Source organism: Prevotella dentalis DSM 3688 (assembly GCF_000242335.1).
In the GTDB taxonomy this organism is placed as follows: Bacteria; Bacteroidota; Bacteroidia; order Bacteroidales; family Bacteroidaceae; genus Prevotella; species Prevotella seregens.
In genome coordinates this window covers 1,787,193-1,844,863 of the sequence record NC_019960.1, presented here as the reverse complement: position 1 = coordinate 1,844,863, position 57,671 = coordinate 1,787,193, and the positions used below count along the sequence as shown (strand labels likewise).

Annotated in this window: 46 protein-coding genes, 1 tRNA gene and 1 pseudogene (2 of these 48 cut by a window edge); 32 read left to right on the top strand and 16 right to left on the bottom strand. The window is 59.1% G+C overall.

Features of this window, described 5'->3' with window-relative positions:
- The 3 genes in view from PREDE_RS07300 to dusB are tightly spaced (at most 51 nt apart) and all read left to right on the top strand, a layout consistent with a single transcriptional unit that may run on beyond the window.
- On the top strand, nt 1–182 hold the end of the coding sequence (locus tag PREDE_RS07300) for an acyl-CoA thioesterase (protein WP_044126837.1). It extends 247 nt beyond the left edge of the window; 182 of the gene's 429 nt are visible here — the last part of the coding sequence; the start codon falls outside the window, past its left edge; the stop codon is at nt 180–182.
- 51 nt (nt 183–233) lie between these two features.
- Nucleotides 234–1,364: a DNA-processing protein DprA gene (dprA, locus tag PREDE_RS07295; RefSeq protein WP_005845512.1), complete on the top strand. Its 1,131-nt coding sequence runs from the start codon at nt 234–236 to the stop codon at nt 1,362–1,364.
- Nucleotides 1,365–1,409: 45 nt separating this feature from the next.
- Nucleotides 1,410–2,414, top strand: coding sequence for a tRNA dihydrouridine synthase DusB (dusB, locus tag PREDE_RS07290; RefSeq protein WP_005845510.1), 1,005 nt, complete (start codon nt 1,410–1,412; stop codon nt 2,412–2,414).
- Between the two features lie 172 nt (nt 2,415–2,586).
- Here the strand turns inward: dusB and PREDE_RS07285 are convergent, their stop codons facing one another.
- On the bottom strand, nt 2,587–4,707 hold the full coding sequence (locus PREDE_RS07285; protein ID WP_015298608.1) for a rhamnogalacturonan lyase: 2,121 nt from the start codon (nt 4,705–4,707) through the stop codon (nt 2,587–2,589).
- Between the two features lie 162 nt (nt 4,708–4,869).
- Here PREDE_RS07285 and PREDE_RS07280 point away from each other — a divergent pair, with 162 nt between their 5' ends.
- The 4 genes from PREDE_RS07280 (at nt 4,870) to PREDE_RS07260 (ending at nt 9,023) form a co-directional block, all read left to right on the top strand.
- Entirely contained in the window at nt 4,870–5,400 is a 531-nt protein-coding gene (locus PREDE_RS07280) for an LOG family protein (protein WP_005845507.1), read from the top strand.
- A 1,239-nt stretch (nt 5,401–6,639) separates the two neighbouring features.
- Nucleotides 6,640–7,113 carry a pantetheine-phosphate adenylyltransferase gene (gene coaD / locus PREDE_RS07270; protein ID WP_005845501.1) on the top strand — a complete coding sequence of 158 codons (474 nt, stop codon included), beginning with the start codon at nt 6,640–6,642 and terminating at the stop codon, nt 7,111–7,113.
- A gap of 81 nt (nt 7,114–7,194) precedes the next feature.
- A complete protein-coding gene (gene ybeY, locus PREDE_RS07265) occupies nt 7,195–7,632 on the top strand; it encodes an rRNA maturation RNase YbeY (protein ID WP_005845499.1) in 438 nt (145 codons plus the stop codon).
- Complete coding sequence (locus tag PREDE_RS07260; RefSeq protein WP_005845498.1) at nt 7,629–9,023, top strand: PepSY-associated TM helix domain-containing protein; 1,395 nt, start codon at nt 7,629–7,631, stop codon at nt 9,021–9,023. Before ybeY ends, PREDE_RS07260 begins: the two co-directional genes overlap by 4 nt.
- A gap of 26 nt (nt 9,024–9,049) precedes the next feature.
- On the opposite strand, the gene PREDE_RS07255 is transcribed toward PREDE_RS07260, so the two are convergent.
- The 8 genes from PREDE_RS07255 to PREDE_RS07220 form a co-directional block, all read right to left on the bottom strand.
- Nucleotides 9,050–10,630, bottom strand: coding sequence for a S41 family peptidase (locus tag PREDE_RS07255; RefSeq protein WP_005845497.1), 1,581 nt, complete (start codon nt 10,628–10,630; stop codon nt 9,050–9,052).
- 371 nt (nt 10,631–11,001) lie between these two features.
- Entirely contained in the window at nt 11,002–11,388 is a 387-nt protein-coding gene (locus tag PREDE_RS07250) for a GxxExxY protein (RefSeq protein WP_005845495.1), read from the bottom strand.
- Nucleotides 11,389–11,672: 284 nt separating this feature from the next.
- Nucleotides 11,673–13,559, bottom strand: a complete 1,887-nt coding sequence (locus tag PREDE_RS07245; RefSeq protein ID WP_235777503.1) for a DNA topoisomerase IV subunit B — start codon at nt 13,557–13,559, stop codon at nt 11,673–11,675.
- A 138-nt stretch (nt 13,560–13,697) separates the two neighbouring features.
- The gene (locus PREDE_RS07240) at nt 13,698–14,855 is read right to left on the bottom strand and encodes a hypothetical protein (RefSeq protein WP_005845491.1); all 1,158 of its coding nucleotides are present in this window, start codon (nt 14,853–14,855) and stop codon (nt 13,698–13,700) included.
- A gap of 620 nt (nt 14,856–15,475) precedes the next feature.
- Nucleotides 15,476–16,717 carry a THUMP-like domain-containing protein gene (locus tag PREDE_RS07235; protein WP_015298606.1) on the bottom strand — a complete coding sequence of 414 codons (1,242 nt, stop codon included), beginning with the start codon at nt 16,715–16,717 and terminating at the stop codon, nt 15,476–15,478.
- Between the two features lie 565 nt (nt 16,718–17,282).
- Nucleotides 17,283–18,041, bottom strand: coding sequence for a succinate dehydrogenase/fumarate reductase iron-sulfur subunit (locus PREDE_RS07230; protein ID WP_005845482.1), 759 nt, complete (start codon nt 18,039–18,041; stop codon nt 17,283–17,285).
- Nucleotides 18,042–18,047: 6 nt separating this feature from the next.
- A complete protein-coding gene (locus PREDE_RS07225; RefSeq protein ID WP_015298605.1) occupies nt 18,048–20,027 on the bottom strand; it encodes a fumarate reductase/succinate dehydrogenase flavoprotein subunit in 1,980 nt (659 codons plus the stop codon).
- 39 nt (nt 20,028–20,066) lie between these two features.
- Complete coding sequence (locus PREDE_RS07220) at nt 20,067–20,750, bottom strand: succinate dehydrogenase/fumarate reductase cytochrome b subunit (protein ID WP_015298604.1); 684 nt, start codon at nt 20,748–20,750, stop codon at nt 20,067–20,069.
- Between the two features lie 216 nt (nt 20,751–20,966).
- On the opposite strand from PREDE_RS07220, the gene mnmG reads away from it, so the two are divergent.
- The 7 genes from mnmG to deoC all read left to right on the top strand — a co-directional run bounded on the left by mnmG (nt 20,967) and on the right by deoC (nt 28,626).
- Nucleotides 20,967–22,838 (top strand): tRNA uridine-5-carboxymethylaminomethyl(34) synthesis enzyme MnmG, encoded by a 1,872-nt coding sequence (mnmG, locus tag PREDE_RS07215; RefSeq protein ID WP_005845474.1) that lies wholly within the window; start codon nt 20,967–20,969, stop codon nt 22,836–22,838.
- Nucleotides 22,839–23,054: 216 nt separating this feature from the next.
- Nucleotides 23,055–23,585 (top strand): adenine phosphoribosyltransferase, encoded by a 531-nt coding sequence (locus PREDE_RS07210; protein WP_005845472.1) that lies wholly within the window; start codon nt 23,055–23,057, stop codon nt 23,583–23,585.
- A 119-nt stretch (nt 23,586–23,704) separates the two neighbouring features.
- On the top strand, nt 23,705–25,618 hold the full coding sequence (gene uvrC, locus PREDE_RS07205) for an excinuclease ABC subunit UvrC (protein ID WP_005845471.1): 1,914 nt from the start codon (nt 23,705–23,707) through the stop codon (nt 25,616–25,618).
- A gap of 787 nt (nt 25,619–26,405) precedes the next feature.
- On the top strand, nt 26,406–26,858 hold the full coding sequence (gene dtd / locus PREDE_RS07200) for a D-aminoacyl-tRNA deacylase (protein WP_005845467.1): 453 nt from the start codon (nt 26,406–26,408) through the stop codon (nt 26,856–26,858).
- Between the two features lie 33 nt (nt 26,859–26,891).
- Nucleotides 26,892–27,218 (top strand): nucleotide pyrophosphohydrolase, encoded by a 327-nt coding sequence (locus PREDE_RS07195; RefSeq protein ID WP_005845465.1) that lies wholly within the window; start codon nt 26,892–26,894, stop codon nt 27,216–27,218.
- Between the two features lie 51 nt (nt 27,219–27,269).
- Nucleotides 27,270–27,557, top strand: a complete 288-nt coding sequence (locus PREDE_RS07190; RefSeq protein WP_005845463.1) for a hypothetical protein — start codon at nt 27,270–27,272, stop codon at nt 27,555–27,557.
- A gap of 97 nt (nt 27,558–27,654) precedes the next feature.
- Complete coding sequence (gene deoC, locus PREDE_RS07185) at nt 27,655–28,626, top strand: deoxyribose-phosphate aldolase (protein ID WP_005845461.1); 972 nt, start codon at nt 27,655–27,657, stop codon at nt 28,624–28,626.
- A 15-nt stretch (nt 28,627–28,641) separates the two neighbouring features.
- Here the strand turns inward: deoC and PREDE_RS07180 are convergent, their stop codons facing one another.
- Nucleotides 28,642–29,619 carry a polyprenyl synthetase family protein gene (locus PREDE_RS07180; protein ID WP_005845459.1) on the bottom strand — a complete coding sequence of 326 codons (978 nt, stop codon included), beginning with the start codon at nt 29,617–29,619 and terminating at the stop codon, nt 28,642–28,644.
- 100 nt (nt 29,620–29,719) lie between these two features.
- On the opposite strand from PREDE_RS07180, the gene polA reads away from it, so the two are divergent.
- The 4 genes and pseudogenes from polA to ychF (PREDE_RS13870) form a co-directional block, all read left to right on the top strand.
- A complete protein-coding gene (gene polA / locus PREDE_RS07175) occupies nt 29,720–32,482 on the top strand; it encodes a DNA polymerase I (RefSeq protein ID WP_005845457.1) in 2,763 nt (920 codons plus the stop codon).
- Nucleotides 32,483–32,620: 138 nt separating this feature from the next.
- Nucleotides 32,621–32,815: a hypothetical protein gene (locus tag PREDE_RS07170; protein ID WP_005845455.1), complete on the top strand. Its 195-nt coding sequence runs from the start codon at nt 32,621–32,623 to the stop codon at nt 32,813–32,815.
- Entirely contained in the window at nt 32,803–33,084 is a 282-nt protein-coding gene (locus PREDE_RS07165) for a virulence protein (RefSeq protein WP_005845454.1), read from the top strand. Before PREDE_RS07170 ends, PREDE_RS07165 begins: the two co-directional genes overlap by 13 nt.
- A 23-nt stretch (nt 33,085–33,107) precedes the next feature.
- Nucleotides 33,108–33,282 (top strand): annotated as a pseudogene (ychF, locus tag PREDE_RS13870) (redox-regulated ATPase YchF); the annotation flags it as partial.
- Between the two features lie 128 nt (nt 33,283–33,410).
- On the opposite strand, the gene PREDE_RS07155 reads toward ychF (PREDE_RS13870), so the two are convergent.
- On the bottom strand, nt 33,411–34,436 hold the full coding sequence (locus PREDE_RS07155) for an acyltransferase family protein (protein ID WP_044126832.1): 1,026 nt from the start codon (nt 34,434–34,436) through the stop codon (nt 33,411–33,413).
- Nucleotides 34,437–34,674: 238 nt separating this feature from the next.
- Here PREDE_RS07155 and PREDE_RS07150 point away from each other — a divergent pair, with 238 nt between their 5' ends.
- The 5 genes from PREDE_RS07150 to PREDE_RS07130 all read left to right on the top strand — a co-directional run bounded on the left by PREDE_RS07150 (nt 34,675) and on the right by PREDE_RS07130 (nt 39,301).
- Nucleotides 34,675–34,935 (top strand): type II toxin-antitoxin system Phd/YefM family antitoxin, encoded by a 261-nt coding sequence (locus tag PREDE_RS07150; RefSeq protein ID WP_005845447.1) that lies wholly within the window; start codon nt 34,675–34,677, stop codon nt 34,933–34,935.
- Nucleotides 34,926–35,189 (top strand): Txe/YoeB family addiction module toxin, encoded by a 264-nt coding sequence (locus PREDE_RS07145; protein ID WP_005845445.1) that lies wholly within the window; start codon nt 34,926–34,928, stop codon nt 35,187–35,189. Before PREDE_RS07150 ends, PREDE_RS07145 begins: the two co-directional genes overlap by 10 nt.
- Nucleotides 35,190–35,331: 142 nt before the next feature.
- The gene (gene ychF / locus PREDE_RS07140; RefSeq protein ID WP_005845443.1) at nt 35,332–36,435 is read left to right on the top strand and encodes a redox-regulated ATPase YchF; all 1,104 of its coding nucleotides are present in this window, start codon (nt 35,332–35,334) and stop codon (nt 36,433–36,435) included.
- A 143-nt stretch (nt 36,436–36,578) separates the two neighbouring features.
- A complete protein-coding gene (gene lgt, locus PREDE_RS07135) occupies nt 36,579–37,427 on the top strand; it encodes a prolipoprotein diacylglyceryl transferase (protein WP_015298600.1) in 849 nt (282 codons plus the stop codon).
- A gap of 362 nt (nt 37,428–37,789) precedes the next feature.
- Nucleotides 37,790–39,301 carry an acetyl-CoA hydrolase/transferase C-terminal domain-containing protein gene (locus PREDE_RS07130; protein WP_015298599.1) on the top strand — a complete coding sequence of 504 codons (1,512 nt, stop codon included), beginning with the start codon at nt 37,790–37,792 and terminating at the stop codon, nt 39,299–39,301.
- Between the two features lie 217 nt (nt 39,302–39,518).
- Here PREDE_RS07130 and PREDE_RS07125 read toward each other — a convergent pair whose 3' ends face one another.
- The 4 genes from PREDE_RS07125 to PREDE_RS07110 form a co-directional block, all read right to left on the bottom strand.
- Nucleotides 39,519–40,316 carry an ADP-ribosylglycohydrolase family protein gene (locus tag PREDE_RS07125; protein ID WP_005845437.1) on the bottom strand — a complete coding sequence of 266 codons (798 nt, stop codon included), beginning with the start codon at nt 40,314–40,316 and terminating at the stop codon, nt 39,519–39,521.
- A 201-nt stretch (nt 40,317–40,517) separates the two neighbouring features.
- Nucleotides 40,518–40,589, bottom strand: a tRNA-Arg gene (locus PREDE_RS07120).
- Nucleotides 40,590–40,898: 309 nt separating this feature from the next.
- Entirely contained in the window at nt 40,899–41,990 is a 1,092-nt protein-coding gene (gene trpS, locus PREDE_RS07115; RefSeq protein WP_005845435.1) for a tryptophan--tRNA ligase, read from the bottom strand.
- Between the two features lie 48 nt (nt 41,991–42,038).
- The gene (locus PREDE_RS07110) at nt 42,039–43,169 is read right to left on the bottom strand and encodes a C1 family peptidase (protein WP_005845433.1); all 1,131 of its coding nucleotides are present in this window, start codon (nt 43,167–43,169) and stop codon (nt 42,039–42,041) included.
- A 68-nt stretch (nt 43,170–43,237) separates the two neighbouring features.
- Here PREDE_RS07110 and PREDE_RS07105 point away from each other — a divergent pair, with 68 nt between their 5' ends.
- The 9 genes from PREDE_RS07105 to PREDE_RS07065 all read left to right on the top strand — a co-directional run bounded on the left by PREDE_RS07105 (nt 43,238) and on the right by PREDE_RS07065 (nt 56,455).
- A complete protein-coding gene (locus PREDE_RS07105) occupies nt 43,238–44,497 on the top strand; it encodes a peptidase U32 family protein (protein WP_005845431.1) in 1,260 nt (419 codons plus the stop codon).
- 105 nt (nt 44,498–44,602) lie between these two features.
- On the top strand, nt 44,603–45,088 hold the full coding sequence (locus tag PREDE_RS07100) for a SufE family protein (RefSeq protein ID WP_005845429.1): 486 nt from the start codon (nt 44,603–44,605) through the stop codon (nt 45,086–45,088).
- Nucleotides 45,089–45,094: 6 nt separating this feature from the next.
- Nucleotides 45,095–45,718 carry an RNA methyltransferase gene (locus tag PREDE_RS07095; protein ID WP_005845427.1) on the top strand — a complete coding sequence of 208 codons (624 nt, stop codon included), beginning with the start codon at nt 45,095–45,097 and terminating at the stop codon, nt 45,716–45,718.
- A gap of 430 nt (nt 45,719–46,148) precedes the next feature.
- Complete coding sequence (locus PREDE_RS07090; protein WP_015298598.1) at nt 46,149–48,749, top strand: chitobiase/beta-hexosaminidase C-terminal domain-containing protein; 2,601 nt, start codon at nt 46,149–46,151, stop codon at nt 48,747–48,749.
- Nucleotides 48,750–48,917: 168 nt separating this feature from the next.
- A complete protein-coding gene (locus PREDE_RS07085; RefSeq protein ID WP_005845423.1) occupies nt 48,918–51,158 on the top strand; it encodes a fibronectin type III domain-containing protein in 2,241 nt (746 codons plus the stop codon).
- Nucleotides 51,159–51,343: 185 nt separating this feature from the next.
- Entirely contained in the window at nt 51,344–51,868 is a 525-nt protein-coding gene (locus PREDE_RS07080; protein WP_005845421.1) for a sigma-70 family RNA polymerase sigma factor, read from the top strand.
- Entirely contained in the window at nt 51,858–52,547 is a 690-nt protein-coding gene (locus tag PREDE_RS07075; RefSeq protein ID WP_005845418.1) for a FecR family protein, read from the top strand. Before PREDE_RS07080 ends, PREDE_RS07075 begins: the two co-directional genes overlap by 11 nt.
- An 8-nt stretch (nt 52,548–52,555) precedes the next feature.
- Nucleotides 52,556–55,141: an outer membrane beta-barrel family protein gene (locus tag PREDE_RS07070; protein ID WP_005845416.1), complete on the top strand. Its 2,586-nt coding sequence runs from the start codon at nt 52,556–52,558 to the stop codon at nt 55,139–55,141.
- A gap of 177 nt (nt 55,142–55,318) precedes the next feature.
- The gene (locus PREDE_RS07065) at nt 55,319–56,455 is read left to right on the top strand and encodes an ATP-binding protein (protein ID WP_005845414.1); all 1,137 of its coding nucleotides are present in this window, start codon (nt 55,319–55,321) and stop codon (nt 56,453–56,455) included.
- A 50-nt stretch (nt 56,456–56,505) separates the two neighbouring features.
- On the opposite strand, the gene mutS is transcribed toward PREDE_RS07065, so the two are convergent.
- Nucleotides 56,506–57,671, bottom strand: partial view of a DNA mismatch repair protein MutS gene (gene mutS / locus PREDE_RS07060; protein WP_005845412.1) — the end only. 1,501 nt of this gene lie beyond the right edge of the window; only the last 1,166 of its 2,667 coding nucleotides appear in the window; the start codon falls outside the window, past its right edge; the stop codon is at nt 56,506–56,508.

The window sequence follows — 57,671 nt, the reverse complement described above, 5'->3', positions numbered from 1 at the left end:
TGAACCTGCACAAGGAGGGAGTGCGCTATGTCTTCGAGCACGACATCTACCGTGCCTCAGACGAGCAGCTCTGCTTCCATGCCGACGTGGAGCTGGTGACGCTCATCAACGGCCGGCTCGGCGTGAGCGAAGACTACGACCGCGCTTTCCTGCCGGTCATCGAGCGGTTTCAGGCTGAATAGTAATGGTTTTCTCAGGAGTTAGGGAGTGATGGAGTGATGGAGTTAAGAAATATGCCCACGCCCGAAGAAGTTCTCAACACAGCCATTCTCACCCGGCTAAGCTATTTCAGCCTCAACGCCATGGTGACGCTCTATCGTGAGCTGGGCTCGGCCACGGCCATCATGGAGCGGCGGCACGAGCTGGGCCGGCTGTTCCCCGGACTGCCCCACAAGGTAACCGAGGCCCTTGCCGACACCACGGCCATGCGCCGGCGCGCGGCCGAGGAGCTGGACTACGACGCACGCCACGGCATACAGGTGCTTTGCCTGAACGACGAGGCCTATCCCTGGCGGCTCAAAGAGTGTCCCGACGCCCCGTTGATGCTCTTTTACAAAGGCACGGCCGACCTGAACCGCCGACACATTATTAATATAGTGGGCACCCGCCACTGCACGCCCTACGGGGCCGACCTCGTGCGCCACTTCGTGGCCGACCTGCGCGAGCTGTGCCCCGACGTGCTCATCGTGAGCGGACTGGCCTATGGCGTGGACGTGCAGGCCCACCGCCAGGCCCTGGCCCGCGGCATGGAGACGGTGGCCGTGCTGGCCCACGGCCTCGACACCCTCTACCCACAGGCTCACCGCGACACGGCCAACGAGATGGTGCGCCGGGGCGGACTGCTCACCGAGTTCATGACGCACACCAATGCCGACAAGCTCAACTTCGTGCGACGCAACCGCATCACGGCCGGCATCAGCGACGCGTGCATCCTCGTGGAGAGTGCGCTCAAGGGCGGTGGACTCATCACCACCCGCATCTCCAAGGAGTACAACCGCGACGTCTTTGCCTTTCCCGGCGCCGTGGGCGCCACTTACAGCGAGGGCTGCAACCGCCTCATCCGCGACAACGGCGCGGGCCTCATCACCTCGGCCAACGACTTTGTGCAGGCCATGGGCTGGCAGGACGAGCGGCGGCGGCAGGAAGCCCGTGCGGCGGGCATCGCCCGAGAGCTGTTCCCCGACCTCTCGCCCGAGGAGCAGCGCATCGTCGGCATTCTGCGACAAAACAATGACTTGCAGGCCAATATCCTCTGCGTCAAGGCCGGCATGCCCGTAGGCGACGTCACTTCCCTGCTTTTCGGCCTGGAGATGAAAGGCGTGGTGAAGCCCTATGCCGGCGGAACCTACCATCTATTGGGCTGATTTGCGCCGCAGCTCCAAACTTTTTCAGTACCTTTGCGCCCAATCATGAAGATAGGAAACATTGATTTAGGAGAACGTCCCCTCTTTCTCGCACCCATGGAGGACGTGACCGACATCGGATTTCGCAAGCTCTGCAAGCGGTTCGGGGCCGACATGATGTACACGGAATTTGTGTCGGCCGACGCCATTATACGCAGCATCAAGTCCACCCTCGACAAGATGCGGATAGACGAGGACGAGCGGCCCGTGGGCATTCAGATCTACGGACGCGACGTGGAAGCCATGGTCGAGGCGGCCAAAATCGTGGAGAGCGTGCAGCCGGACATCATCGATCTGAACTTCGGCTGCCCGGTAAAGAAGGTGGCCGGCAAGGGCGCCGGGGCGGGCATGCTGCGCAACATCCCACTGATGCTCGACATCACGCGGGCCGTGGTGGCGGCCGTGCACACGCCGGTGACGGTCAAGACGCGGCTGGGCTGGGACCAGAGCAATCTCGTCATCACCGATCTGGCCGAGCAATTGCAGGACTGCGGCATCCAGGCGCTCACCATCCATGGCCGCACGCGGGCACAGATGTACACCGGCCAGGCCGACTGGACGCTCATCGGCGAGGTGAAACGCAACCCGCGCCTCCGCATCCCCATCATCGGCAACGGCGACATTGCCACCCCCGAGGAGGCCCGCGAGGCCTTCGACCGCTATGGCGTGGATGGGGTAATGATAGGCCGCGCCACCTTCGGCCGCCCGTGGATCTTCAAGGAGGTCAAGGACGGCATGGCTCTCGGCGACGCTGCACGCACGTCCCTCACGCTCGACGAGAAGATCGACGTGCTGGAGGAACAGCTGCGCATCAACGTGGAACGCATCGACGAATACCGGGGCATCCTGCACACGCGCCGCCACCTGGCAGCATCGCCTATCTTCAAAAGCATCCCCAACTTCCGCCAGACACGCATCGCCATGCTGCGGTCAGAGACCGTAGAGGAGCTCACCGAGCTCCTCGAGGAGTGCCGCACGCGGCTCAAGGAGCTTGCCGAGGGGCACGCTTAAGCTCTGGACCAAGAACGCTTCGACTATTTTTTTCACGCAGAGCCGCGGAGTAAAAGAGGCTTTTTCAATTTCCACGCGCAGCCTCTTTGTCTCCGCGCCTCTGCGTGAGACCTATCTACGCTCATTCTCCATGTCTCCGCGCCTCTGCGTGAGCCCCTGCTCGCGCGGACTCCTAATCCTTGGCGACCTTTGTAGCGACGGCTCCTTTTCGCACGATGTAGATGCCCTTGGTCAGGGCGGAAAGGGGGCCCGGCTGACGGATGCCGGCCAGATTGTAAACCATCTCTTCTTCATCGCACGCCGGGCTGCGCAATGTGCGCACGCCGGTAGGGTCGTCCGGCTTGACGGCAAAGCGGTCGGGCAGGTAATAGCCCAGGTGGGGCGGCTGGTTGTAGGCCGTGTTCTGCCAGGCCACACCCATGCGATACACATGGTCGTGCATCAGCGTGGGCACGCGATAAGCGGTGGGCAGGTTGGTCGAGAAGATGTTGAGCGTGCAGCTGTCGGCTGCATTCCACAGAATCAGCTCCTCACGCCAGTCGCCGAAGAGGTCGGCCATCAGGTTGGGCGTGGCCTTGGTGCCATTGCAAGAGCTGGAGTGATTGTAGTCGTAGGGGTTCTTGCCGTTGATGTAGAGGCGCGTCGTGCCGTGGCCGTTCCACTTGTCTATCTTGCCGCCGTCGAGCAGTTCGTCCTGCAAGTCGCCGTCCCAATAGATGCGGAAGTTCACCGATGTGGAGTGGCTGTCCACCACGCTGCCCGTCTGAACACTGCGCACCTTGCGGTCGTTGGACGACCAGAACTCGAAGCCGCGGTTGTTTGCGTCGATGTCGGCAGAGAGTCCACGCCCGTTGTCCGAGACGCCCTCGGCCGTGTGCAGCACCTCGCCCGTGGCGGCATCGTGTACGTCCCAGCCATAGGGCTCGATGTTTTCCTCGTGCACATCGAACAATTCCAGCCCGGGGCGGTCGGGATCAAGGTCGGACAAGTGCATGGCGTCGCCGTGGCCGTAGCCCACGCTGTAGAGCAGTTGGCCGTCATCGTCGACGGCGGCCTGTCCGTAGAGTATCTCGTCTTTGCCGTCGCCGTCCACGTCGCCGATGCTCAGATTATGGTTGCCGTTGGCGTAGAGCGTGTGGTGCGACCCCTTGCCGCTGGTGTTGGTGGTGTGTCGCTTCGTCGTGAGCTTGCCGTCGGCGTCCCACAAGTTCACCGTGTTGTCGTCGACCGACCCGTGCAGCCACCTCGTGGAGAGCTCGTGGCCGTCGAAGTCCACGGCCCAGAGATAGGCCTGTGTGTAGTAGCCGCGGCCCATCACGGCCGAAGGCCTCGCTGCCGGTCCGCCCAGCCAGGCCACGGCGGCCAGGAAGCGGTCGCCCCGGTTGCCGTAGCTGTCGCCCCATGCGCTGGCGTAGGCGGCGCTGCCCGAATGGCCGAAGCCGCGGTTGGGGCGGTAGAAGATGGTGTGCAGGGCACGGCCCGTCTCGCCGCTGAACACGGTGAGAAATTCGGGCCCGGAGAGCACATAGCCGTTGCCGTTGCGATAGTCCTTGGCATTGTCGGTGGCGGTGATGCGGGCATCGGTGGAAGCAGCTGATACAAAGCTGCCACCTCCATCGACCGATCCCGGTGCCGTCTTGCAGATGAGTTCGGCCTTGCCGTCGCCGTCGAAATCGTAGACCAGGAACTGCGTGTAGTGGGCTCCGGCCCGGATATTCGGGCCCAGGTCGATGCGCCAGAGACGGGTGCCGTCCAGCCGGTAGGCGTCCAGATACACGCGTCCCGTCTTTCCTTTCTGCGAGTTGTCCTTGGAATTGGAGGGGTCCCACTTCACGATGAGCTCGTAACGCCCGTCTCCGTCCACGTCGCCCACGCTGCAGTCGTTGGGCGAGTAGCCGTAGCCCGGGCCGCCGGCCGGCCGGTCGAGCTTCAGGGCCAGGTAGGGATTGGCCCAGGGGGTGACGGCCTCCGTGGTGTCCACGGCCTCGCCGTGGCGCAGCGTCACCACCCGGTAGCGGCTGCCCGCACGGCCCTTGGCGTCGACAAAACAGGTGGAGCGGGTGATGGTGCCCGACACGTTGACGCCGTCGCGCAGCACCTGAAAGGCGGTCGCGGCCTCGTCGTCGGTGCCCAGCAGGCGCCAGCTCACAAACTCGCCGCCGCCGTTGCCCGGCAGGGCCACCACGCCGCGGTCCAGCCGCTCCATCTGACTGGTGGGCGTTGTCTGGGCCAGAGCCGGTGCGGACACGCTGCCCAGCATGCCGGCAAGCACGTACAAGGAAGATTTCTTCATGGTCATGTTTCGTTTGAATAATGATGGTTTCAGTAGATGTTTCGGGCCCGATGCTATGCGGGAACAGCCCGGCGACGGTCGTCGGACAGTGACAAAGTTACTTAAAAAGTTTGGCAACGCGGGCGTTTTTGGCTAATTTTGAAGTTTCTAAATCATTATGTCATGAAAATAGGAATCTTTTGTTCGGCCAACGACAACATAGACCCGGACTTCTTCAAGCTCACGGCCGAGCTGGGCCGATGGGTGGGCGAGCAGGGCCACACGCTGGTTTTCGGCGGCAGCAACCAAGGGCTGATGGAGTGTATCGGGCGGGCCGCCCACGAGGCGGGCGCACAGACCGTCGGCGTGGTGCCGCGCATCCTCGAGGCAGGAGGCCGCGTGAGCGACAGCGTGGACGTGAATATCGCCTGCGACAACCTCTCCGACCGCAAGGAACTGATTCTGGCACGGAGCGACGTCTTCGTCGCCCTGCCCGGCGGTATCGGCACGCTCGACGAGGTGTTCACCGTGGCGGCCGCGCACACCATCGGCTACCACCGCAAGCGTGTGGTGCTCTACAACATGAAGGGCTTCTGGGACAGGGCCATCGACATGCTCGACGACCTGCAGTGTCGCGGCTTCATCCGCGGTCGGTGGACAGACTTCATCACCGTGGCCGACAGCCTCGACGAGGTCGTTGCGGCCCTCGGCTGACAGAGCACCAGACAGGCTTCGGCGCGCGGCCTCGGGTTTTGGACGGAACAACGGGCGGCTTTTAGACAGAATAGCGGGTGGTTTTAGACAGAACAACATAAGAACATATGGCTGCGCGGTGGGAGTAAAGACATAGTAACAAAATAACATATTGGCTGCGAGATGGGGATAAAGACATAGTAACAGAATAACATATTGGCTGCGCGGAGCGTATGGTGGAATGATGATGAACCCCTATTGCGGCAGGTCTGAAGCCGTGCGGGAGTTGCTGCGCGGAGTGTATTCGTATTCATTCGGACGTGCAGGTATTGATGCGGGGCCGTATGGGGCTTTATTCGGGGGCATGCAGGTGTTTGTCCGGGGGTGTGTGGGGATTCGCGTAGAGGCCGCCTCTATGCCCGCACGCACGTTTGGAACAAACGTTACGACGGCCGAAGGGATGCACCCCAACCGCCAAATGGATGCCTAACGACGGCTAAATAAATGTGTTCCGGCGGACGAATGGACACGTCCCGACGACCAAATAGATGCGTTCCGGCAACCAAATGGACACGTCCCGACGATGGTGGATGGACATCCGCGGCGCAATGCCCAAATCATTCCCGTGAAATCGCAACGCGACAACGGCGCAAACGCATCGCCATTACGGCGCAAACGCCGCGCGATTACGCCGTGTTCATCACGCCATTACACCGTCATCGCCATGCCACAATGCCGCAACGGTGAAACCGCGGCCCGTTTACGGCGACCACGCAACCCCATGAACGTTTGTTCCAAACGTAGGGGCCGGCCTCTGTGCCGGCCCCTACGCCAATACCCACACACCGCCGAACAAACACCTGCATGCCCCCGAATAAAGCCCCATACGGCCCCGCATCAATACCTGCACGTCCGAATGAATACGAATACACTCCGCGCAGCAACTCCCGCACGGCTTCAGACCTGCCGCAATAGGGGTTCATCATCATTCCACCATACGCTTCTCGCCGTCAATATGTTATTTTGTTACTATGTCTTTATCCCCACCGCGCAGCCTATGTTTTTATGTTGTTATGTCTAAAAAAACACCCGTTGCTCTGTCTAAAAACTGACCGTTGCCCTGTCTAAATACGCGCGATTTTGCCGCAAGAGCTTGGGCGGATGGAAAATAATCGCTAATTTTGCCCATAAACAACATGTCTCAGCTCGCGCCGACCAAAGGTCGGCGCGGCACAAACCAACCCTCAAGCACGCTGCATCTTGGACACAACACTGCGCAAAGCCCTCTTCGTGGGCAGCTTCGACCCCTTTACCATCGGGCACGCCGACATGGCAAGGCGAGCCCTCGAACTCTTCGACGCACTCGTCATCGGCGTGGGCGTGAATCCCCGCAAGCAACATCTGTTCACCGACGAGCAACGCCTCGACGCCATCCGACGGCTCTATGCCGACGACAAGCGCGTGGAAGTGGTGGCCTATGACGGACTGGCCGTGAACCTGGCACGCCGCGTAGGGGCACAGGCCATCGTGAAAGGCGTGCGCTCGGTGAGAGACTTCGAGTACGAGCGAGACCAAGCCGAACTCAACCGCAGGCTGGGAAACATCGAGACCCTGCTGCTCTTCGCCGACCCGACACTGGCGGCCGTCTCGTCGAGCGCCTACCGCGAGCTCCTCCACTTCCACCAGGACGCGTCGTGGATGCTGCCCCAGCCCGGGGCAAGCAAGGAGGGATGAAGGGACGGAAGCAGGAAACAAACGAAAGAAAGAACGGGGCCCCTCGAAGGATGAGCCCCCTGTCAATACGCAAGCAAAACAATGATTACTTACCAAGCAGACGGCACCGAACTGCCGAACATCAAGCACCGGGAGACCACGGCATGGATCAAGGCCGTGGCAGCAACCTTCGGACGGCGCGTGGGCGAGATTGGATACATGTTTGTCGACGACGAGAAGATACTGGAAATCAACAACCAATATCTCGGCCACGACTACTACACGGACATCATTACCTTTGATTACGACGAGGGAAACGTGATTAGCGGCGACCTCGTTATCTCGGTAGACACGGTGCGAACCAACGCCGAACTCTTCGGCAAGAGCTATGCGGACGAGCTCAACCGCGTCATCATCCACGGCATCCTGCACCTTTGCGGCATCAACGACAAGGGGCCGGGCGAGCGCGAAATCATGGAAGCCCACGAGAACAAGGCACTGGCACTGCTGCGCGACATGACCGAAAACGACAGGCCATGAAGCGGCGCACATGGCAGAAACACCACCGCTGGCTGGGGCTGGGAGTGGCGTTTTTTCTCCTGATGTTCTGCCTGTCGGGCATCGTGCTCAACCATCCCATGCTCTTTTCGGGCGTCAACGTGAGCCGCTCGCTGCTGCCCGGCAGCTACGCCTACCGGCAGTGGAACCAGGGATTACTGCGCGGCACGCTGCGCTGGCAGGGCCGCGTGCTGGTGTATGGCAGCAGCGGCGTGTGGCAGACCGACGGCCGCGCCACGGCGTTCGGCGACATGAACCGCGGCCTGCCCCCCGGGGCCGACGCGCGAAACATGCGCGGACTGGCCCAGACGCCCGACCATCGGCTCTACGCCGCGGGCCAATACCAGCTCTTTGTCTACGACCGGCGGCAGGGCTGGACGGCCGTGGACCTGCCCAAAGCAGCCGACGAACGCCTCACTGACATCACCGTGGCGCGCGGCCTGCTCGTGGTGACCAGCCGCTCGCACGTGTACACCGCGGCAGCGCCCTACCGGCATTTCCGCGAGCTCACACTACCCGCCGCGGCGGGCGACGACGGCAAGGTGTCACTCTTCCGCACCGTGTGGATGCTCCACAGCGGCGAGCTCTTCGGACTCCCGGGCCGTCTCGTCGTCGATGCCATTGGGCTGACGCTCGTCTTCCTCACGCTCACGGGCGTGCTCTACTGGCTCTCGCCCCGCCTGGGCCGCCGGCTGCGGCTGCGCCCGAAAGCCATGCACAAGGTCTTTTCCTGGCACAACGGCGTGGGGCGCACCACCATCGCACTCACGCTCTTCATCGTGGTGTCGGGCTGGATGCTGCGTCCGCCCGGCCTCATCGCCATCGTCACGGGGCGCGTGCCTCCTGTGCCGATGAGCGCAATGGACAGTCCCAACCCCTGGCGCGACGCCCTGCGGACCCTGCGCTACGACGCGGCCAAGGGCGATTGGCTGCTCTATACCTCGAAGGGTTTCTTCTCGATGAAGACGCTCCGCGCCATGCCGGTGGCCGAACCCGCACAGCCTCGGGTGAGCGTGATGGGCCTCGGGGGCCTCGTGCAGGAGCCCGACGGCCGCTGGCTCGTGGGTTCGTTCGACGGGCTGTACGCGTGGCGGCGCGGCGGCGCCATCGTGCCCATGGCCACAAATGCCGTCTCGGGCCTCTCCCTGGACTTCGACCTGGGGCTTGTGGTGGCCGATTATGAACACGGCAGCGACTTTGCCGAGATGCCACAATGGATGGCCCGGCTGCCCATGTCGCTCAAAAGTGTGTGTCTGGAGATTCATACGGGCCGCATATATACCTGGATGGGCAGCAGCGGCATCCTCTTGATCTTCCTCGCAGGCATGGCCATCTTCTGGTGCCTGTGGAGTGGTTGGAAGCTGCGCAGGTAGGGCGCAGCTTCCCTTCGACCCCTACCTTATGGCTGGGCAAGCAATTGCAGGGCCCGGGCCACAAGGTGATTCTCCTCGTTCATGATATTGAAATACTCGCTCATGCCCCACAAATCGCGGGCCACGAGCGCCTTGACCTGGGTTCTGAGTAAGCCAAGCGTCTGGGCCAGTTCGGCCTCGTCCTTGGGCTCTGTCTGCTGTTTCTTGCCCTCGGCAAGGATTTCGTCCATGAGTTTCTGCGGCACGACGAAGCCCGTGTTGAAGCTTTCGAACGTGGGATACTGCCGTTTGAGCTCGCTGCGGTGGGCGTCCACGTAGCGCAGGTTGGCGTTCACCACGATGCCCTTGGCGGCCAGCTGGCGATGGAAGCGCGTGTACTGGGCCGTGTCCACGGGTACGAACACGTCGGGCATGATGCCTCCGCCGCCGTAGACCGTGCGGTGCCGGCGCAGCGTCTGGTAGCGCAGCGAGTCGGCAAAGTGGATGCTGTCGGCCGTGAGGAGCTCGCCATGCTTGTACCGGGCCTCCAGTTCGTTCTCGTAATCTTTCTTGTCTCCTTTCGTGTAGGGCTTCTGGATGCACCGGCCCGAGGGCGTGTAGTAGTGGGCAACGGTGAGCCGCATCATGCTGCCGTCGGGAAATTCCACGGGCCGCTGCACCAGTCCCTTGCCGAAAGTGCGCCGTCCGACCACCGTGCCGCGGTCCTGATCCTGCAATGCGCCGGTGACAATCTCGGCCGCCGAAGCCGAAAATTCGTTGACCAATACCACGACGCGGCCGCCCAACAGCTTGCCGTTGCCCTGCGCCCGATACTCTTGTCGCGGCACCTTGCGACCCTCGGTGTAGACAATGAGGTCGTGCTGATGCAGAAATTCATTGGCTGTCTGCACGGCCGCCTGCAGGTATCCACCACCGTTTTCCTGGAGGTCGAGTATCAGATCGCGCATGCCTTTGCCCTGCAACTCCTTGACACAGGCCATGAACTCCGTGTAGGTGGTGGCGCCGAAACTGCCAATACGGATGTAGCCGATGCCGGGACGAATCATGTAGTAGCCGTCGATGGTCTTCACGGGAATCCTGTCACGCGTCACGACAAACGTCTGCACGCCGGTGATGCCACGCCGCACAATGCCCAGCTTTGCCTTGGTGCCGCGAGGTCCGCGCAGCCTCTTCATCGTCTCTTCCCTGGACATTCCCACCCCGGCAATGGCCGTGTCGTTGACGCTTACAATGCGGTCTCCGGCCAGGATGCCCGCTTTCTCGGAGGGCCCGTTCACGATGGTCTGGATGACAAGAAGCGTATCTGCCTGGATGTTGAACTGCACGCCGATGCCGTCGAACGAGCCGTTGAGCGACTCGTTCATGGCCCGGGTCTCCTTGGCCGTGGCGTAGGAGGAGTGCGGGTCCATCTTCTCCAGCATGCCCCTGATGCCGTCTTCCACCAGCCGCTGCTCGTCCACGGAATCGACGTAGAGGTTGGTGATGGCCATTTCAGCGATTTGCAGCTTGCGAAGTGGGGAGTTTGCGCCGAAGTTAAGCTGGAGCTGCGCATGAGCTCCGGCGGGAAGGAGGCATGCGGCGAGGGCTATTAAGAGGTTTTTCTTCATATCTATCGGTGTTTTTGATTTCTAAAATGAGTGTACCTTGCTTGGGCTCACGCAGCGCCATGATGTGGCTCACGCAGAATCATGGTGTGGCTCACGCAGAGCCGCAGAGTTAACGGAGAAGGGCCGTAAGCGAGAGAACGCGGAGAGGAGGAGCACACGAAGTGGAGCTATGGGCGAGCAAACACAAATGCGAAAGGCAAGACACATGAAGCGTGAGCAAGGAGCGCAGAGGTTCATCCACCGTTGCCGACCATTCGTTTCTGTAATTGATGACATACATTTCTGCCGTTGTTAACACATGTGCTCGCTACTGTTGATGCACGTTCTCGCTGCTGTTGATGCACGTTTCGAGCCGTTGCCGACCACATATTTCAGTAATTGTTGACCACGCGCTGTATGCCATCCTTGAGCAAGGGAACGTCGAAATTGATGAGATAACCGAGTCGGACGTCAAGCAAACGCAGGTAGGTGAGCAGCTGTTTGTAGTGAACGGGCTTGACTTCGAGGAGCGATTTGATCTCAATGACCACCTGTCGGTCGACCAGCATGTCGAGTTTCAGCTCATGGTCCAGCTCCAGTCCTCGATACATCACCTTGACCGGAACCTGCGTCTCGACATGAAAGCCGTTGAGTTCCAGCTCGTATGCCAAGGCCTTCCCATAGATGCTTTCCAGCAATCCCGGGCCCAACGCCGTGTGAACGGCATACGCACATGCCAGCAGTCGGTGCGTATATTCGCTTGAAATCTTCTCCTCCATGGCATCCTTTTTCTAAATTCTCAAGAATTCTTCCTTGCTCTCGCTCCGTCTCCTCCTCTCCGCGGAACTGCGTAGGCCAAGGCTTTCCGTATATTCAACCAGTCTCAGACCTTGCCTCCTCTCCTCCGGGACTCTGCGTAGGTCAAGGCTTTCCGTATATTCAACCAGTCTCAGACCTTACCTCCTCTCCTCCGGAACTCTGCGTGGATAAAACTTTCACCACAACTCTGCCTCTCCGCGGCTCTGCGTGAGCCAAACATCCTCCCTGCGTGAGCACGGACGCTCTACGCGGAGATCTCCTCATCGGCGAGGTCTTCCTCTACCACGAGGTTGTCGATGATGAAGCTCTGGCGCTCCATGGTGTTCTTGCCCATGTAGTATTCGAGGAGTTTTTGCACCTGGTCGTTCTTGTGCAGGGTGACCTGCTCCAAGCGCATGTCGGGCCCGATGAAATGGACAAATTCGTCGGGTGATATTTCGCCGAGGCCCTTGAAACGGGTGATCTCGGGGTCGGGACCCAGGTCGGCGATGGCGTGCTGCCGCTCGTCTTCGCTGTAGCAGTATCGCGTGATGAAATCGTTCTTTTTCTCTCCTGGGGCCAACCGGCCGTCGGCGTCGGCGATGACGGCCTTGCTCTTGATCTTGGTGCGGCGGTTGCGCACGCGGAAGAGCGGGGTCTGGAGCACGTAGACGTGGCCCTTCTTAATGAGTTCGGGGTAGAACTGGAGGAAGAAAGTGATGATGAGCAGGCGGATGTGCATGCCGTCCACGTCGGCATCGGTGGCCACAATCACCTTGTTGTAGCGCAGGTTGTCGAGCCCGTCCTCAATGTCGAGGGCGGCTTGGAGCAGGTTGAACTCCTCGTTCTCATAGACCACCTTCTTGCTCAACCCAAAGGAGTTGAGCGGTTTGCCGCGCAGCGAGAACACCGCCTGCGTGTTGACGTTGCGGCTTTTGGTGATGCTACCGCTGGCCGAGTCGCCCTCGGTGATGAAGATACACGACTCCTCCTTGCGGTCGTCCTTGGTATCTGAGAAGTGGATGCGGCAGTCACGCAGCTTCCGATTGTGCAGGTTGGCCTTCTTGGCACGCTCCCGCGCCAGCTTGGTCACGCCGGCCATGGCCTTGCGTTCGTGCTCGCTCTCCTTGATTTTAGCCTCCAGAATGTCGGCGCAATCCTCCTTGTGGATGTGCAGATAGTTGTCCACCTCGCGCTTGAGAAAGTCGCCCACGTACTTGTTCACCGTCTCGCCGCCCGGCGCCATGAGGGTGGAACCGAGCTTGATCTTGGTCTGACTCTCGAACACGGGCTCCTCCACGTTGATGGCAATGGCGGCTACAATGCCGTTGCGGATGTCGGTGTATTCGTAGTTTTTGTCGTAGAACTCCTTGATAGTACGGGCTATATGCTCCTTGAACGCACTCTGATGGGTACCGCCTTGGGTGGTATGCTGACCGTTGACAAAGCTGTGATACTCCTCGCCGTACTGGTTGGTGTGGGTGAAAGCCACCTCTATGTCCTCGCCCTTGATATGGACAATGGGGTACAGTCCCTCCACGGTCATGTTGTCGTTGAGCAGGTCTTCCAGTCCGTTGCGGCTCTTGATGCGCCGCCCATTGTACATAATAGTGAGGCCGGAATTGAGGTAAGTGTAGTTGCGGAGCATGGTTTCCACGAATTCATCGTGGAACTGATAGTTCTTGAAGAGCGTGTCGTCGGGGCGGAAGAAGATGTAGGTGCCGTTCTCGTCGTGCGTTTCAGTGGTGACGTCGCTCTGCAGATTGCCCCGCTCGAACACCAGCGAGCGCACCGTTCCGTCACGGAAACTGCGCACCTCAAAGCGCGAGCTCAGGGCGTTGACGGCCTTGACACCCACGCCATTGAGGCCCACACTCTTGTGGAAAGCCTTGGAATCGTACTTACCTCCGGTGTTGAGCACCGACACGGCCTCGACCAGTTTGCCCTGCGGAATGCCGCGGCCGTAGTCGCGTACAGCCACTTGCAGGTTGTCGTCGATGTCCACCTCGATGCGGTCTCCGGCGTTCATCTTGAACTCGTCGATGGAGTTGTCGATCACCTCCTTGAGCAGCACATAGATGCCGTCTTCGGGCAGATTGCCGTCGCCCAGCCGGCCGATGTACATGCCCGGCCGGGTGCGCACGTGCTCCATGTCCGACAGATGCCGGATGTTGTCGTCGTTGTAATCTACTGAGGGGTGTGCGGGGGCGTTGATTTCCTGCCCCGCTGTATTGAAGTTCTTGTCGTCTGGCATGATTCGTTGTATGATTGTCCGGATGCCGGCAGACCGTTACTGCGCCGGCATGTCCGTTAATTCCTTGCGGTAGCAACGCCGCCGCTTGTGCAGCGTATGGTCCAGTGCGCTCCACTGTCCCTGCACGCCGCTGTTGTTTTCCATCTCTACCTGGCTCTCGCCCCACTTGAAACCATACTCGATGTAGCGGGGGATGAGATCGGCAAAAAGCAGGGCGTTGGCCCCCTTGGCCCGGTACTCGGGCAGGAAGCCCACGAGCAGCAGGTCCACACCCTCGGTCTTGTGGAACTTGATGGCGCGCAGCACGTGCCACCATCCCCAGGGCCACAGCCGCCCGCGACGGCACTTTTGCAACGCCCGCGAGAGCGAGGGCATGGTGATGCCCACGCCCGCAATCTTGTCGTTCTTGTTGCCATCGACGATGACCGTCACCAGATTGAGGTCGAGTGCGGGCAGGTACATCTTGACATACTGGTCTATCTGTCGGTCGGTGAGCGAGACGAAGCCATAGAGATCGGCGTAGGTCTCGTTGATGATCTCGAAGAGCTTACGGGCGTAACCGTTCCTCACATCCTCGCGGGTCACCTTTTTGACGTGCAGGTTGTATCGCTGCTCGATGAGCTCGGCCAGTTTGCTGAACTTCTCGGGAACTTTCTCGGGCATGGACAGGAAGTACTCCACGTAGTCGTTGTCCTTGGTCCAGCCGCCGAGTTGCTCGAGGTGACGGGGATAGTATGGGTAGTTGTAGATGGTGGCCATGGTGCCGAGCTTGTCGAATCCCTCGGTCAGCATGCCCTCGGGATCCATGTCGGTGAAGCCCAAGGGCCCCACAATGGCGGTCATTCCCTTGCTCCGCCCATAGTCCTCCACAGCCTGAAGCAGGGCCCGGCTCACCTCCATGTCGTCCACAAAGTCTATCCAGCCGAAGCGCACGTCCCGTACATTCCACCTCTCATTGGCGCGGTGATTGATGATGGCGGCCACGCGGCCGGTCAGCTTTCCGTCCTTGTAGGCCAGGAAATATTCGGCCTCACAGAAGTCGAACGCCACGTTTTTGTCGCGGCTCAACGTGTTGAGATCGTCACTGAAAAGCGTGGGCACGTCGTAAGGATTGCCCGCATACAAATCATAATGGAAGTCTATGAACGTCTTCAAATCTCCTCGACTTTCGACCCTCTTGATTTCTACCGACATGGTTTTGCTAATTGATGAATATACGTGTCTAACGTGCAAAAATACGCAAAATCGGGCACAAGGCCAAAGGAAAACGGCAAATTATCAAGCCGATATGGCAAAATCGGAGGGCAGCCGATGGGTGGAGAGAGGGACGGGAGCCGGTGGAGCATGCGGTGTGAAGGGGTGGAACGGGGAGTGCAAGCAGATAGGATGGGGAACAAGAGTGGATGAAAGGGGCGGCAAAAGCAAGGGGAAAGGAACTGCAAGAAGAAGTGGAATGGATGGCGAAAGCAGGTTATGAAAAAAACAGCCCAGGAAGCCCGCCGCCCGATTACACCGTATTCGCCGTGCGATTCCACCGAAATCGCCGCGCGTTTACGGCGTATTCACGATGCGATTACGCCGTAGACGCAACACGATAAAACCGTGTTGAAACGGCCATATCCCCCATTTGACAGAACCACGACAATGGGTTTTGGCGTAGGGGCCGACCTCCATGCCGGGTCGCATGCCCGCCAAGGCATTCACGTCACCCGGCAAAAACATCCCTTTCAACCATTGAACGTTTGCGCCAAACGGGCGGGCCGGCACCCATGGACGAGGGATTGCAACCACAAAAACCTGATGAGACAAGACCCTTACCCCCTCCGCGCCACAATAACGACGTGGCGCGACCGCCAGGTAGTGGCAAACACATAGGTGCCACCACCGTCTCTAAGCCGGAGCCTCCGGCGCAGTTCGTCGGCCGAGAGCGGGAAGTTGCGCACGGCAATATTGGCCTGAGAAATTCCGGCGAGGGCCTGCTTGAGCTCCCGCTTGTTCATCGATGAAATGGAAAGAATCTGGAATTGACGGCCGGGAAATGCCGGCACGGGGGCCGACGAGACGAAGAGATGGGAGTCGCGGTCGAGCTGCGGCAGGGAAAACGCATGCGAGAGCTCGGCAAAGCAACCGGCCTTCATCACGCTGGCATTGGGCACAAGCAGCCACGACGAACGGGCGTCGGGAGCGGCCAAAAGCGGTTGCCGCGGAGTGGCGGAGGGATGGCAGACAAACTGCTGCCCATCGTTCGCGCAGACCACACGCCGGGGCAGGGATGGCAAGGAAACGTCCATTTCATCGGCTTCGAGGCCTTCATGGCGGGTGAGCACCAAGAGCAGCTCCTTGCATTCGTTGGCCACCGAAACGATGTGCACGTCTACAGCCACACCGCCCGCAGCCGAGAGCGTGCGCACGGCGGCGTGCCAATCGAGCATGGGCGAGAGCTTGACGATGACCGTGCGGGCCCGCTGCAGCAGCTCGTTGCGCAGCGCAGCCACGTCGGGCGTGCAGTCTTCGATGCCGAATACCCTGCGGCCGTGGGTGTCGCGGCGGGCCGGATCGAGGTAGATGATGGGGGCGTCGGCCCCCGGGGGACGGACGGGCAGCCGGCGCAGCGCGTCCTCAGCGTCGCTGCAGACCACCTCGGCCTGCGTCAGTCCCAGTACCGAGAAGTTGTGACGGGCCAGTTCGCACAGCTGTGCGTTGCGCTCCACATAGACCGCACGACGGCACGACCGGGCCATGAACGAGAAGTCCACGCCGAAGCCTCCCGTCAGGTCGACGAGCGTTCTGCCGCCCGCTGCCTCCAGCAGCCCGGCCTTGTAGCGGGCCGTGGACTCGGAGCTGCACTGCTCCATGTTGAGGTGGGGCGGATAGAGTATGCCCTCGGTGGCCGCCCAGGAGGGCAGTTTGCAGCGTGCCGTCTGCCAGCCTTGTATCTGGTTGAGCGCGAAAGGCATGTCCACGCCCGGGTAACGGTGGCACAGCAAAGCCAGCCGGCCAGCATCGTCCAGCCGGTGGTCGAGAATGAACTGTCGGGTGTCCTCGGTAAAAAACATGTTACGAAGATACACAATTTATGCACGATTCAATATCAAATTATAGTTTTTTAATCCTTATTGATAGAAATAACGCGTTTTAGGTATTGCGTGGTATTGATATTTTCCCTATCTTTGTCTCGATAAATAGGTATAAACCAATCATTCGACGAACGCCATGAACATGAACAAAAATCTTCAAACACTTGCCGGAATCTTCCAGGATCCGCTGATTAAGCCGGAAGAAACCGACAACAACCAGCCGCAAAACATCGGCGGTGAAATTTGGTATCAGTAACTCTCAGTTTCAGATAGATATTATCATAACTGCTTCTAAGCAAGAAGGGGTATATCCGGAAGATAGCGGATATACCCCTTTTTTCGATGGCAGCCCCTCCTTTTTCTGCGAAGATGCTCGCCTGTCCGGGCTGCCCGCACACCTTATATTAATGGGCAGCCCCCTTTCTTCGAGTCTCTTTGCCGGCCCGGAACAGGAGCTGCCGACGGGCTGACACGCAAAAGCCCCCTGCGGCTCCCGGTGCCGGGATGCCGCAGGGGGCTGTGAATGGAGCCTTGGACGGGTCGGTTAGTCGGCCAGCTTGGCAGCGATGTACTCGCGGTTCAGACGGGCGATGTTGGCTATCGACTCGTTCTTGGGGCACACGGCCTCGCAGGCGCGGGTGTTGGTGCAGTTGCCGAAGCCGAGCTCTTCCATCTTCGCAATCATGTTCTTGGCACGCTTGGCAGCCTCCGGACGTCCCTGGGGCAGCAGGGCAAGCTGGCTCACTTTGGACGAGAGGAACAGCATGGCAGAGCCATTTTTGCAGGCGGCCACGCAGGCGCCGCAGCCGATGCAGGTGGCGCAGTCCATGGCCTCGTCGGCCGCTTCCTTGGAAATCAAGATGGCGTTGGCGTCCTGAGCCTGGCCTGTTCGGATGGTGTTGTAACCGCCGGCGGCAATGATTTTGTCGAAAGCCGAGCGGTCCACCATGCAGTCTTTGATGACCGGGAAAGCGGCCGAACGCCAGGGTTCGACGGTAATGACGTCGCCGTCGTTGAAGCGGCGCATGTAGAGCTGGCAGGTGGTGGCGCCGCGTTCGGTCTTTCCGTGCGGCGTGCCGTTGATGTAGAGCGAGCACATGCCGCAGATGCCCTCGCGGCAGTCGTGGTCGAAAACGAACGGCTCCTCGCCGGCCTCGATGAGCTCTTCGTTGAGAATGTCGAGCATTTCGAGGAATGAAGTGTCATCGGGGATGTCTTTCATCTCGTGTGTGTCAAAGTGACCCTTGGCCGTTGGTCCGTTCTGACGCCAGTACCTAATCGTGAAACTGATATTTCTTGCCATAGTTTTTTAATTCTTATAGTTACGTGTTTGTACCTTGATCGCCTCATACTCCAGAGGCTCCTTGAGCAATTCGGGAGCGGTTTCATCATTGCCTTGATACTTCCAGCAGCCCACATAGAAGTAGTTTTCATCGTCGCGCGCAGCCTCGCCTTCGGGTGTGGCGTGCTCCTCGCGGAAGTGGCCGCCGCAGCTTTCGTTGCGCGAAAGGGCGTCGTGGGCGATGAGTTCGCCCATCAGGATGAAGTCGCGAAGGTGGATGGCCTTGTCGAGCTCCACGTTCAGACCGTCTTTCTTGCCGGGGATGAAGAGGTTGGTGTCGAACTCCTTGCGCAGTTTGGCAATGAGTCGCAGGCCCTCTTCGAGGCCCTCCTTGGTGCGGCCCATGCCCACGTGCTCCCACATGATGTGGCCGAGCTCCTTGTGAATGGAGTCTACGGAGCGTTTGCCCTTGATGTTCATCAGGCGGTCAATCTCGCTCTCGACAGCTTTCTCGGCAGCGTCGAACTCGGGAGCCGTGGTGGGAATCTTGGGCCAAATGGCCTGATCGGCCAGGTAGTTCTGGATGGTGTAAGGCAGCACGAAGTAGCCGTCGGCCAGGCCCTGCATCAGGGCCGAGGCTCCCAGGCGGTTGGCGCCGTGGTCGGAGAAGTTGCACTCACCGATGGCAAACAGGCCGGTGATGGAGGTCTGGAGCTCATAGTCCACCCAGATGCCACCCATTGTATAGTGTATCGCGGGGAAGATCATCATGGGCTTGTAGTACTTCTCACCGTTGATCTCGTTGGCCAAATCGCCGGGGAACACGTCGGTAATCTCCTCGTACATCTCGAAAAGGTTGCCATAACGCTGCATGATTTCGTCGAGACCGAGGCGGTTGATAGACTCCGAGAAGTCGAGGAATACGGCTAAACCAGTATTGTTCACGCCAAAGCCCTTGTCGCAACGCTCCTTGGCGGCACGCGAAGCAACGTCACGCGGCACAAGGTTGCCAAAGGCGGGGTAGCGACGCTCCAGGTAGTAGTCACGGTCCTCCTCGGGGATTTCCCACCCCTGTTTGGCACCTGCCTGGAGAGCTTTAGCGTCTTCAAGCTTCTTGGGCACCCAGATACGGCCGTCGTTACGAAGCGATTCCGACATCAGAGTGAGCTTGGATTGCTTGTCGCCATGCACGGGAATGCAGGTGGGATGAATCTGCACATAGCAGGGGTTGGCAAAGTAAGCGCCCTTGCGATAAGCCTGTACGGCAGCCGTGCAGTTGCAGCCCATGGCATTGGTAGACAGGAAATAGGTGTTGCCGTAACCGCCCGTACCCAGCACTACGGCATTGGCAGTGAAACGCTCCAGCTTGCCACTCACGAGGTTTTTGGCGATGATGCCGCGGGCTCGGCCGTCTACGATGACCACGTCTTCCATCTCGTAGCGGGTATAAAGCTTCACTTTGCCGGCATGCACTTGGCACATCAGCGACGAGTAGGCGCCGAGCAACAGCTGCTGTCCGGTCTGTCCCTTGGCATAAAAAGTACGGCTAACCTGGGCGCCACCAAAGGAGCGATTGGCCAGCATGCCGCCGTATTCGCGGGCAAAAGGCACGCCCTGGGCCACGCATTGGTCGATGATATTGTTGCTCACCTCGGCCAAACGGTACACGTTGGCCTCGCGGGCACGGTAGTCACCACCCTTTACAGTGTCATAGAACAGGCGGTAAACGGAGTCTCCATCGTTCTGATAACACTTGGCGGCATTGATGCCTCCCTGTGCGGCAATGGAGTGAGCTCGGCGCGGGGAGTCCTGAATACAGAAGTTGAGCACGTTGAAACCCATCTCGCCCAACGAGGCGGCGGCACTTGCTCCAGCCAGTCCGGTGCCCACCACGATGACGTCGAGCTTCAGCTTATTCTTAGGATTCACCAAGCGTTGGTGAGCTTTATAGTTGGTCCATTTCTCGGCCACGGGGCCCTCTGGAATCTTGGAATTTATTTGTGACATAATCAAAACTTAATGAAAAGATGAATGTTGAATGACAAATTAAGCACAGCACATGCTGGGAGCAAGCCCAAGCCAGAAGGAGAGCACGAGGACGGCGAAGACTCCCATCAGGATGGTGACATACACAAGACCGATACATTGCCAGCGCTTCAGCCACACCTTGCCGCTCACGCCCAGCGTCTGCATGGCACTCCAAAAGCCATGAGTGAGGTGGAACCAAATGGCAACAATCCAGATTAAATAGAGAATGGAGTAAACAGGATTGGCAAAAGTCTCCTCAATCCAGGCGAAACCGTCGGCCGGGTCATGGGCAACCTGTATGCCGGCCAGCTCGGCAAACATCATGTGTCCCCAGAAATTGTAGAGGTGAAGCAGGATGCCAATAAGGATAATCAGGCCGAGCACGAGCATGTTCTGCGAGGCCCAGCTCACCTGTCCGTAGGTTCCATTCACGGCGTAACGCTCGCCACCGCGGGCGCGACGGTTCTGGGCCGTAAGGATAAAAGCGTAGACAATGTGCCCCACCGCGAGGGCGCCAAGGCCGATTGTGCCGATGACCGCATACCAGTTGCTCCCCAGAAACCTGCACACCATGTTGTAAGCATCCCCAGAAAAGAACGCAGCGACATTCATGCAGCAGTGGAAAGTCAGGAATAGAATAAGGCAAATGCCGGTTAACGACATCACAACTTTTCTACCAATTGGAGAATTGATTAACCACATAAATGATTGATTTTAAATTATTTAAATGTTAGATATAATATCAGGAACCTGTACAAACTGCGTCATTTACTGCTGATGATACCTCCGGAATACCCTGTTTTAGGTATCAATGTCTTGGTATTTGACTGCAAAAATACTATATTTTAGTGATTAATCAAAGTAAAAACAGCAAAAATTCGATTTAATTTCTTACTTTTGCGCAAAAAGAAAACAGTGATGAAATTGTGTTATGACGTGCTCGTTATCGGCGGAGGACATGCCGGATGCGAGGCCGCCACAGCGTCTGCACGCATGGGAGCCAAGACGTGTCTGGTAACCATGGACATGAACAAGATAGGGCAGATGAGCTGCAACCCCGCCATTGGGGGTATTGCCAAAGGACAAATTGTGCGCGAAATCGACGCGCTGGGCGGACAAATGGGGCTTGTTACTGACGCCACGGCCATTCAGTTCCGCATGCTCAATAAGGGCAAGGGACCGGCCGTGTGGTCTCCCCGGGCTCAGTGCGACCGTGGCAAGTTCATTTGGGAATGGCGTCGCGCACTCGACCGCACGCCCAATCTCGACCTCTGGCAGGACCAAGCCGAGGAGCTGCTGGTGGAAAACGGCGAGGCCGTAGGCGTGCGCACCATCTGGGGCGTAGAGCTACGGGCCAAGAGTGTAGTCGTCACTGCCGGCACGTTTCTGAACGGATTGTTGCACATTGGCCGCCGCCAATATCCGGGTGGACGCTGTGCCGAGCCCGCCGTAACAGGGCTCACGGAGTCGATTACACGCTGGGGCATCCGTGCGGCACGCATGAAAACCGGGACGCCCGTGCGTCTGGACAAGCGCACCATCCACTTCGAGGACACCGAAGAACAGCCCGGCGAGCACGACTTCCACCAGTTCAGCTACCTGCGGTCGCAGCACGCGCTGAAGTCCCTACCCTGCTGGACCTGCTACACCACCCCCGAGGCACACGACATTCTGCGTGCCGACATCGCAAATTCTCCCCTTTTCAACGGTCAAATACAGTCCACTGGGCCTCGTTATTGCCCGTCTATTGAGACCAAACTCGTCACCTTTCCGGACAAAGAACAACACCCCCTCTTCATCGAACCAGAGGGCGAAGACACCAACGAAATGTACTTAAACGGCTTCTCATCGTCCATGCCGATGGAGACACAGCTCCGTGCTCTGCGCCAGATACCCGCCTTGCGCGACGTAAAAATCTACCGGCCGGGCTACGCCATCGAGTACGATTACTTCGACCCTACGCAGCTCAAGCACTCGCTCGAGTCGAAGATCGTGGGCGGACTCTTCCTTGCAGGCCAAGTGAACGGCACCACAGGCTACGAGGAAGCCGGCGGACAGGGAACCGTTGCAGGCATCAACGCCGCCCTGTACTGCGCGGACAGCAAACCCTTTGTAATGAAGCGCGACGAGAGCTATATCGGTGTTCTCATCGACGATCTCACGACCAAGGGAGTGGACGAACCCTACCGCATGTTTACCTCCCGGGCCGAATACCGCATCCTGTTACGGCAGGACGATGCCGATGCCCGTCTCACCGAGACCGCCTATCGCCTTGGACTGGCCCAGCGCGACCGTTACGACTGGTGGATGCAAAAGAAGCTATCCATCGAAAGAATCGTCCAATTCTGCAATGAGACCGCAGTGAAACCCTCCGAAATCAACGGCGCACTCGAAGCCTTGGGTACCACCCCACTCCGCGTGAGCTGCAAAATAGCCGACCTGATTGGCCGTCCACAAATCACGATGAATGCGCTCGCAGACATCATTCCAGGGCTCAGAGCCGTGATGAATGCGCCCGAGAACCGCAAGGAGGAGATTTGCGAGGGAGCTGAAATCCGGATTAAATATAAAGGATATATCGAGCGGGAAAAGATGGTGGCCGACAAAATGCACCGTCTTGAAGACATCCAAATCAAAGGCCGCTTCCGTTACAGCGAGCTCAAGGAGATAAGCACCGAAGGGCGCCAAAAGCTGGAACGCATCGACCCCGACACCTTGGCACAGGCGAGCCGCATACCGGGCGTGTCGCCGAGTGACATCAATGTACTGCTGATTTTGCTGGGCAGATAACGCCGACAGCAAGTGCAACACACACCGTATCATGTTCCACACCAAACAAACAACAACCATTCTCCAAACCAAGAAGCGGCGTATGCGAAACGAGCAGCTGCAGCACAGGGTGCAAGCTGCGATTTAACGTCAACCGCTGCGCCGTTTCACGTGAAACGACAACCCAAATAAGCAACTGAACAACAACCTATTAGATATTCAAGTAAAACGCAAAAGATGAACAATGAGATTCTGTTGGCCAATCTGCGAAGCATTCCAGACTGGCCCATCAAGGGAGTAAACTTCAGAGACGTGACCACACTCTTCAAGACACCAGAGTGTGTCAAGATTCTGAGCGACGAGCTCTTCGACCTCTACAAAGACAAAGGCATCACCAAAATAGTGGGTATAGAGAGCCGCGGCTTCGTGATGAGCTCGGCCCTTGCCTACCTCCTGGGGGCAGGAATCGTGCTTTGCCGCAAGCCCGGCAAGCTGCCTTGCCAGACCGTGCAGGAGAGTTACGCCAAGGAATACGGCATCGACACCATCGAAATACACAAGGATGCCATCAACGAAAACGACGTAGTGCTGCTCCATGACGACCTGCTTGCCACGGGCGGAACGATGAAAGCCGCCTGCGATCTCGTGCGCAAGTTCCACCCAAAGAAGATTTATTGCAACTTCTTGATCGAGCTGAACAGCGAGTTTTCCCATGCCCGCGACACGTTCGACAAGGACATTGAAATTACGAGTCTGCTGAAATTCTAAGACGCGCAAGCAAGACTCAAGAAGCCGCAAGGGCGGGGTTCATGCGGCTCCGCCCTTGCTTCGTTTCACGTGAAACGCGTCAACGGCGAAACACCAGTATATAAACGGGAAGACAAAAGATGACAAAGGAAGAAAACGAAAAGCGTCTGGCCTATCTGAAGAACATTGTACAGAGCATGCCCGAACTGCCGGGCAGCTATCAATTCTACGATGACGAGCACACGATTATCTATGTGGGCAAGGCCAAGAAACTGAAGAGCCGGGTGTCTACATACTTTCATAAAGAGGTGGACAGGTTCAAGACGAAGGTGCTCGTGAGCAAAATCAGGGACATTTCCTACACTGTAGTCAACACCGAAGAGGACGCATTGCTGCTTGAGAACTCGCTCATCAAGAAGTACAACCCGCGTTACAACGTGCTGTTGAAAGACGGAAAGACCTACCCCAGCATCTGTATCACCAACGAATACTTCCCCCGCATCTTCCGCACGAGGAATATCAACAAGAAGACCGGCACGTATTTCGGTCCCTTTCCACATGTCTCTGCCATGGCCAACGTGCTGGAACTCATCGCCAAAGTGTTCAAACCGCGCAGCTGTCGGCAGCCCATCACCCGCGAGGGCGTGGCCGAACACCGCTATAAGCCCTGCCTGGAGTACCACATTCACAACTGCGACGGCTGCTGCGTGGGCAAGCAGAGCTACGAGGACTATCAGGAGAACATGCGGCAGGCACGCGAGGTTCTCAAGGGCAACACCCGTCAACTGAGCGATTGGCTCTACCAGCGCATGATGGCAAATGCCCGAATTATGAAGTTCGAGGAGGCCGAGCGGTTGAAGCAACGCTACCTAATGCTTGAGGATTTCGTGTCGAAAAGCGAGGTGGTGAGCCACACCATACAGGACGTGGACGTGTTCACCATCACCGATGACGGCCTGCGCAAGAACGCGTTTATCAACTACATACACGTGAAGAACGGCACCATCAACCAGAGTTTCACCTACGAATACAAACGCAAACTGGACGAAAGCGACGAAGACCTGCTCATACAGGCCATACCAGAGATACGCAACCGCTTCCAAAGTCGGGCAAAAGAGATCATCGTTCCCTTTGAAATGGAGTGGAAAATCAAGGATGCAGACTTCTTCGTGCCCCAGCGCGGCGACAAGAAACACCTGCTGGAACTGTCGCTCATGAACGGCAAGCAGTACAGGTTTGACCGGCTGAAACAGGCTGAAAAACTGAATCCCGAGCAGAAGCAGACCCGCCTGATGAAGGAGCTGCAAGCCAAGCTGCGACTGCCCAAAATGCCTTATCAGATAGAGTGTTTCGACAATTCCAACATCTCGGGCACCGACGCCGTGGCCGGTTGCATCGTCTACAAAGGCATGAAACCCTCGCGCAAGGACTACCGCAAATACAACATCAAGACCGTTACAGGCCCCGACGACTATGCGTCGATGCAGGAGGTGGTGAGGCGGCGATACAGCCGAATGATGGAAGAGGGCACGCCGCTGCCCGACCTTATCATCACCGACGGCGGCCGGGGACAGATGGATGTGGTGCGCGAGGTGGTGGAGGGCGAGCTCGGCCTCCAGATTCCCATTGCCGGACTGGCCAAGGACGACCGCCACCGCACCAACGAACTGCTCTACGGCTGGCCGCCGCAGACGGTGGGCGTGGACGTGAAAAGCGAGCTTTTCCACGTGCTCACGCAGATTCAGGACGAGGTGCACCGCTATGCCATCACCTTTCATCGTGACAAGCGCTCCAAGCAGGCGCTCCACTCTGCGCTGGACGACATTAAAGGTATAGGCCCAGTAACCAAAGACATGCTCCTAAAACACTTTAAATCAGTGAGAAACATCAAGGGTGCAGCAGTCGATGAAATTGCTACCATTATCGGCCCGTCGAAGGCCCAAATCGTCTTTGATTTCTTCCGTAGAGAGGAAGAAGAGGAGGCGAAGAATGAGGCGAAGAAACACGATGAGGAGAGGATAGAGGTAACAATAGGCCAGGATAGGAGGATATAGGAGGGGATAAGGAGGCAAAAAATCGAGGCAAAGAAGCACGATGAGAAGGGGATAGAGGCACCAATAGGCCAGGATAGGAGGATATAGGAGGGGATAAGGAGGCGAACAACCGAGGCGAAGAAGCACGATGAGGAGGAAACAGAGGCACCAATAGGCCGGGATAGGAGGATATAGGAGGGGATAAGGAGGCAAAAAACTGAGGCAAAGAAGCACGATGAGAAGGGGATAGAGGCACCAATAGGCCGGGATAGGAGGATATAGGAGGGGATAAGGAGGCGAACAACCGAGGCAAAGAAGCACGATGAGGAGGAAACAGAGGCACCAATAGGCCAGGATAGGAGGATATAGGAGGGGGATAAGGAGGATATAGGCCAGAGAAAGGAGCTGCCGAAGACGGAAGTACGACTTGGGGAACAGTGGCAATGGTATCGGCACAAGGGCGCAAACGCCACACAATTGCGGCGTAAACGCGGGGTGATTGCGGCGTAATCGCCCCGCGTTTACGCCGTATTCATAGGGCGATTACGCCGTTATCACAACACGATAAATCCATGGCCATGAGAAGATTACCCACACGCGGCATGGCCCCGACAAAGGGTTTCGCCATAGGGGGCCGGCCTCCGAGCCGGCCATCATCCCCCACCATCACCAACAAACCGCGCACACAGCCCCTCCATTTCTCCCCCATGGCATCAAGAACACCGCAGGAACGCGGAATTTACACGCTTATTGTTGGCCCATTCAAGGCTTTTCACTATCTTTGTGGGGCATTATCTCCAAAACGAATATGAGAATCGTCATCCAGCGCGTCAGCAGCGCTTCCGTCGCCATCGACGGCCACACGAAGTCGGCCATCGGGCCGGGCTACCTCATTCTGCTGGGCATTGAGGCCGCCGACACCGAGGACGACGCGCAGTGGCTCGTGCGCAAGGTGGTGGGGCTACGTGTCTTCGACGATGCCGAGGGCGTGATGAACCGCAGCATCATGGACGTGGGCGGCGACATTCTCGTGGTGTCGCAGTTCACCCTCATGGCCAGCTACAAGAAAGGCAACCGCCCCAGCTGGCTCAAAGCCGCGCCCCATGCCCTCTCCATCCCCCTCTACCGGCGGTTCTGCCAGCTGCTCTCCGAGGCGCTGGGCAAGCCCGTGGGCACCGGCGAGTTTGGGGCCATGATGGAGGTGGCACTCGTGAACGACGGGCCCGTGACCATCTGCATGGACACGAAGAACAAGGAGTGAGAGACCGCGAAACCTATATTCGGAGACTGAACCATGACTATTAAAGAAGCACAAGACGCTGTAGACCAATGGATTAAGGTCACGGGTGTGCGCTATTTCTCGGAGCTGACCAACATGGCTGTGCTCACGGAGGAGGTGGGCGAACTGGCCCGCGTGATGGCGCGACGCTATGGCGACCAGAGCTTCAAGCCCGGCGAGACCGACAATCTGGGCGAGGAGATGGCCGATGTGCTGTGGGTGCTCTGCTGTCTGGCCAACCAAACGGGCGTGGACCTCACCGAAGAGCTGCGCAAGAGCTTCGAGAAAAAGACCCGCCGCGACGCCACCCGGCACAAGGAAAACCCGAAGCTGCAGGGCTGACGACGGCCCACAGTATGGAAGAAACAGCGTAATCAACTAATAATCAACGATATGAACCAGAATTCATTAACTCCCAAGCGCGAGTCCAAGACGCTGAACATCATCGTCTTGGGCCTGACCATTATGGGCCTTGCATGGTTTGTCTACTATCTCTTCGCCCAGTACCACGACATGGCCGACCCATGGCAACAGGCTGCTGCACTGACACTTGTCATGCCCCTCGCGCTGAAAACCATCTGGCCGCTACTGCGTCAAGGCGCGTGGAAAGACAGGCATCTCTACATGAATCTGCTGCTCATCGCGCTATGGATTTGGAGCATCCGCGAGGCCTGCGTCTAAAACAGCACACGGCAGGTAGCAAGGTGGGCAAAGCCCCTACCCCACGGCCTCCGCAACACGAAAGTAAATACAAATAATAACGAACCCATCAATTCTTATGGCTTACACAAAAGACATTGAACCCAACACCGGCGCGGGCAGCCTGAAAGCCCAGGTAGAAGCCCAGCGCAACGGCAACACACAGCCTACAAACAAGTATGAAGCAGCACTGGCCAAGTACAACTGCAACGTGGACGAGGCCCAGGTGGCCGAGGCACTGAAGCGGCTCATCGCCGAGAAAGTGCCCGCGAACGACACCGTCGAGGTGAAGAAATTCCTCTTCGGCAGCGTGGAACTCACCTCGTTGAGCACGGCCGACTACGACCTGAAAATCATGGAGATGGTGCAAAAGGTCAACCGTTTCGACTCCGCCTACCCCGACCTGCCCCACGTGGCCACCATCTGCGTGTATCCGAACTTCGCCGAAGCCGTGAAAGACACGCTCGAGGTGGAGGGCGTTGAAATAGCCGTCGTATCGGGCAGTTTCCCTTCGTCTCAGACGTTTATCGAGGTCAAGGTGGCCGAGACCGCACTGGCCATCAAGGATGGAGCCACAAACGTGGACATCGTGATGCCCGTGGGCAAGTTCCTCTGCGGCGACTACGAGGGTGCGTGCGACGAAATCAGCGAGCTGAAACAGACCTGCGGCGACGTGCCTATGAAGGTAATTCTCGAGAATTGTCTGCTCGGAAGCCTCTCCAACGTGAAGCGGGCGTCGCTGCTCTCCATGTATGCGGGCGCCGATTATATCAAGACTTCCACCGGCAAAGACAAGGGCGGGGCCACGCCGCAGGACGTCTACGTGATGTGCCAGGCCATCAAGGAGTACTACGACAAGACGGGCATCCAGGTGGGTCTGAAGCCGGCCGGCGGCATCAACACCGTGATGGATGCCGTGATCTACTACACGATTGTCAAGGAAGTTCTCGGTGAGCAATGGCTCACCAACCAATGGTTCCGCCTGGGAACCAGCCGTCTCACCAACCTGCTGCTCAGTGAAATCACGGGCGAGGAGGTGAAATTCTTCTAAGAAAGAGCCTCCGGCTTACTTGTCGCGCTCTATCACATAGTCGAGGTACGCCCTGAGACTGGTCTTCACCGCCTCATCGCGTACCTCGTTTTCGATGAAGACCATGGCGTCGGCATGGAAGTCCCACATGCGCCTGTCGGCGTATTCTATGCCGCCGTTGGCCTTGGTGAAAGCCACCAGCCGGGCTATTTCGTCGGCTGTCACCGTGCCCATCCTCACCTTTTGGGCCAGCTGCATCATCTGTTCGTCGCCCGTGGCGTTGATGGCGCGGATGGCGGGCAGCGTGAGTTTTCCCTCTGCCATGTCGTTGCCCGTGGGCTTGCCTATCTCCGATTTATCGTAATAGTCGAAGATGTCGTCGCGTATCTGGAAGATGATGCCCAGGTTCTGGCCGAAGCGTTTGGCCGCCTGAATGTCGGCCTCGTCGGCCCCGGCCGACAGCGCGCCGATGGCGGCACAGGCCTCGAAAAGGGCTGCCGTCTTCTGTCTGATGACCTGATAGTAGACCGATTCCGACAGTTCGGTGCTCTGAATGTTGGACAGTTGCAGCAGCTCGCCGTTGGAGAGCGTTCGCCCCAGCTCGGCCAAATGGCGCACAATGGTCTCGCTATGTGTGTAGCTCATGTGGAGCAACGAGGTCGAAAGAATATAGTCACCCACGAGTACGGCCACCTTATTGTTGTACTCTGCATTGACCGACCGCTGTCCTCGACGCTCGCTGCTCTCGTCGACCACGTCGTCGTGCACCAGCGATGCCGTGTGCAACAGTTCCAGACCGACGGCGGCATGGAGCGTGACCGGCGAAATATTGCCGAAATTCTTGGCCATCAACAGGATGAGCATGGGCCTCATCCTTTTACCCTCCTGGCTGCGAATGTGGTCGAGCACCTGGGCCAACAGCCCGTCGGTGTGCGACAACGACCGGTCGAACAGCTCTGTGTAATCGTTCAACTCCGAGGTGATGGGTTGTTTGATGGTGGCTAAATAATCCATGAGCGCATTTAAAATTCGACACAAAATTACGGATTTTATCGGATAATGCACAGGCGATGTGGCAAAAAATTCGTAATTTTACGGGTAAATTCCACAGATTATGAGCAAACTCTTCCTCTTTGATGCCTACGCCATCATCTTCCGTTCGTATTACGCTTTCATCAATCGTCCCACCATCAACTCCAAGGGATTCAACACCTCTGCCGTGCTGGGCTTCTGCAATACGCTGCGCGAAATCATCGACAAGGAGCAGCCCACGCACCTCGGTGTGGCGTTCGACCATGGCAAGACATTCCGCCACGAGGCTTTCCCGGCCTACAAGGCGCAGCGCGACGAAACGCCCGAGGACATCAAGCTCTCCGTGCCTTTCATCCAGGAAATCCTGCACGCCATGCACATCCCCGTGCTCCAGGCCAACGGCTTCGAGGCCGACGACGTGATTGGCACCCTCTCCCGGAAAGCCGGCGAGGCCGGCGTGGAGACCTATATGCTCACTCCCGACAAGGACTATGGCCAGCTCATCAGGCCCAACGTCTACATGTTTCGCCCGCGGCATGGCGGCGGATACGATAAAATCGGCGAAAAAGAGATTCAGGAGAAGTATGGCATCGCCTCGGCTGCACAGGTCATCGACCTGCTGGCCCTCATGGGCGACGCGTCCGACAACTACCCCGGCTGCCCTGGTGTGGGCGAGAAGACGGCCGTGAAACTCATCAACCAGTTTGGCAGTTGCGAGGAGCTTATGGCCCATTCCGACCGGTTAAAGGGCAAGATGCGGGAGAAAGTGGAGCAGGCAGTAGACGATATTCGCATGTCAAAATTCCTGGCCACGATACGCACCGACGTGCCCATCGACCTCGACCTCGACGCTTTGCGGCTCTGCGATCCCGACGAGTCGGCCCTACGCGAAGTCTTCGATCGGCTGGAGTTCAAGCGGCTCTCGGATCGATTTCTTAAAAAAACACAAACTGCGCCAACCGTCGTTAACGCGCAGCCCAGCCTGTTTGCCGAATTTCCAACCGACGGTAAAGCCGAGCCCGAAAAATCGAATTTTGAGAGCCTTAAAACCGTGCCCCACGACTATAAACTCATTGAAAGTCAGGCCGAAGCCCGTCAAATTTGTGACTTTTTAAGGACAAATAAAATTTTAAGTCTGGATACAGAGACCACGTCGACCAACGCTTTGGAGGCCGAACTCGTGGGATTGAGCTTCGCCGTAAAGGAAAACGAGGCCTTCTACGTGGCCATACCGGCCAGCCGCGAAGAAGCCTTGCAATACGTCAATATCTTCAAATCGCTCTACGAAGACCCCGAAATCCTCAAGGTAGGACAGAACATCAAGTACGACTATGAGGTGCTCAGGCAGTATGGTGTAGACGTTCAAGGCCCCATGTTCGACACGATGTTGGCTCACTATGTACTGCAACCCGAGCTGCATCACAACATGGATTACATGGCCGAAACCCTGCTCAACTACCGCACTGTACACATCGAAGAGCTCATCGGCGCCAAGGGACGGGGCCAGCGCAACATGCGCGACCTCACCCCCCGGCAGGTTTATGAATATGCGTGCGAGGATGCCGACGTCACCCTGCGGCTGAAAAACGTGCTCGAGCCACGCCTTGCTGAGGCCGGCGCCGAGCGGCTGTTCCGGGACATTGAGATGCCGCTCGTCAGGGTGTTGGCCGATATGGAGCTCAACGGCGTGTGCCTCGACACGGCTGCCCTGGCCGCTACACGCCGCAGCTTCACCGAGCGCATGGAGCAGTATGAGCACCATGCCTACGAGCTGGCAGGCAAGTCTTTCAACATCTCCAGCCCCAAACAGGTGGGAGACATCCTCTTCGGCGAAATGAAAATCGTGGAGAAACCCAAGAAGACCAAGACAGGACAGTACGTCACTTCCGAGGAAGTGCTGCAACAATTGCGCGACAAAGCACCCATCGTCGACGACATCTTGAACTACCGTGGACTCAAGAAACTGCTCGGAACTTACGTGGAAGCGCTGCCCAAACTGGTGAATCCACGCACCGGTCGCATCCACACCTCGTTCAATCAAGCCGTTACAGCCACCGGCCGTCTCTCGTCGAGCGACCCCAATTTGCAGAACATTCCCGTGCGCGACGACGATGGCAAGGAGATACGCAAATGCTTCGTTCCCGAGCCCGGCTGCCGTTTCTTTTCGGCCGACTACAGCCAGATCGAACTGCGCATTATGGCCCATCTGTCGGGCGATGAGAACATGATCGAGGCCTTTCGCGAGGGTTTCGACATCCATCGGGCCACTGCAGCGAAGATATGGCACAAGGAGATGGCGGCCGTGACCGACGCTCAACGCAAGCAAGCCAAGCAGGCCAACTTCGGCATTATCTATGGCATCACCACCTTCGGACTGGCCCAACGCATGAACATAGGCAACAACGAGGCCCGCCAACTCATCGACGACTACTTCGCTACTTTCCCCAAAGTGCACGCCTACATGGAGCAGGCCAAGGAGCAGGCACGGCAACACGGCTATGCCGAGACGCTGTTCGGCCGCCGCCGCTACCTGCCCGACATCGTCTCGCGCAACGCCACCGTACGCGGATTTGCCGAGCGCAACGCCATCAACGCCCCCATCCAAGGCTCCGAGGCCGACATCATCAAGCTGGCTATGATACGCATCTGGCAGCGGTTCAAGGCCGAGGGGCTGCACTCCAAGATGATTCTCCAGGTGCACGACGAGCTCAACTTCTCGGTCTTTCCCGACGAAGCTGAGCGCGTGGAGCGCATCGTCATTGAGGAAATGCAGGGTGTCTGCACCCTCTCCGTGCCTCTCACCGCCGACGCCGGATGGGGCGACAACTGGCTGGAAGCCCACTAAACATCCCCTTTTTGTCTCCTGGGCCCATGCCGCCATGGCGGCATGGGCCTGACTTTTTTTATTGCCGGCCGCTTTTTTCCACGACTTTCAATGGTCAATTAGTTTTTTTTCCTTATATTTGCCCCAAAATAAGCGCTTATGAAAACAGGAGACAGAGTTTTGATTTCTCCAGACCTGACTAATCGTCCGGCATGGTCCAAGGCCACGATTATCAAGGTGGAAGAGAGTCTTTTTGCAGGTACCGTCATCTCTGCCAAGACAGACGACGGCACCATTTACTTTGGCTACAAGGATCTGTTCAAGCCCCACACCGAGGAAGCATGTACGCATTGAGTTTCGATATGGTCATTTCCGACCTCAAGCAACACTACGGCGAACCCTATAACAACGCCTACTTTGAAATCAAGGAATTGCTGAAGAAGAATGGTTTCGACTGGGTTCAGGGCAGCACCTACATGACGGAGAACGACGATCTGGCCGCTCTTGTCAAGACCATCATGGAACTTTCCAAGGTGGATTGGTTCAAAAAATCGGTACGCGACCTCCGTGGTTTCAAGGTGGAAAGCTGGTCAGACTTCACCACTTTGGTAAAAAACGCCTGACAACAGCGTGTCCAACGTAGGCCAAGCCCACCCTATTCAACTTCCAGTCCAGTGTCAAGGCACAGGCAGCCAACTTTCTTTTTTATTATGATAGAGCCCAACCAGGGTATCATCACCGTGCCCGACGAGCGGCTTGTGCGCCTGGCCGAGATTGTGCATCCCAGCCGCATCGTGCCCGCCACCTACGAGATTGTCAACTTTACACAGGGTGTCTGCACCCTCTCCGTGCTTCTCACCGCCGACGCCGGATGGGGCGACAACTGGCTGGAAGCCCACTAAACATCCCCCAACTCCCTCCCGGGCCCATGCCGCCATGGCAGCATGGCTTAGGATTTCTTGCTGATCCATGTCATCCGGCCTATAGTCATGTCAGACAAACGCATGATTGGGATGGAGAGAAGATAGCTCGACACAACAAGGGCAAGGAAGATAAGGAGGGGATATTTGAACCCATAGATGAAGTCGTGGCAGAACCGTTCGTAGATAAAAGCATGAATAAGCCACATCGTCATCGACTTCCCGCCAAGTTCAATCAGCACTTTCCTGCTAGTTCCCTTTATCTCCACATTGACAAACAACAGCATAAAGAGACATAGGAAAAACGGGCCAACCGCAGCCGAACCACTCAGACAATGCACTGCAAACCATGCGACAAACAGCAGCCTAACCAGCCATTGCCTTTCTTTCAGCAAGCTAATCGTCACACCTTTCCTGTCATGGATATAGCAAATAGCGGCACCAACCATAAAGGCAAAGGCCAGATCGAAATACGTCAGAACAAGGCTATACCACTCATGATGCAACCCAGACGGCGCAATATATCGGCTAATGGCATACATGCTCGCATAAGACAGCACCAACGAACCCATCAGAGACCATTTGAGCCCGATTTTATCAACCACCCGGAATACGATAGAAGATGACAGACTCAGCATGCAATAAGGTAGCAGGAACCATGCCGGGTGATTGTAGCCATCCACATTCACACCTGTTACATTGTCCACTATCATCCTCAAGTCGCCCGGATAATACGCCGGCAGCACAAAACTTCCCACGCCAATAAAGAGCAAAAGGATAAGCCAATAGTTCAAATACAACTTCGCCACACGCCTCAACTGCCTTTCAAAAGCCAGCATAGAACGCAAGTGAGCATAGGCAAGTCCATATCCGCTGCACACCAAGAAGAAGTCAACAGGATTACATGCTCTTGCAAAAACTGTGGCAAATGGCAAATTGCCCACCCAAAACAAAGGCGTTACACCGTCTGCAAAACTCAGATTGGAGAACAGATGCAGGAACAGCATCATCAAAATGGCAATGCCTTTGAGCATTGTCGTCTGTTCTTTCGACATAAATACAACATTTACAGCCATGCTATTATCACCCAAACACAAGCCTATTCACGTACCCATAAGGCCGCATCGAATAATAGCAGACATTCATTTAATCCATAAAAATACGAAAAGGCCATGCCTAACTATCTGCAAAGATACGATATTATTTTGTAATTATTAAGTAAATCACTACCGTTTTTCCTTGCGAGTACGAAACGAAGTACCTATATTTGTACCAAACAACAATACGAAAATAATGAGAACGACAAATTATACAGACCTTAGAAACAACCTGAAAGGGTATTTCGACAAAGTGGTTGACGACTGCGAGCCCCTGATTGTGCACCGCGGCGATAAGGAGAGCGTGGTGATTATCTCCATGGAGGAGTACAACGCCATCAAGGAAACAGAGTATATCATGCGCTCGCCAAGGATGGCAGACATCATTAAGGAGGGCGAAAAAGAGATTGAGCAAGGCCAGGGAAAGCCTGTCGATCTGGACAATTTATGGAAATAATTCTGCTGAAACAAGCCCAGACCGACCTGGAATATTGGAAGAAGTCGGGTAACAAAGCCATCATGCGACGCATTACCGACTTCCTGAAAGACATCTCCGAGCATCCCTTTACCGGCATTGGCAAGCCCGAACCTCTTAGATTTGGGCTTGTCGGGAAATGGTCGCGGCGTATCAACCACGAGCACCGCATCATCTATTCTGTGGACGAAAGCGGCAGGTTGTACGTCTACGTATTGGCCATGCGATACCACTAAGACAAATAAAAACACAAGCACCACCCTGCCCCGCAGCTGTGCCGCAGCTGCGTCTTTCGCTGCGTTTCCCCCGCAAACCTAAGGGTTTGTCCCGCCTTTTTCGTACCTTTGCACACTGGAATATAAACGTTTATCAACAGATATGGCATTAAAATGTGGTATTGTGGGCCTGCCCAACGTAGGCAAGTCCACCTTGTTCAACTGCCTGTCCAGTGCCAAGGCACAGGCAGCCAACTTTCCTTTTTGTACGATAGAGCCCAACCTGGGGGTCATCACCGTGCCCGACGAGCGGCTTGCGCGCCTGGCCGAGATTGTGCATCCGGGCCGCATCGTGCCCGCCACCTGCGAGATTGTCGACATTGCTGGGCTGGTGCGAGGCGCCTCCAAGGGCGAGGGGCTGGGCAACAAGTTCCTGGGCAACATCCGTGAGTGCGACGCCATCATCCACGTCATCCGCTGCTTCGACGACGACAACGTGGTGCGCGAGGGCGGTATGGCCGTAGATCCCATTGCCGACAAGGAAATCATCGACACCGAGCTCCAGCTCAAGGACCTCGAGACCGTGGAGTCGCAGCTGCCCAAGCAGGAGAAAATCGCCGCCACGGGCAACAAGGATGCCAAGGTGCTCGTGGGCGTGCTCAAGGCCTACAAGGCCGCGCTGGCCCAGGGACAGAACGCCCGCAGCGTCGCCTTCGACAGCAAGGAGGAGCAGCAGGCCGCCCGCGACCTCTTCCTGCTCACCACCAAACCCGTGCTCTACGTGTGCAACGTGGACGAGACGGCCGCCCGGGAGGGCAACGCCTACAGCCGCCAGATTGAGGAGATGGCCGCCCGGGAGGGGGCCGAGGCCATGGTCATCGCCGCCAAGACCGAGGAAGACATTGCCTCGCTCGACAGCTACGAGGACAAGCAGCTCTTCCTCGACGAGCTGGGACTGGAGGAGAGCGGCGTGAACCGCCTCATCAAAAAGGCCTACCACCTGCTCAACCTGCAGACCTTTATCACGGCCGGCGAGATGGAGGTGAAGGCCTGGACCTTCCACAAGGGCTGGAAAGCACCGCAGTGTGCCGGCGTCATCCACACCGACTTCGAGAAAGGATTCATCCGCGCCGAGGTCATCAAATACGAGGATTACCTGCAATACGGCTCCGAGAGTGCCGTGCGCGAGGCCGGCAAGCTCGGCATCGAGGGCAAGGAATATGTGGTGCAGGACGGCGACATCATGCACTTCAGGTTCAACGTGTAGGTAGTCTCCCCCGCCTCCCTCCCCAAGGAAAGGGCAACGAAATACCGGGACTGCTCACCAATTTTGAATGCTGAATGCTCAATTTTGAATTGCCAACGATCACAAAACAACGGGGCTTGCAGCTTCATTTTGAATTTTGAATGATGAATTTTGAATTGTTATACATTGTCTGGAACCCCAGCGAGGTGATATTCCACCTTGGCAGCTTCGGCATACGCTGGTATTCCATGTGCTGGCTTGTGGGTCTGCTGCTGGGCTATCTGCTCATGCGCCGGCTCTACAAGGAGCAGAGCATCGCCGACGAGAAGCTCGACCCCCTCTTTGTCTACATCTTTTTGAGCGTGCTCATCGGTGCGCGGCTGGGCCACTGCCTGTTCTATCAGCCCGACTATTTCCTCTCCTCGTGGACCCACTTCGTGGAGATGCTGCTGCCCATCCACCACATGCCCGACGGCTCTTGGAGGTACGTGGGCTTCGAAGGCCTCGCCTCGCACGGCGGAGTCATCGGTATGATACTGGCCATCCTGCTCTACAGCCGCAACGTCAAGGTGCCCGTGTGGACGGTGCTCGACAATATGGGCGTCTGTTCCTGCATCACGGCCACTTTCATCCGGCTGGGCAACCTCATGAATTCAGAGATTATCGGCAAAGTGACCGACGTGCCCTGGGCCTTCATCTTCGAGCGCGTGGACTCCCATCCGCGCCATCCCGGCCAGCTTTACGAGGCCCTGGCCTACGCCCTCTTCTTCTTCATCATCTACGCCGTCTACCGTCGGCGGCGCGACCGCGTGGGCACGGGCTACTTCTTCGGGCTCTGCATTACGCTGGTGTTCACCGCCCGCTTCTTCATCGAATACACCAAGGACATCCAGGTAGACTTCGAGTCGGGCATGCCGCTCGACATGGGCCAGCTGCTCTCCATCCCGTTCATCGCCATCGGCCTCTACTGCATGTTCGGCCGTAAAGGCATGCGAAAGCTCGGGGCCAAGTAGCCGCCGGCGGCGCATCACCGGCCCGCGCCACCGCCACCACCGTGTCATCGCCTCACCATCACGGCGAAATCGCAAGGCCGTTGCGCCGTAACCGCGCTGTGAAAACGCCGTAATCGCGCTGCCGTTACGCCGCAATCGCGCGGCGTTTACGGCGTCGTCGCAGGGCCATAACGGGGCCGTCACGGCGAGGCTGCCGCCCCGCCATCAGGCCGCCACCGCCCACCGACACGCACGCCTACGGCCCCACAGACCCACATTTATTTGAAAAACCCCAAAAAGAAAGGCCGCAATCAAGCGGCCTTTCTCGTAAATTGTGTATCTTTGTCCGTTGAAACCAACGCATGACCCAAGATCAAACAGATATGACCTACACCAGAATGACACCCGCCGAGGCGGCATCCCTCATCCACGATCAGGACAAACTGGCCCTGAGCGGCTTCACCCCCAACGGCAATCCCAAGGCCGTGTTCCGCGAACTCTCCCGCCGTGCCGTCCGCGAGCACGAGTCGGGACGGCCCTTTGCCGTGGGCATCTACACCGGTGCCTCGTCGTGCCAGAGCGTCGAGGGCGACATGGCCAATGCCCACGCCATCGCTTTCCGCGCACCGTTCTCCACCAACAAGGACTTCCGCACCCACACCAATCTGGGCGAGGTGGACTACGAGGACATGCACCTGGGCCACATGAGCGAGCGCATGCGCCACGGATTCTACGGCGAGTTCGACTGGGCCATCCTCGAAGTGAGCGGCATCGACGAGGGCCCCGACGAGTGCCGCGCCTACCTCACCACGGCCGGCGGCATCGCCACCACGGCTGCCCGCCTGGCCAAGCGCGTCATCCTGGAGCTCAACACCTTTCACAACCCCAACGCCCGACTGCTCCACGACACCTACGAGCCGGGCGACAACGGCTCGGGGCGGGGCCCGATGAACGTCATCCGGCCCTACGACCGCCTGGGCGAAAACTACATCAGCATCGACCCGAAGAAGATTGTGGGCGTGGTGGAATGCTGCATTCCCGAGGAGGCGCGCGCCTTCAAGGCCGTCGACGAGTTCACCGCCGCCATCGGAAACAACCTTGCCGAGTTTCTCGTGGCCGACCTCAAGGCCGGCCGCATACCGCCCCAGTTCCTGCCCATACAGAGCGGCGTGGGCGCCACGGGCAATGCCGTGCTGGCCGCGCTGGGCACGCATCCGGGCATTCCAAGGTTCAATGTGTACAGCGAAGTGGTGCAGGACGCAGCCATAGACTGGATGCTCAAGGGCAAGATTATCGACGCTTCGGCCACCGCCATGACCGTGACCAACGAGTGTCTGCAGCGCGTTTACGACAACATGGACTACCTGTCGCAGCACCTCACCATCCGCCAATGCGAGGTGGCCAACTCGCCGGAGGTCATCCGCCGACTGGGCGTCATCGCCCTGAACACGGCTCTCGAGTGCGACATCTACGGCAACGAGAACTCCAGCCACGTGTGCGGCTCGGCCCTGATGAACGGTATCGGCGGCTCGTGCGACTACGAGCGCAACGGCTATATCAGTGTCTTCACCACGCCGTCCGTGGCCAAAGGCGGCAAGATTTCGGCCATCGTGCCCATGTGCTGCCACGTGGACTCCACCGAGCACGACGTGGATGTCATCGTGACCGAGCAGGGCGTGGCCGACCTGCGCGGCAAGGGCCCCGTGCGACGCGCCCACGAAATCATCGAGCACTGCGCCCATCCGGACTACCGTCCGCTGCTGCGCGACTACCTGCAGCACGTGGCTCCCGTGGGCCACGAGCCGCAGAGCATGACAGCCGCCCTGGCTTTCCACGACACTTTCCTGCGTAAAGGAGACATGCGGCTCACCAACTTCGCCGAATATCTCAAATAGGAGCTCCGGCCCCTGCGCCTCTCACGCTGTGCTTTCGGCCAGCCCCTCCACCAACGCTGCGGCTCTGCGTGCCCGTCCTTTCGGGTCTCACGCGGAGCCGCAGAGCTTTTTAAGCTGAAGAAAAACTGAAAAACTCCCCCTCTCCGCGACTCTGCGTGAGGAGCGGCGGGCGGGAGACGAGGAGACGCAGAGCAGGAAACTGCGTGAGGAGGGGCTCTTAGTCGAGGCCCTCCTGCACCCTGTTACAGTACTGTTGCACCACGTCGAGCATGTCGGGCTCCAGATATGAGCACGCCTTTTCGTAGAATTGCTCGGGAATGTCGTAGAAAGCCTCGGCCAGTGCACCGCAGATAGCCGCCTTGGTGTCGGCGTCGCCGCGTGCCATCACCGCCTTGCGGATGGCGTCTTCAAAGTTCTCACTCTCCAGAAAACAGCGGATGGCCCACGGCACTGTCTCCTGACACGAGGCGTCGAAGTGGCCTTCTGCCCCTATCTTGTAGATGTCGCGCAGCCGCGGCAGCTCGTAGCCAAAATTACGTTTGACGGCACCTTCAATCTCTTCCTTGGTCATGCGGCACGTGCGCAACCAGTATACGAGCGTGGCGACGCACTGTGCGCCCCTGACGGCCTCCTTGTGCAGATGGCTGCAAATGGTGCAGAGACGGGCCTGGCGCAGCACCTCGTCGTAATCGTCGAACAGCCAGCCCACGGCCGACACGCGCATGGCCGCCCCGTTTCCCCACGAGTTGTGCGGCGCGGGGTCGGCCGCACGCAGCCACTCGCCGAACATGTCGCCGTAGCCGCCTTTGGGTTGAGGATAGCGGTTGCCCCAGTCGTGCAGGGCCGTGCGGTAGTCGCGGCCGTTCAGTATAGCGTCGGCCACGGCCACGGTCATCACGGTGTCGTCGGTGTAGTTGCACCGCGGCTTGTCCATAAACAGGTCGAACTGGCTCTCCGGCGTCTCGTCAAACTCGAAACGCGAACCGATGATGTCTCCGATAATTGCTCCAAACATGATAGATGAGTATTGGCTAATGGGTCATAAACTTAGGGTAACAGTGCTGCGACAGAGCCGCCGTGCACCGGCGTTCATCCCGTGAGCATGAACAGAAAAAGGAGTAGTGTGATGGTCTTGCCGGGCTTCATAAGCAGTCTGATAATCCAAAAAAGCCCTGTTCGCCCGCCGCAACAAGGGAGCTGTAGGCGTTGGGCCTTGTACTCCGACCGGGAATCGAACCCGGATCAAAGGTTTAGGAAACCTCCGTTCTATCCATTGAACTATCAGAGCCCGTGCTTCATCGCGTCGTCTGTGTCCGTCCAAGGGGCTGGCTGCATCCGTTCGAGGGGCTGCAACGACGCGTCTGCCGTGCAAAGATAAGGCATTTTTCTCGAAATCACAAGAAAACGACCGAAAAACTGTCACGCCGTGATGGCAGTTTCCCGGCTGTCTGTTGGACTTGCGCAGGGACGGTGCACGATGGGCGGGCTACTCGTCAGTGTTGGAAAAGCCTGGCTCCGTGCACCCAAGAAGAGGGCGGACAGGGCCAGGCTGCAAAGGATAGGCTTCGTATCGGGTCAGGCTTTTTTTCGTGCCGAATCAGGTTTTTCTGAACTTCTCGGTCTGTTCCCGGATGAGCGCGGCATCGTCAAAATAGTTGATGCGCATGGCCCGACGCACCTCGTCCATGGTCTGGGCGGCCGCCTCTCGGGCGTCATCGGAGCCCCGCTTCAGGATGTTGAATATCTCCGGAATGTCCTGTTCGTACTCCCGGCGGCGGCGGCGAATGGGGTCGAGCATGCGGTCGATGACGCTGTTCAACAGCTTCTTGCACTTCATGTCGCCGATGCCTCCGGCCGTGTAGGCGGCCTTGAGCTCGTCCAAATTGCGGAATTCGGGCCAGAAATCAGCGAAGTCCTGGTCGGTGGAGAAAGCGTCGAGATAGGTGAACACGGCGTTGCCCTCCACGTGTCCGGGGTCTGACACGTTGAGGTGCGTGGGGTCGGTGTACATGCTTTTCACCTTGGCCCACACGGTATCCTTGTCGTCTGAGAGGTAGATGCAGTTGCCGAGGCTCTTCGACATCTTCTCCTTGCCGTCGGTTCCGGGCAGCCGTCGGGCCGTGGCGTTCTCGGGCAGCATGATGCTGGGCTCCACAAGCACGGGCCCATAAGTCTGGTTAAACCGGTTCACCAGCTCGCGCGTGAGCTCAATCATCGGCTCCTGGTCCTCGCCGACAGGGATAGTTGTAGCCTTGAAGGCCGCGATGTCGGCGGCCTGCGACACGGGGTAGCAGAAGAAACCGAGGGGCACCGACGAGCTCTCGAAGCCGCGCATCTTCACCTCGGTCTTCACCGTGGGGTTGCGTTGCACGCGGCTCACGCTCACGATGTTCATCAGATAGGTGGTGAGTTCGGCCAGCTCGGGTATGCAACTCTGGATATAAAGCGTGCATTTCCCGGGGTCGAGGCCGGCCGAAAGATAGTCGAGTGCCACCTCGACAATGTTCTGGCGAATCTTCTCGGGGTTGTCAGCGTTGTCGGTCAAGGCCTGTACGTCGGCCATAAAGACGAACATACGCTCGTAGTCGCCCTCGTTTTGCAGCTGCACGCGACGGCGCAGACTGCCTACATAGTGTCCCAAATGGAGCTTGCCCGTAGGGCGGTCACCTGTCAAGATAATCTTTCCCATTATACTGTTTTACGTTCTGTTTGTTCCGTTTGCCGTGCAAAGGTAGCATTATTTCTTCAAAGGGGCCGGCTCGGGGCCCGAAAAATCGCGTGCCGCCGGCCGCACCACGGGCCTGTTGCCCCAGCCCCACGCCCTGCGGCTCATGTACACAGCCACCGTCTTGAGCCGCACATAGTCCTCGCTCAGGTACATGTAGCCGCCCAGAGCGTTGCCCGTTCCCCAGGAGTTCTTGGCCAGATAGTACCGCCGCCCCCGGCTGTCGCGAGCCAGTCCGCAGAGTTCCATGCAGTGGTCGTCGGTGGTGCGGCGGGCCTCGAAGTCGCGTTGCCGCAGGGCCTGCGCCGAGGCGCCGTCCACCCGGCGGGGCATCGTGGCGATGCCGTCGGCAAAGCAAAAGCCGGGCTCACTCACGTCGCCCTCCCAGCATACGGGGTGACCGGCGCGCAGGGCACGCTCCACATGGCGCATCATCACGCCGATCGGCACGTTCAGGAAGCTGTCGCGCAGCTGGTTGTCGGGCACTTCCAGCACAAAGGCGCGGCCGAAAGGATGGTGCGTGAAGCTGGTCACGGCCAGGTATTCGCCGGGCAGACACACGCTGTGGGCAAACTCGTGGGGCGTGTATTCGGCCCCGAACATGAACACCGCACGGGGCACATAGCCCGTCTCGCGGTCGAGCAGGCTCTCCAGCCGCCCGTCGAGCCGGGCCACTGAGCCCGCCCCACGCGCCACCTGCCGCACCTTGCGGGCCAGCACGTCGTAGTTCACGGTCTGGCGGTTGCCGTAGGCATCATGGTCTTCGGCCCCGTAGCGTTGCAGCAATTGCAGGGCCATCGATGCCGTACCGCGCAGCAACACGTCGGCCGTGCGTCGGGTGAAGAAGTAGGTACGGGCCTGGTCGGCGAGCAGCTGCCGCGCCAGATAGTCGGTCGAGAGGTTCACGGAGTCGCCCGCCATGAGGTGTTCCGACTCGATGGTGGCCAGCATGGCATAGAGCCAACACAGGGGGCTGCGGCCCTGATTCTTCACCGGCGTGGTGCGCACCACGGCTTCGTTCCTCATCCCGTCCACGGCCGAGCTCTCGCGGCCGCCCTTTCCCGCCGGACGCGAGCAGCCGGCCACGAGGGCCAGAACGGCCGCCGCCACGGTCGCGCGGGCAGTGATTTGCAGATGCTTCATACCTGCAAAGTTACGAAAAAAGCCGTTTTCGGCTTCACCTTCCTGCCTTTTTTGCTACCTTTGCACCCATGAATTTGCAACCCACCGACTTTGAAATCATGGCCCCCGTGGGCTCCCGCGAGTCGCTTGCGGCCGCCATTCAGGCCGGGGCCGACTCCGTTTACTTCGGCATCGGCCGCCTCAACATGCGGTCGCACAGCGCCAACCACTTCGACATCAACGACCTGCACGAGATTGCCGACACCTGCAACAGCCACGGCATCAAGACTTATCTCACGGTGAACACCGTTATCTACGATGCCGACCTCACGGCCATGCGCGAAATCATCGACGCTGCACGCGCCGCCGGCATCACGGCAGTCATCGCCTCCGACGTGGCCGTGATGGCCTATTGCCGGCAGACCGGCGTGGAGGTGCACCTCTCCACGCAGCTCAACATCAGCAACATCGAGGCCCTGAAGTTCTATGCCCGGTTTGCCGACGTGGCCGTACTGGCCCGCGAACTCAACCTGGAGCAGGTGGCACACATCCACCAAGAGATTGCCAACCAGCACATCTGCGGCCCCCTGGGACAGCCCGTGCGCATCGAAATGTTCTGTCACGGCGCGCTGTGCATGGCCGTCTCGGGCAAGTGCTACATGAGTCTGCACGACGCAAACCGCTCTGCCAACCGCGGCCAGTGCGTGCAGATATGCCGCCGCTCCTACACCGTGACCGACAACGAGACGGGCAACCAGCTGGAGATAGACAACAAATACATCATGAGTCCCAAGGACCTCAAGACCGTACGCTTCATCGACCGCATGATGAAGGCCGGCGTGCGGGTGTTCAAAATCGAGGGGCGCGCCCGCGGGCCGGAGTACGTACACACCGTGGTGCAGTGCTACAAGGAGGCCGTCGGGGCCGTGCTCGACGGCACATTCACCGAAGCGCGCAAGGACGAATGGGACCGCCGGCTGGCCACCGTCTTCAACCGCGGCTTCTGGGACGGCTACTACCAGGGCCAGACCCTGGGCGAATGGAACAAGGGCTACGGCTCGATGGCCACCGAGCGCAAGGTGCTCGTGGGCAAGGTAACCAAGTATTTCTCGCGTCTGGGCGTGGCAGAGATTGCCGTCGAAGCGGCGCCCTTTGCCGTGGGCGACCGTCTGCTCATCACGGGCAACACCACCGGCGCCCTCTATCTCGACGCCACCGAGATACGCTACGAGCTGCAACCCACGCCGCGCGCCGAGCAGGGCTGCCACGTCTCCATCCCCGTGCCGCGCAAGGTGAGGGAGGGCGACAAGTTCTTCAAGATTGAGAGCCTCTCCCGACCCCTCCCGTAGGAGGGGAGGACGACCGCCCGTTTTTCATCGAACACCCACCCCACATGCAGGGCCACACTCGGTGTGTGGCCGTGAACATGCCACAAAACAAACGACATACGCAACATGAATACCGACAACAACCCACAGCACGCATGCCCCGCTCCCACCGGAGAAACCGCAAGTAGCGTGCAATCCATCAACCAACTCCAGGACGAGGTGATCGAACAATTCGCCGATTTCGACGACTGGATGGACAAATACCAGATGCTCATCGACCTGGGCAACGACCTGGCACCCCTCGACGACCGCTACAAGACCGAGCAAAACCTCATTGACGGCTGCCAGAGCCGCGTGTGGCTGCAGTGCGACCACGTGGACGGCCGGCTTGTTTTCGCCGCCGACAGCGACGCACTCATCGTCAAGGGCATCATTGCCCTGCTCATTCGGGTCATCAGCGGCCACACGCCGCAGGAGATTCTCGATGCCGACCTCTACTTCATCGAGCGCATCGGACTGCGCGAGCACCTCTCCCCCACCCGCAGCAACGGGCTGCTGGCCATGGTCAAGAAGGTCAAGGCCTACGCTCTTGCTTTCAGCATGCAGCCCTGACACGCCATGCGCAAGCTCAAGACCATCGAGATGCGGCGGCTCTCGCTCGAACAGTTCCGCGAGGCGCCGAAGCTGCCGCTCGTCGTCGTGCTCGACGACGTGCGCAGCCTTTACAACGTGGGCAGCGTGTTCCGCTCGTGCGATGCCTTTCGGGTCGAGGCTGTTTACCTGTGCGGCATCACCGCCTGTCCGCCCCATGCCGAGATTCACAAGACGGCCCTGGGCGGCGAAGACTCCGTGGCATGGCGTTATTTCGCCCATGCCGACGATGCCGTGCACGAGTTGCACCGGCGCGGATACCACGTCTACAGCATCGAGCAGGTGGAGGGTTCCACCAAGCTCCAGCAGCTCGGCGAGTCACTTCGCGCGCAATCTTCCTCGTCCCTTGAGGGAACATGCGGGCAGGAAGAAGCCCAAAGTCCGTCCTTTGCAGGGGTGCGGGGGCAGGCTGTGGTCTTCGGCAACGAGGTGAAGGGCGTGCACCAGAGCGTGGTCGACCTGTGCGACGGCTGCCTGGAGATACCCCAGTTTGGCACCAAACACTCGCTCAACGTCAGCGTCACGGCCGGCATTGTGGTCTGGGAGTTTGCCCGCCATCTGCTTTTGGACAAGGACACGCCCCAGCCATAAGGGGCCACCGCCAAAGCTCAGGGCCACCTTCGTTTTGGCTTCAATCCACCTTTATTCCGGCTCCCGCCGGCATTCGTTTCACCACCACGCCGTTTTCACCCCGCGTCCGCGCCGTTTTCGCGATGCGATTACGGTGTTTTCGTCTTGCGTCCACGCCGTTATCGCGATGCGTTTACGGCGTGGTTGTTTTGTCCCCACGCCGTGGCCGTTTCCATATCCCGCCGCCATCACCCCACGCCAATACCGTACCAACCGGATCAGACCTGGTAAAAAACGTTAAACTCAACGCTCCATGGCCCCCGTTCCAACATTTTGACCTACCTTTGTCACGCAAACTAATCTACGGCACCAACGGCCCGACCCACATCGTCGCGGCCCGACCGCTCACATCAAGCACCATCAATATTTACCCCTTAATAATAACATGCCTATGAAGAAACTGTTTACAATCACAGCAGTATGCCTGTCGCTGGCCGCCAACGCCACCGCACAGACCCGAAAAACCTGGGACCTGACCAAGGGTTTCAGCGCCACTTCCATGTACTATCTGCAGCAGGATGCCGCAGCAGGAACGAACTGGGTGGACAAGAAAACCGAGAAGAACCCCGTATATTTTGAATCGAAAGCCCGCAAGGCCGGGCCGCTGACGGCCACCGTGAACGGCAACGCCGTGACCATTCACGAGACCGAGGGACTCGTCTTCAACGCCACGGGGGCCGCCCATCTCAACATCTACTCCAACGCCGAAGGCCAGTGCTGCATCTGGCTCAACGGCAAGAAAGCCCAGGACCAGCTGGTCATTCCCAAGGTGCCGGCCGGCGAGAAGATCACCATCGACTACGAGACCCACAAGGCCAACGAGGCCCGCGGCTTCAAAAGCATCACCGACGGCTTCGTGGATGCCGCAGACGGCGGCAAGAAGCAGTGGACCACCAAGACGCGCGACACGGCCGTCGTGGTGAACAACAGCGGTAGCGACGCCGACTATACCATCCAGGCCACCAGCGGTTTCCACATCTATTCCATCGTCATCGGGCAGGGCGACGCCCCCAACGACTCGAAAGAAAAGGTGGGATATGTCTATTCCGGCGAGCTCTCGGCCGACCTGGCCTATGCCCTGCTCTCGGCCGACGACGAGCTGCTGGTGACCCCGCTCGACGCCTCCACCACGCTCACGCGTGAGCAGCTGCAGGGCTTCGACCTGAATGTGCTCAGCTCCACCATCCCGGCCGACAATGCCAACGTGGGCCTGCTCAAGGAGGTGCAGCCCTTTGTGCCCACCCTCAACCTCAACGCCCGCCTCTACAATGCCTGGGGCTACGGCGAGGCCGTGCCCACCGAGCAAGTGGCCGGCGCCACCGGCAAGCCGGGGCTGCCGCTGTTCAACGGCCTCGATCTCATCGACGGCTCCGATGCCGGCCTCGGCGAAAACGAGAAAGCCCTGGCCTTCTCCACCGAAGCTCCCATCACGGGCGTGCGTCTCGGGGCCTACTATGCCGGCGACGACACGCTGGCCACGGTGCTCGGACAGCCCGACGTGGTGGCCATTCACCAGCACAACATCAGCCACAACGGCTACCTCTACCTGCCCCTCTCGGCCGAAGTGCTGGCCTCGGGCTACAACGCCGGAGCGTTGCTGGACAACGCCATCAGCATGCTCACGGCCTCGAAGGCCGCCATCACCGCCACGACGCTGCCCGCTTTCAGCGTGCACTACGCCCAGCAGCAGGCCACAGTGACCATCGGCACGGCCGAGCCCTACGCCCAAATCTACTACACCACCGACGGCAGCGAGCCCGCCATCGGCACCGGCACGCGCTACGACGGTCCCTTCACGCTCACACAAGCATGCACCGTGCGCGCCGTCGCCCAGGGACAGGGCTATGAACCCAGCCTCGTGGCCGATACGCTCATACGCATGTACAACCAGGCCGAACGCCCCGTCATCAGCGTGAGCCAGGCCGACGATGCCGCCACCATCACCCTGAGCTGCGCCACCGAGGGCACGCAGATCTGGTACAACATGGGGGCTTCGGCCGACACCGTGCAGTCGCAGAAGTATGCCGGCCCCTTTGTCATCAACGACCATGCCGTGCTCACGGTCTTTGCCACGAGCCCCGACTACGTGCCCTCCGAACTCGTCACGAAAGAGATTTTTGTGCAGAACGACAAGGTCTACATCGACATTGCCAGCCACTTCGACGCCAGTGCCGTCTATGGTGGAACCAACGGCAAGGGCATGTTCTCCTGGGGCACCGGGGCCGTGAGCCAGGCCGACACGTCGGCCGAACCCATCGGAACCAAGACCGATGACGACGGCATCGAGAGCCCCGTCTATCCCGACCGCAAGCCCGAAACGTTCCCTGCCGACCTCACGGGCGTGGAGTGGTTCCTCGCCTCGCAGGGGCAGTCGATGGTTTGGCAGAACATTGCCCCGGGCAAGAGCGTGGGCGACCCCAACGGCTACAATCCCCTGTCGGCCGCAGACCTCGACACACTGTGCACCAAGAACGACGTGCAGTTCTACAAATTCGTCTCCGGCGAGTACAATGCACGCATCCAGAGCACCCGCACTTTCCGGGGGCCGTTCGACCTCGTGGCCTTCCTGGGCAACGCCAACAGCACGGGCAATGTGCAGCGCATGGGCTTCGAGACCTCGGCCGACGGCCAGACATGGACGCTCACGGGCGACACCGTGGTCATTGCCCAGCCCCAACGGCTGTGGAAAAAGGTCACCGTGGGCTACCGCGGCACCGACGAGGTGTACGTGCGGCTGCGCCAGCTCTCGGGCAACTCCGGCTGTCAGGTCTACGACATCTACGTGATGGCCAACGGCGAGAAGTCCAAACAGCGCGAGGCCGAGCTGCGTGAGGCCTACCTCACCGGCATCGACGTGCTGCCCACACCCGACGCCCGCGCCACCGTGCGCGCCGTCTACAACCTCAACGGCGTGCGCCTGCCCGCCCTGCAGCGCGGCATCAACATCGTGCGCATGAGCGACGGCACCACCCGCAAGGTCGTGAAGCGATAACCGGGCAGGGGGAGAAGAGCCATCTTCTCCCCCTCTCGTCTTCTCCAATCCCGTCTCCGCGCACCCTCATCCTCCCCCATAATATCCCTCATCCTCCCCTATTACCTCCTATCTCCTCTTATCATCTCCCATCCCCTCCTATAACCTCTCATCCCCTCCCAACCACTCATGAACCATCTTTACTCCCTCCTCTTTCCCCTTCTGCTCTCTGCACCCGCCGCCGCACAGCTGCCGGCCTTTCCCGGTGCCGAGGGCTTCGGCGCCCTGGCCACCGGCGGACGCGCCAGCCGCACCGTGGTGCACGTGACCAACCTCAATGCCACAGGCCCCGGTTCGCTGGCCGAAGCCCTCAACGGCAGCAACCGCATCGTGGTGTTCGACGTGGGCGGCATCATCCGCCTGTCGCCCAGCCAGATGGTCTCCATCGACCGGCACAGCAACATCACCGTGCTCGGACAGACCGCTCCGGGCGACGGCATCACCATCTACGGCAACCGCGTGCTCATCCGCAACTGCTCCAACGTCATCTTCCAATACGTCCGCATGCGCGGCTCCATCCGTATGGCACGCTCCGGCTGCACGCTCACCATGGACGGTGCGGAGAACGTAATCCTCGACCATTGCTCCATTTCGTGGGGCCGATGGGACAATGTTCACATCAAGAATGCCAACAACATCACCTGGCAAAACTGCATCATCGCCGAAGGAATAGACCCGCAACGCTTCGGGGCCATCACCGACGGCACGCGCAACTGGACCATCAGCCACTGCCTTTGGGCCAACAACAAGAGCCGCAATCCCAAGATGAAGTGCTACGCCCAGATGGTGAACTCCGTGGTCTACAACGGCGGCAACGGCGTGGTGGGCGGCCACTCGGCGGCCGACAACTACCAGGACCTCGTCAACAACTACTTCATTGCCGGGCCGCAGGGCGGCAGCAGCTACAGCCAGTGGACCGCCACCGACCACCTTTACCAGCGCGGCAACCTGATGGATGCCGACCGCGACGGCCAGCTCAACGGCACGCCCTACACCAATACCGGCTGCACCGACATGGATTCGCCACGTCACAGTCCTGCCGTTCCCGTGACGGTGGAGACGCCCGAGGCCGCCTACGCCTCGGTGCTGGCCCAAGCCGGCTGCAGCCGCGTCCGTGACACACACGACCTGCGCCTCGTCAACCAGCTGAAAAGTCTGGGCACCGAGGGCCGCATCATCGACTCCGAGGAGGACGTGGGCGGCATCGGCACGCTCAATGGAGGCCAGGCACCCGTCGACACCGACCGCGACGGCATACCCGACGACTGGGAGAAAGCCCACGGGCTCAACCCCGACGATGCGGCCGACGCCGTGGCCGACGCGCCCGACGGCTACCTCTGGATAGAGCATTATGCCCATTCGCTGACGGCCGCAACCTCGGCGCTCGCCTACCCCATGGACGTGAAGGTGACCCGGCTGGGCGGCGATGCCACCACGGCGGCCGTGAGCTGGACCAACGCCGACGACCGCGCCACGGCCGTTTTGCTGGAAATGAGCACCGACGGCGGCCCCTTTGTTCAAATCGATTCTCTGCCCGCCCGCTCCACCTTTCGCACGGTCACGGGCCTCGACCCCGACAAGATGTACAGCTTTCGACTGCGCACAACCGACGGCCAGAACCGTTCCGCCTATTCCGCCGTCGTCTCCATCAACGAGCCGGAGGGCATGCTTCCCGGCGGCGGCACGCCAGCCGACACAGAGGTGCTGCGCCCCGCCGAGGGCAGGCTCTACCGCATCATCTGCTATGCCAGCCGCTACTTCAACAGCGGGGCCAACATCAACGGCCCCGCGCAATACCTCACTGCGGGCAGCCACAACGGCCACACCACCCTGAACGCCACCACCAACTTCGACTGGCAAGACCCCGCCCTGCTCTGGTCCATCACGCAAGACGCCGCCGATCCCACGCGCTACAGCATCCGTACCTACAGTCGTAACCTCTGCCTGGCCCCCGTCATGACCGACGAATACATCACGCTCGACAGCACGTTGGCCGCCTCCTACAACATCACTTTCGTGGGCAACTACCAGCCGGCACAGTCGGGCCGCAAGGAGCCGCTGGCCTTCTTCCGCATCAATTCGCCCGACAACCAAGGCTTTCAAGTGCGTGGCCGCTCGGCCTCGCAGTGGCTCTGGGGCAGCGGCACGGTGGTGCGCGCCGACATGATATTCACCTTTCAGCCCGTCAGCACCAGCCTCATCAGTCCCTCCACGCAGATAATCGCGACCCGGGCAGACAGGAGCCAAGCAGGAATGGACGGGAGCCAGGCCTGGAAAGACGAGGCCTGGTACACGCTGCAAGGCGTTCGCGTGAGCCGTCCCACCCACGGCATCTACATCCACCAAGGGCGCATCACGGTGCGGCGGTAGGCTCCCCACAGCAGCTTTTGCCAGTGAAGTCCGGCCAGGCGTGCACCATTCGCACCCTGACCGGACTTCGCTTGTATGCCCTCTTCCGCCCCGCCAAACCGCCTTGAAACAAAAAAAATAGCCGGACGGGGGTTGGGAAACGGGCCGGCCGACCGTTATAAGAACAACGTTGCACCCACAAAGACATGACGCATACCCCTCAAGCCCATTCCGCAGAAAGCCGCACGACAGCCACAGAACGGCTGTTTCGCGCCCACTACGGCCGTCTGTTCCGGCTCGCCGTGGCCCTGCTCCACGACGAAGAAGAGGCCCGCGACGTGGTGGGCGAGGTGTTTGCGCGGATGCTCGACGGCCGGGACAGCTGCTGCACGCTGCCTTATCTGCTCGTGAGCACGCGCAATCGGTGCCTCGATCTCATCAGTCACAAGCGCGTGGGCGACCGGCTGCGGCGGCTGCTTACGGCCGAGACGGCCCCCGATCTGTCGCCTACAGACATCATCGATGCCCGCTACAACGAGCTGCTCCGGCAGGTTGACACGCTGCTCTCGCCCAAGACACGCAAAGTGTTCCGGCTGCGCTGCGACGAGCAATGCAGCTACAAGGCCATCGCTGCACGCCTGAACATCAGCGAGGCAGCCGTCTACAAGCACCTGCGCCAGGCGGTGACACAACTCAAAGCCCACTTTAATCCCGACCGATATGAACGCTAACGACAGCCTCGACAGGCTGCTCGACGCCCTCGAGCACCCCGACCACTACACCGAAGAAGAGCTGCAAAGTCTGCTCCATGACGAGGAGACAAGGGCCGGCTACCAGCTGCTGGCCGATGCCGCCAGTGCCTACCGCCGGGCGCGGACGGCCCCGGAGCTTTCGGCCGAGACGCTCGACGACGAATGGCGACGGCTGACAGGCCATGTCCCTATAGCCGCAACGGCAGCCGACAAGACGGGCGAGGGCATGGTTCCGACGCGTCGCCGCTGGCACATGGCGGCCGTTGGCGGCGCTGTGCTGTGCGTGTCGGGACTGGCATGGGCCGCCATCCACATCGCCCGCCACACGCCACCGCATCCACTTCCCAAGGCTCCCGCAGCCGTTGCGTGCCTCGATTCGGCTGCCACGACCCCATCGGCCGCTCCCGACACGGCCCTGCTCCCGCAGCCCGCACCCGCTCCCCGCCATCAGTTTGACAACGCGAGGCTGGGCGACATCGTGCAGAAAATGGCCGAATACTACCGTCTTCGCACCGCCTGCCACAACGACGAGGCAGCCCAACTGCGCCTGCATTACCTCTGGGATGGCGGCCAACCGGTGGAGAAAGCCGTGGAGACGCTGAACCGATTTGAGAAAGTGAACCTGACTTTTGCCGACAGCACCATCACCATCAACTGACCGCCGCCATGAAGCCACGCCTCATTCTGCTTGCCTGGACCCTCTGCACGCTGTGCCCCCTGGCGGCCCAACGCATCACGCGCAGCTACCATCGCGTGCCGCTTCCCCAGGTGCTCGCCGACCTCGAACGGGCCAGCCGCCGCTATACCATCAACTTTATCTACGACGAACTGGAGGACTTCACCGTCACCGTACAGCTGCGCGGCCGCACCATTCCCGAGGCCGTGCGCGAGGTGCTCGGCTTCTACCCCATGCGGCTGACCATGGGCGACAGCCTGATTTTCGTGGAATGCACGCAGAAAGAGGGCTTCAAGGCCATGGGGCGAGTCGTTGATACCCAAGGAATACCCGTGGCCTACGCCAACGTGGCCCTGCTCAACCCCTCGGATTCCAGCCTCATGGCCAGCGGTGTGAGCAACGAAGGCGGCGACTTTGTGGTGCCATGCCACTGCCGGCGGGCGTTGCTGCGGGTGTCGTTTGTGGGCTATCGGACGCTGTGGCGCACGGTCGACGTGGGCCCGTTGGGCACGCTTCGCCTCACGCCCGACAGCTACACGCTGCAAAAGGTCAACGTGAAAGGGATGCGACGGGTGGTCAGAAGCGAGGTGGACCGGCTGAAATATCTCGTGGCCAACGACCCCTACGCGCTCGGAATGAACGGCATCGAGGTGATGAGCCGCGTGCCCATGCTCTGCGTGAACGACGAGACGGTCTCTGTTGTGGGCAAGGGAGTCACCCATTTCATGCTCGACGGGCGCGTCCTTGAGATGTCGGACGAGGGCATTCGGGCCAAGCTGCGTAGCCTGAAAGCCGAGGATATTGAGCGCATTGAGGTCATGACCATTCCTCCGGCCAAGTATAAAGCCGAGGCCAACGGCGGCTACGTGAACATCGTGATGCGCCGCGACCAGACGCGTGGATGGAGTGGAAGCCTCACGTCGTGCGTGCAGCGGCAGTACCGCAGCCGCCTGATACCCGAAGCGAATGCCAGCTATGTGTCGCGGAAAATAGAGATGTCGGCCAGCGTGAGCGCCGACATCGGCCATGTGTACAACCACCAGCGCAGCGTGTTCACCTTTGACGACGGCCGCCGGCGCACGTCCGACCGCACGAGTGAAACCTATTGGCCGCTGGCCGACGCCAGTTCCATCGTGAAGTTTCTGCCCACGCAGCGGCTCGAAATAGGGGCCATGGCCAGTGTGCACATCGACCGCACGCGAGGCCGCCAGACCGATCTCACCATTGAGACAGACAGCACACGCAGCACGGCCGACAAGCCGGCGGTGTGGAACCACAGCGTCAGCACTACGCTTTATGCCGACTGGCGGCTCGACAGCCTGGGCAAAACCGCGAGCCTGAACTACAATTTCTTCGGCAGCTGCGACCCTTATCGCAGCGAGAACACCTCCGTTTCGAGCGACGGGCGGGCGGAGGAGCTGCGCTCGTCGAGCCGCGCCCGCTACCGCATTCACGCCCTGAAACTCGACTTTGAGCTACCTTTCAAGGCCCTTCACGTGGAAACCGGGGCCGCCTACACCCACATTTCCAACCGCTCGGGCATCGTGGTGGAGAACCGGACAGCCGGCCAATGGATAACGAATACCAACGAAAGCAACGACTTCGGCTACTCGGAACACAGTGCGGCCAGCTACTTTTCGGCCCGCCGCGACCTTGGCAAACGGCTCCGGGCACAGGCCGGACTGCGCTACGAATACACCTGGACGCACGGCCGTCAGCACACTACCGGGCAGACCAACAGCAACCATTACGGCCGCCTTTTCCCCACGCTTCACCTCAGTTGGCAGCCTCATGAGGGCCACGTTGTCGGCCTGGCCGTGAACTGTGGGATAGGTCGTCCCAACTTCAACGACCTGAATCCGTTTCGCAGCTACACCACCGTGACCAACTATGTAACGGGAAATCCGCAGCTCACGGCGGCCTACACGCGCAACGCCGAGCTCAACTACAACAATGGACGGGGACTTTATCTCGTTCTCTACAACGACCACGGCAGCAACGAGACAGGCTGGAACGTGGCCTTTGGAACCGACGGAACACAGGTGGGCAGCCCCGTCAACGGCGTGCGTCACGACAAGAGCGGACTCTACTCCACCTACAAACGGAACCTGCTGTCCTGGCTCAACGTGCAGGCAGAAGCCGAAGTTTACTACCACAATGCCCACGCTGACGCGCTGTCCAACCTGCAATCCATGCACGGTTGGGGCCGGCGCGTGGGCGGCACGCTGGCCTTGATGCTCAATGCGCAGAAGACGCTCGTGGCCTCCGTAACCTGCCATCACGACTTCTCCGCCTACTGGCAGACGAACCGCACCGGCCCCCTGACCCGTCTTTACTGGGCTCTCGCCTACAGCTGCATGGACAACCGGCTGAAGCTGCGCCTGGCGGGCGGCGACCCGTTCCGCTGGAACGTCACCCACACCACGGCCCGCTACATCGGCTTCACCGCGCAAAACAGCCTGGACGTGCACGCCCGTTACCTCTCCTTGCGCGCCACATGGAGCTTCGGCGGCCGCCACATCAAAAAGGTATATCACGACAACCGCGACACCGAAACCCAGCGGGCGGGCAAGTAGCCCGCCCGATTCCTGATGTCTTCCCCATTATTTCAAATCACAAGAAAACCGTAACCGAATCACAAGAAAGTCATAGTTAAAAAGCAAGAAAACCGTAATCGACTACAAAATTCTTATAATTTATTTGTAGTCGACTACAAAATTCTTATCTTTGCAACAAGCAATCGAGGTACGTTTATGATAGAAAGACAACAGCAACAAAGCATTGAGAAACTGTTGGGAAGCCGCAAAGCCATCATTATTTTAGGAGCGCGGCAGGTGGGCAAATCGACATTGCTCAACCAATTGTTCGATCAACGCGAGGGCGTGATGTGGCTGAATGGAGACGATTGGGACGTGAGGCAACTGCTTGCAGATATGACTTCGACCCGTATCAAAGCTCTGATTGGGGCCAACCACTGGGTGGTGATTGACGAAGCACAGCGCATTCCCGACATCGGCTTGCGGCTGAAGCTCATCACCGACCAAGTACCCGGCGTGCAAGTGGTGGCTACAGGCAGCTCGTCGTTCCAGTTGGCATCGCAGGTTAACGAGCCGCTCACCGGGAGAAAGCGCGAATTTCACATCTTTCCACTCACTTATCAAGAGATGACGGCCCACACCAATCTGCTCGAAGAGCACCGCATGATTCCACATCGGATGGTCTACGGCTACTATCCGGAGGTGGTAACCTCGCCCGGCGAGGAGCAGACGGTGCTGCGTGAACTGTCCAACAGTTACCTCTACAAGGACATTCTCTCGCTGGACAGCATCAGCAAACCCAACAAGCTGACCATGCTTCTGCAGGCACTGGCACGCCAAATAGGCGAACAAGTCTCGTACAACGAGGTGGGGCAACTTATCGGACTGAGCCCCAAAACCGTAGAGCGATATATAGATGTACTGGAGAAGAGCTTCATTATCTTCCGCTTAGGCAGCTTCTCGCGTAACCTAAGGAACGAGCTCAAGGCCAGCCGCAAGATCTATTTCTGGGACCTTGGCATTCGCAATGCGGTCATAGCCAACTTCCAGCAAGTGGAAAATCGACTGGACACAGGGGCTCTTTGGGAGAACTTCGTCATAGCCGAGCGCATGAAAATGCTCAATACACAGGAACGATTCTGCAACTCTTGGTTCTGGCGCACCCAGCAACAGCAGGAGATTGACCTTGTGGAGGAGGAAAATGGAGCCCTTCGCGCCTTTGAGTTCAAGTGGAATCCCAAAAAGGGCAAGGCCAATATCCCTGCCTCTTTTGCCAAAGCTTATCCACACGCTACCTACACCATCGTCACCCCAGACAATGTGGACGACTTCCTACTACCCATCACAACATAAACCTACACCAGCCGGAACCACAGCCGAAACCCGCCACGCGGGCAAGTCATTCAGCTCCTCCCCGTCACGATCTTCTTGATGTCGTTGAGCTTGTTCAGGGCTTCGACGGGCGTAAGGTTGTTAATATCGAGGCCCAGAATCTCGTCGCGCACCTGCGAGAGCACGGGATCGTCGAGCTGAAAAATGCTGAGCTGCATGCCGTCGCGGCTGTCGGCCAGCCGCTCCACCGACGGTTTGCCCACGCTGCCCACCTCTGCATTGTCGGCCTCGAGCTGCTTGAGGATGGTCTTCGAGCGCGAAACGATGGAGCGGGGCATGCCTGCAATCTCGGCCACATGGATGCCAAACGAGTGCTCCGAACCGCCCGGCTGCAGCGTGCGCAGGAAGATAACGCGGCCGTCCACCTCCCTCACCGACACGTTGTAGTTCTTGATTCGGGCGAAATGCTTCTCCATTTCGTTGAGCTCATGGTAGTGGGTGGCAAAGAGCGTGCGGGCCCGCGACCGGGGTTGCTCGTGCAGATACTCCACGATGGCCCAGGCGATGGAGATGCCGTCGTAGGTGGAAGTGCCGCGCCCCAGCTCGTCGAAGAGCACCAGCGAGCGCGGCGACACGTTGTTGAGAATGTCGGCAGCCTCGGTCATTTCGACCATAAACGTGGACTCTCCCAGCGAAAGGTTGTCGCTGGCACCCACTCGAGTGAAGATCTTGTCCACCACACCGACTTGCGCGCGCTCGGCAGGCACGAAGCATCCAATCTGTGCCAGCAGCACGATGAGGGCCGTCTGGCGCAGCAGGGCCGACTTACCGGCCATGTTGGGGCCGGTAATCATCATGATTTGCTGCTTCTCGCTGTCGAGCCTCACATCGTTGGGCACATAGCGTTCGCCCAGCGGCATCTGCGTCTCGATGACGGCATGGCGGCCCTGACGAATGTCGATGGCGTCGCCATCATCGACGATGGGGCGCACGTAGCCATTGTCTTCCGCCACCTTGGCAAAGGAGAGCAGGCAGTCGATGTGGGCCAGCACGTTGGCATTGATCTGTATCTGCGGGATAAATTCCTGCATGTCGTTGATGAGTTCGGTGAAGAGGCGCGTCTCGAGCATCAGTATCTTCTCCTCGGCTCCCAGTATCTTCTCCTCGTATTCTTTCAGTTCGGGCGTGATGTATCGCTCGGCCTGGGCCAGCGTCTGCTTGCGTATCCAGGTGTCGG

Coding starts and splice junctions, on each gene's coding strand:
- dprA (WP_005845512.1), top strand. CDS start 234: ATGCCCACGCCCGAAGAAGTTCTCAACACAGCCATTCTCACCCGGCTA.
- dusB (WP_005845510.1), top strand. CDS start 1,410: ATGAAGATAGGAAACATTGATTTAGGAGAACGTCCCCTCTTTCTCGCA.
- PREDE_RS07285 (WP_015298608.1), bottom strand. CDS start 4,707: ATGAAGAAATCTTCCTTGTACGTGCTTGCCGGCATGCTGGGCAGCGTG.
- PREDE_RS07280 (WP_005845507.1), top strand. CDS start 4,870: ATGAAAATAGGAATCTTTTGTTCGGCCAACGACAACATAGACCCGGAC.
- ybeY (WP_005845499.1), top strand. CDS start 7,195: ATGATTACTTACCAAGCAGACGGCACCGAACTGCCGAACATCAAGCAC.
- PREDE_RS07260 (WP_005845498.1), top strand. CDS start 7,629: ATGAAGCGGCGCACATGGCAGAAACACCACCGCTGGCTGGGGCTGGGA.
- PREDE_RS07255 (WP_005845497.1), bottom strand. CDS start 10,630: ATGAAGAAAAACCTCTTAATAGCCCTCGCCGCATGCCTCCTTCCCGCC.
- PREDE_RS07250 (WP_005845495.1), bottom strand. CDS start 11,388: ATGGAGGAGAAGATTTCAAGCGAATATACGCACCGACTGCTGGCATGT.
- PREDE_RS07245 (WP_235777503.1), bottom strand. CDS start 13,559: ATGGAGCACGTGCGCACCCGGCCGGGCATGTACATCGGCCGGCTGGGC.
- PREDE_RS07240 (WP_005845491.1), bottom strand. CDS start 14,855: ATGTCGGTAGAAATCAAGAGGGTCGAAAGTCGAGGAGATTTGAAGACG.
- PREDE_RS07235 (WP_015298606.1), bottom strand. CDS start 16,717: ATGTTTTTTACCGAGGACACCCGACAGTTCATTCTCGACCACCGGCTG.
- PREDE_RS07230 (WP_005845482.1), bottom strand. CDS start 18,041: ATGGCAAGAAATATCAGTTTCACGATTAGGTACTGGCGTCAGAACGGA.
- PREDE_RS07225 (WP_015298605.1), bottom strand. CDS start 20,027: ATGTCACAAATAAATTCCAAGATTCCAGAGGGCCCCGTGGCCGAGAAA.
- PREDE_RS07220 (WP_015298604.1), bottom strand. CDS start 20,750: ATGTGGTTAATCAATTCTCCAATTGGTAGAAAAGTTGTGATGTCGTTA.
- mnmG (WP_005845474.1), top strand. CDS start 20,967: ATGAAATTGTGTTATGACGTGCTCGTTATCGGCGGAGGACATGCCGGA.
- PREDE_RS07210 (WP_005845472.1), top strand. CDS start 23,055: ATGAACAATGAGATTCTGTTGGCCAATCTGCGAAGCATTCCAGACTGG.
- uvrC (WP_005845471.1), top strand. CDS start 23,705: ATGACAAAGGAAGAAAACGAAAAGCGTCTGGCCTATCTGAAGAACATT.
- dtd (WP_005845467.1), top strand. CDS start 26,406: ATGAGAATCGTCATCCAGCGCGTCAGCAGCGCTTCCGTCGCCATCGAC.
- PREDE_RS07195 (WP_005845465.1), top strand. CDS start 26,892: ATGACTATTAAAGAAGCACAAGACGCTGTAGACCAATGGATTAAGGTC.
- PREDE_RS07190 (WP_005845463.1), top strand. CDS start 27,270: ATGAACCAGAATTCATTAACTCCCAAGCGCGAGTCCAAGACGCTGAAC.
- deoC (WP_005845461.1), top strand. CDS start 27,655: ATGGCTTACACAAAAGACATTGAACCCAACACCGGCGCGGGCAGCCTG.
- PREDE_RS07180 (WP_005845459.1), bottom strand. CDS start 29,619: ATGGATTATTTAGCCACCATCAAACAACCCATCACCTCGGAGTTGAAC.
- polA (WP_005845457.1), top strand. CDS start 29,720: ATGAGCAAACTCTTCCTCTTTGATGCCTACGCCATCATCTTCCGTTCG.
- PREDE_RS07170 (WP_005845455.1), top strand. CDS start 32,621: ATGAAAACAGGAGACAGAGTTTTGATTTCTCCAGACCTGACTAATCGT.
- PREDE_RS07165 (WP_005845454.1), top strand. CDS start 32,803: ATGTACGCATTGAGTTTCGATATGGTCATTTCCGACCTCAAGCAACAC.
- PREDE_RS07155 (WP_044126832.1), bottom strand. CDS start 34,436: ATGTCGAAAGAACAGACGACAATGCTCAAAGGCATTGCCATTTTGATG.
- PREDE_RS07150 (WP_005845447.1), top strand. CDS start 34,675: ATGAGAACGACAAATTATACAGACCTTAGAAACAACCTGAAAGGGTAT.
- PREDE_RS07145 (WP_005845445.1), top strand. CDS start 34,926: ATGGAAATAATTCTGCTGAAACAAGCCCAGACCGACCTGGAATATTGG.
- ychF (WP_005845443.1), top strand. CDS start 35,332: ATGGCATTAAAATGTGGTATTGTGGGCCTGCCCAACGTAGGCAAGTCC.
- lgt (WP_015298600.1), top strand. CDS start 36,579: ATGAATTTTGAATTGTTATACATTGTCTGGAACCCCAGCGAGGTGATA.
- PREDE_RS07130 (WP_015298599.1), top strand. CDS start 37,790: ATGACCTACACCAGAATGACACCCGCCGAGGCGGCATCCCTCATCCAC.
- PREDE_RS07125 (WP_005845437.1), bottom strand. CDS start 40,316: ATGTTTGGAGCAATTATCGGAGACATCATCGGTTCGCGTTTCGAGTTT.
- trpS (WP_005845435.1), bottom strand. CDS start 41,990: ATGGGAAAGATTATCTTGACAGGTGACCGCCCTACGGGCAAGCTCCAT.
- PREDE_RS07110 (WP_005845433.1), bottom strand. CDS start 43,169: ATGAAGCATCTGCAAATCACTGCCCGCGCGACCGTGGCGGCGGCCGTT.
- PREDE_RS07105 (WP_005845431.1), top strand. CDS start 43,238: ATGAATTTGCAACCCACCGACTTTGAAATCATGGCCCCCGTGGGCTCC.
- PREDE_RS07100 (WP_005845429.1), top strand. CDS start 44,603: ATGAATACCGACAACAACCCACAGCACGCATGCCCCGCTCCCACCGGA.
- PREDE_RS07095 (WP_005845427.1), top strand. CDS start 45,095: ATGCGCAAGCTCAAGACCATCGAGATGCGGCGGCTCTCGCTCGAACAG.
- PREDE_RS07090 (WP_015298598.1), top strand. CDS start 46,149: ATGAAGAAACTGTTTACAATCACAGCAGTATGCCTGTCGCTGGCCGCC.
- PREDE_RS07085 (WP_005845423.1), top strand. CDS start 48,918: ATGAACCATCTTTACTCCCTCCTCTTTCCCCTTCTGCTCTCTGCACCC.
- PREDE_RS07080 (WP_005845421.1), top strand. CDS start 51,344: ATGACGCATACCCCTCAAGCCCATTCCGCAGAAAGCCGCACGACAGCC.
- PREDE_RS07075 (WP_005845418.1), top strand. CDS start 51,858: ATGAACGCTAACGACAGCCTCGACAGGCTGCTCGACGCCCTCGAGCAC.
- PREDE_RS07070 (WP_005845416.1), top strand. CDS start 52,556: ATGAAGCCACGCCTCATTCTGCTTGCCTGGACCCTCTGCACGCTGTGC.
- PREDE_RS07065 (WP_005845414.1), top strand. CDS start 55,319: ATGATAGAAAGACAACAGCAACAAAGCATTGAGAAACTGTTGGGAAGC.